Source organism: Agromyces lapidis (genome assembly GCF_009749405.1).
In the GTDB taxonomy this organism is placed as follows: Bacteria; Actinomycetota; Actinomycetes; order Actinomycetales; family Microbacteriaceae; genus Agromyces; species Agromyces lapidis.
Window position 1 is genome coordinate 1 of record NZ_WBIQ01000003.1, and the last position, 43,078, is coordinate 43,078.

The 43,078-nt window shown below is 71.2% G+C and carries 43 protein-coding genes and 2 tRNA genes; 23 read left to right on the plus strand and 22 right to left on the minus strand.

The features are described 5' to 3' along the window. Nucleotides 1-99 precede the first annotated feature (99 nt). A complete protein-coding gene (locus tag GQQ93_RS06325) occupies nucleotides 100-1,419 on the minus strand; it encodes a DUF4032 domain-containing protein (RefSeq protein ID WP_157423406.1) in 1,320 nt (439 codons plus the stop codon). 109 nt (nucleotides 1,420-1,528) lie between these two features. Then, nucleotides 1,529-2,629 carry an ABC transporter ATP-binding protein gene (locus tag GQQ93_RS06330; protein ID WP_157423407.1) on the minus strand — a complete coding sequence of 367 codons (1,101 nt, stop codon included), beginning with the start codon at nucleotides 2,627-2,629 and terminating at the stop codon, nucleotides 1,529-1,531. A gap of 283 nt (nucleotides 2,630-2,912) precedes the next feature. On the opposite strand from GQQ93_RS06330, the gene GQQ93_RS06335 reads away from it, so the two are divergent. The 3 genes from GQQ93_RS06335 (at nucleotide 2,913) to GQQ93_RS06345 (ending at nucleotide 5,082) form a co-directional block, all read left to right on the plus strand. After that, entirely contained in the window at nucleotides 2,913-3,845 is a 933-nt protein-coding gene (locus GQQ93_RS06335; protein ID WP_157423408.1) for a DsbA family protein, read from the plus strand. A gap of 95 nt (nucleotides 3,846-3,940) precedes the next feature. Continuing rightward, nucleotides 3,941-4,013: transfer RNA gene (locus GQQ93_RS06340), tRNA-Thr, on the plus strand. A gap of 1 nt (nucleotide 4,014) precedes the next feature. After that, the gene (locus GQQ93_RS06345; RefSeq protein WP_246192143.1) at nucleotides 4,015-5,082 is read left to right on the plus strand and encodes a DMT family transporter; all 1,068 of its coding nucleotides are present in this window, start codon (nucleotides 4,015-4,017) and stop codon (nucleotides 5,080-5,082) included. Here the strand turns inward: GQQ93_RS06345 and GQQ93_RS06350 are convergent. Both GQQ93_RS06350 and msrB read right to left on the minus strand, forming a co-directional pair. Further along, on the minus strand, nucleotides 5,066-5,614 hold the full coding sequence (locus GQQ93_RS06350; RefSeq protein ID WP_157423409.1) for a nitroreductase family protein: 549 nt from the start codon (nucleotides 5,612-5,614) through the stop codon (nucleotides 5,066-5,068). The genes GQQ93_RS06345 and GQQ93_RS06350 overlap by 17 nt on opposite strands. Before the next feature lies 1 nt (nucleotide 5,615). Beyond that, on the minus strand, nucleotides 5,616-6,017 hold the full coding sequence (msrB, locus tag GQQ93_RS06355) for a peptide-methionine (R)-S-oxide reductase MsrB (RefSeq protein WP_157423410.1): 402 nt from the start codon (nucleotides 6,015-6,017) through the stop codon (nucleotides 5,616-5,618). A gap of 206 nt (nucleotides 6,018-6,223) precedes the next feature. On the opposite strand from msrB, the gene GQQ93_RS06360 reads away from it, so the two are divergent. From GQQ93_RS06360 to groL, 5 genes are all read left to right on the plus strand, one after another. Further along, entirely contained in the window at nucleotides 6,224-6,520 is a 297-nt protein-coding gene (locus tag GQQ93_RS06360; RefSeq protein WP_157423411.1) for a DUF3263 domain-containing protein, read from the plus strand. 27 nt (nucleotides 6,521-6,547) lie between these two features. Continuing rightward, a complete protein-coding gene (locus GQQ93_RS06365) occupies nucleotides 6,548-7,093 on the plus strand; it encodes a LytR C-terminal domain-containing protein (protein ID WP_157423412.1) in 546 nt (181 codons plus the stop codon). Between the two features lie 206 nt (nucleotides 7,094-7,299). Further along, nucleotides 7,300-7,503: a cold-shock protein gene (locus GQQ93_RS06370; protein ID WP_022889901.1), complete on the plus strand. Its 204-nt coding sequence runs from the start codon at nucleotides 7,300-7,302 to the stop codon at nucleotides 7,501-7,503. A gap of 103 nt (nucleotides 7,504-7,606) precedes the next feature. After that, nucleotides 7,607-8,656, plus strand: a complete 1,050-nt coding sequence (locus GQQ93_RS06375; protein WP_157423413.1) for a DUF3048 domain-containing protein — start codon at nucleotides 7,607-7,609, stop codon at nucleotides 8,654-8,656. Between the two features lie 153 nt (nucleotides 8,657-8,809). Next, on the plus strand, nucleotides 8,810-10,429 hold the full coding sequence (gene groL, locus GQQ93_RS06380; RefSeq protein WP_157423414.1) for a chaperonin GroEL: 1,620 nt from the start codon (nucleotides 8,810-8,812) through the stop codon (nucleotides 10,427-10,429). Nucleotides 10,430-10,552: 123 nt separating this feature from the next. On the opposite strand, the gene GQQ93_RS06385 is transcribed toward groL, so the two are convergent. The 4 genes from GQQ93_RS06385 to GQQ93_RS06400 all read right to left on the minus strand — a co-directional run bounded on the left by GQQ93_RS06385 (nucleotide 10,553) and on the right by GQQ93_RS06400 (nucleotide 14,308). Beyond that, nucleotides 10,553-10,843 carry a WXG100 family type VII secretion target gene (locus GQQ93_RS06385; protein ID WP_157423415.1) on the minus strand — a complete coding sequence of 97 codons (291 nt, stop codon included), beginning with the start codon at nucleotides 10,841-10,843 and terminating at the stop codon, nucleotides 10,553-10,555. 129 nt (nucleotides 10,844-10,972) lie between these two features. After that, nucleotides 10,973-12,850: a sensor histidine kinase gene (locus GQQ93_RS06390; protein ID WP_157423416.1), complete on the minus strand. Its 1,878-nt coding sequence runs from the start codon at nucleotides 12,848-12,850 to the stop codon at nucleotides 10,973-10,975. A gap of 31 nt (nucleotides 12,851-12,881) precedes the next feature. Beyond that, nucleotides 12,882-13,577 carry a response regulator transcription factor gene (locus GQQ93_RS06395; RefSeq protein ID WP_022889907.1) on the minus strand — a complete coding sequence of 232 codons (696 nt, stop codon included), beginning with the start codon at nucleotides 13,575-13,577 and terminating at the stop codon, nucleotides 12,882-12,884. Between the two features lie 56 nt (nucleotides 13,578-13,633). Then, nucleotides 13,634-14,308, minus strand: coding sequence for a helix-turn-helix transcriptional regulator (locus GQQ93_RS06400; RefSeq protein ID WP_212277274.1), 675 nt, complete (start codon nucleotides 14,306-14,308; stop codon nucleotides 13,634-13,636). A gap of 87 nt (nucleotides 14,309-14,395) precedes the next feature. Between GQQ93_RS06400 and folE the strand changes: the two genes are divergently transcribed. Genes folE through GQQ93_RS06420 form a run of 4 tightly spaced genes read left to right on the plus strand, consistent with a single transcriptional unit; the run spans nucleotide 14,396 to nucleotide 17,946 of the window. Continuing rightward, complete coding sequence (gene folE / locus GQQ93_RS06405) at nucleotides 14,396-15,031, plus strand: GTP cyclohydrolase I FolE (RefSeq protein ID WP_157423417.1); 636 nt, start codon at nucleotides 14,396-14,398, stop codon at nucleotides 15,029-15,031. Nucleotide 15,032: 1 nt separating this feature from the next. Next, a complete protein-coding gene (locus GQQ93_RS06410) occupies nucleotides 15,033-16,277 on the plus strand; it encodes an NAD(P)/FAD-dependent oxidoreductase (protein ID WP_157423418.1) in 1,245 nt (414 codons plus the stop codon). Continuing rightward, a complete protein-coding gene (gene folP / locus GQQ93_RS06415; protein WP_376863119.1) occupies nucleotides 16,274-17,200 on the plus strand; it encodes a dihydropteroate synthase in 927 nt (308 codons plus the stop codon). The genes GQQ93_RS06410 and folP overlap by 4 nt, the downstream gene beginning before the upstream one ends. Further along, nucleotides 17,197-17,946, plus strand: coding sequence for a pyrimidine reductase family protein (locus tag GQQ93_RS06420; RefSeq protein ID WP_170296139.1), 750 nt, complete (start codon nucleotides 17,197-17,199; stop codon nucleotides 17,944-17,946). Before folP ends, GQQ93_RS06420 begins: the two co-directional genes overlap by 4 nt. Nucleotides 17,947-17,975: 29 nt before the next feature. Here the strand turns inward: GQQ93_RS06420 and GQQ93_RS06425 are convergent, their stop codons facing one another. The 3 genes from GQQ93_RS06425 to GQQ93_RS06435 all read right to left on the minus strand — a co-directional run bounded on the left by GQQ93_RS06425 (nucleotide 17,976) and on the right by GQQ93_RS06435 (nucleotide 21,843). Further along, nucleotides 17,976-19,622 carry a DNA repair helicase XPB gene (locus GQQ93_RS06425; protein WP_157423420.1) on the minus strand — a complete coding sequence of 549 codons (1,647 nt, stop codon included), beginning with the start codon at nucleotides 19,620-19,622 and terminating at the stop codon, nucleotides 17,976-17,978. Nucleotides 19,623-19,692: 70 nt separating this feature from the next. Then, nucleotides 19,693-21,558 (minus strand): helicase-associated domain-containing protein, encoded by a 1,866-nt coding sequence (locus GQQ93_RS06430; RefSeq protein WP_157423421.1) that lies wholly within the window; start codon nucleotides 21,556-21,558, stop codon nucleotides 19,693-19,695. 9 nt (nucleotides 21,559-21,567) lie between these two features. Next, entirely contained in the window at nucleotides 21,568-21,843 is a 276-nt protein-coding gene (locus tag GQQ93_RS06435; protein ID WP_157423422.1) for a multidrug ABC transporter ATPase, read from the minus strand. Between the two features lie 111 nt (nucleotides 21,844-21,954). Here GQQ93_RS06435 and GQQ93_RS06440 point away from each other — a divergent pair, with 111 nt between their 5' ends. Both GQQ93_RS06440 and GQQ93_RS06445 read left to right on the plus strand, forming a co-directional pair. Beyond that, entirely contained in the window at nucleotides 21,955-22,335 is a 381-nt protein-coding gene (locus tag GQQ93_RS06440) for a cold-shock protein (RefSeq protein ID WP_157423423.1), read from the plus strand. Continuing rightward, nucleotides 22,328-23,002: a DUF3027 domain-containing protein gene (locus tag GQQ93_RS06445; RefSeq protein WP_157423424.1), complete on the plus strand. Its 675-nt coding sequence runs from the start codon at nucleotides 22,328-22,330 to the stop codon at nucleotides 23,000-23,002. The genes GQQ93_RS06440 and GQQ93_RS06445 overlap by 8 nt, the downstream gene beginning before the upstream one ends. 7 nt (nucleotides 23,003-23,009) lie before the next feature. On the opposite strand, the gene GQQ93_RS06450 is transcribed toward GQQ93_RS06445, so the two are convergent. Together GQQ93_RS06450 and serC are read right to left on the minus strand one after the other, a co-directional pair. Continuing rightward, nucleotides 23,010-23,285 (minus strand): DUF2530 domain-containing protein, encoded by a 276-nt coding sequence (locus GQQ93_RS06450; RefSeq protein WP_157423425.1) that lies wholly within the window; start codon nucleotides 23,283-23,285, stop codon nucleotides 23,010-23,012. Nucleotides 23,286-23,289: 4 nt separating this feature from the next. After that, entirely contained in the window at nucleotides 23,290-24,405 is a 1,116-nt protein-coding gene (gene serC / locus GQQ93_RS06455; RefSeq protein WP_157423426.1) for a phosphoserine transaminase, read from the minus strand. Between the two features lie 72 nt (nucleotides 24,406-24,477). Here serC and GQQ93_RS06460 point away from each other — a divergent pair, with 72 nt between their 5' ends. The 4 genes from GQQ93_RS06460 (at nucleotide 24,478) to GQQ93_RS06475 (ending at nucleotide 28,054) form a co-directional block, all read left to right on the plus strand. Further along, the gene (locus GQQ93_RS06460) at nucleotides 24,478-25,170 is read left to right on the plus strand and encodes an iron-dependent transcriptional repressor DtxR (protein ID WP_157423427.1); all 693 of its coding nucleotides are present in this window, start codon (nucleotides 24,478-24,480) and stop codon (nucleotides 25,168-25,170) included. 230 nt (nucleotides 25,171-25,400) lie between these two features. Further along, entirely contained in the window at nucleotides 25,401-26,273 is an 873-nt protein-coding gene (locus GQQ93_RS06465) for a C40 family peptidase (RefSeq protein WP_157423428.1), read from the plus strand. A 364-nt stretch (nucleotides 26,274-26,637) separates the two neighbouring features. After that, nucleotides 26,638-27,135: an HNH endonuclease gene (locus GQQ93_RS06470; protein WP_157423429.1), complete on the plus strand. Its 498-nt coding sequence runs from the start codon at nucleotides 26,638-26,640 to the stop codon at nucleotides 27,133-27,135. Between the two features lie 229 nt (nucleotides 27,136-27,364). Further along, complete coding sequence (locus tag GQQ93_RS06475; RefSeq protein ID WP_170296140.1) at nucleotides 27,365-28,054, plus strand: CHAP domain-containing protein; 690 nt, start codon at nucleotides 27,365-27,367, stop codon at nucleotides 28,052-28,054. A 52-nt stretch (nucleotides 28,055-28,106) separates the two neighbouring features. Here GQQ93_RS06475 and GQQ93_RS06480 read toward each other — a convergent pair whose 3' ends face one another. Next, complete coding sequence (locus GQQ93_RS06480) at nucleotides 28,107-29,147, minus strand: lactonase family protein (RefSeq protein ID WP_157423431.1); 1,041 nt, start codon at nucleotides 29,145-29,147, stop codon at nucleotides 28,107-28,109. Between the two features lie 92 nt (nucleotides 29,148-29,239). On the opposite strand from GQQ93_RS06480, the gene GQQ93_RS06485 reads away from it, so the two are divergent. Then, a tRNA-Arg gene (locus tag GQQ93_RS06485) sits at nucleotides 29,240-29,311 on the plus strand. Nucleotides 29,312-29,672: 361 nt separating this feature from the next. Here GQQ93_RS06485 and GQQ93_RS06490 read toward each other — a convergent pair. The 3 genes from GQQ93_RS06490 to GQQ93_RS06500 form a co-directional block, all read right to left on the minus strand. Next, a complete protein-coding gene (locus GQQ93_RS06490; protein ID WP_157423432.1) occupies nucleotides 29,673-33,083 on the minus strand; it encodes a DEAD/DEAH box helicase in 3,411 nt (1,136 codons plus the stop codon). A 96-nt stretch (nucleotides 33,084-33,179) separates the two neighbouring features. Then, entirely contained in the window at nucleotides 33,180-33,443 is a 264-nt protein-coding gene (locus GQQ93_RS06495) for a hypothetical protein (protein WP_157423433.1), read from the minus strand. Continuing rightward, nucleotides 33,440-33,604: a hypothetical protein gene (locus tag GQQ93_RS06500; RefSeq protein ID WP_157423434.1), complete on the minus strand. Its 165-nt coding sequence runs from the start codon at nucleotides 33,602-33,604 to the stop codon at nucleotides 33,440-33,442. Before GQQ93_RS06500 ends, GQQ93_RS06495 begins: the two co-directional genes overlap by 4 nt. A 135-nt stretch (nucleotides 33,605-33,739) precedes the next feature. Between GQQ93_RS06500 and GQQ93_RS06505 the strand changes: the two genes are divergently transcribed. Then, nucleotides 33,740-34,807, plus strand: coding sequence for an ATP-dependent DNA ligase (locus GQQ93_RS06505; protein WP_157423435.1), 1,068 nt, complete (start codon nucleotides 33,740-33,742; stop codon nucleotides 34,805-34,807). A gap of 19 nt (nucleotides 34,808-34,826) precedes the next feature. On the opposite strand, the gene GQQ93_RS06510 is transcribed toward GQQ93_RS06505, so the two are convergent. Continuing rightward, entirely contained in the window at nucleotides 34,827-35,342 is a 516-nt protein-coding gene (locus GQQ93_RS06510; RefSeq protein ID WP_157423436.1) for an Lrp/AsnC family transcriptional regulator, read from the minus strand. Nucleotides 35,343-35,501: 159 nt separating this feature from the next. On the opposite strand from GQQ93_RS06510, the gene ald reads away from it, so the two are divergent. Next, on the plus strand, nucleotides 35,502-36,599 hold the full coding sequence (gene ald / locus GQQ93_RS06515) for an alanine dehydrogenase (protein ID WP_157423437.1): 1,098 nt from the start codon (nucleotides 35,502-35,504) through the stop codon (nucleotides 36,597-36,599). A gap of 187 nt (nucleotides 36,600-36,786) precedes the next feature. On the opposite strand, the gene GQQ93_RS06520 is transcribed toward ald, so the two are convergent. Further along, the gene (locus GQQ93_RS06520) at nucleotides 36,787-37,095 is read right to left on the minus strand and encodes a rhodanese-like domain-containing protein (protein WP_212277275.1); all 309 of its coding nucleotides are present in this window, start codon (nucleotides 37,093-37,095) and stop codon (nucleotides 36,787-36,789) included. A 116-nt stretch (nucleotides 37,096-37,211) separates the two neighbouring features. Between GQQ93_RS06520 and GQQ93_RS06525 the strand changes: the two genes are divergently transcribed. After that, nucleotides 37,212-40,985 carry an AAA family ATPase gene (locus GQQ93_RS06525; RefSeq protein ID WP_376863131.1) on the plus strand — a complete coding sequence of 1,258 codons (3,774 nt, stop codon included), beginning with the start codon at nucleotides 37,212-37,214 and terminating at the stop codon, nucleotides 40,983-40,985. A gap of 235 nt (nucleotides 40,986-41,220) precedes the next feature. Here GQQ93_RS06525 and mscL read toward each other — a convergent pair whose 3' ends face one another. Genes mscL through GQQ93_RS06540 form a run of 3 tightly spaced genes read right to left on the minus strand, consistent with a single transcriptional unit; the run spans nucleotide 41,221 to nucleotide 42,647 of the window. After that, a complete protein-coding gene (gene mscL / locus GQQ93_RS06530; RefSeq protein ID WP_157423439.1) occupies nucleotides 41,221-41,655 on the minus strand; it encodes a large conductance mechanosensitive channel protein MscL in 435 nt (144 codons plus the stop codon). Between the two features lie 49 nt (nucleotides 41,656-41,704). Continuing rightward, nucleotides 41,705-42,034 (minus strand): FmdB family zinc ribbon protein, encoded by a 330-nt coding sequence (locus GQQ93_RS06535; RefSeq protein ID WP_157423440.1) that lies wholly within the window; start codon nucleotides 42,032-42,034, stop codon nucleotides 41,705-41,707. 34 nt (nucleotides 42,035-42,068) lie between these two features. Continuing rightward, on the minus strand, nucleotides 42,069-42,647 hold the full coding sequence (locus tag GQQ93_RS06540) for a 5-formyltetrahydrofolate cyclo-ligase (protein WP_157423441.1): 579 nt from the start codon (nucleotides 42,645-42,647) through the stop codon (nucleotides 42,069-42,071). A 78-nt stretch (nucleotides 42,648-42,725) separates the two neighbouring features. Here GQQ93_RS06540 and GQQ93_RS06545 point away from each other — a divergent pair. Continuing rightward, nucleotides 42,726-43,078, plus strand: a 353-nt coding sequence (locus tag GQQ93_RS06545; protein ID WP_157423442.1) for a sugar phosphate nucleotidyltransferase, incomplete at its 3' end; no start/stop codon positions are given.

A 43,078-nucleotide genomic window follows, 5' to 3' on the forward strand; every position in this document is an offset into this window, starting at 1 on the left:
CATCTCCGAGATCGCGCAGCCCCGCGCGGGGGGGCAAGCCCCCCCCCCGGGGGGGGGGGGGGGGGGTCCCCCCCCCGCGGGCCCCCCCCGCGGCCGCGATCAGACCTTCAGGCGCCAGTCGTCGTCGTCATCGGGGTCGACCGCGCTCATCGCCGCGGTCTCGGTCGGCACGACCTCGATCACGGCGGTGACCGAGCCGGTCGGCGGGTCGATCATGGTGGCCTCGTCGCGCCGGTGGCGCAGCACGGTGTTGATGTACGAGCTCACGGCCTCGGCGAGCGGGATGTCGTGCCCGGCCTGCTGCGCCATGAACCAGCGGTGCTCGAGCAGCTGGTGGAACACCTCGGCCGGCTCGAGCTTGCCCCGCAGCTCGAGCGGGATCGCCCGCACGACGGGTTCGAACACGCGCATGAGCCACTCGTGCGCCACCATCTCCTCGTCGAGCTCGGCCTTGCCGTAGGCGGCGCGGTACGAGTCGAGGTCGTTGAGCAGTCGCCTGGCCTGGTTCTCGCCGGCGTCGATGCCGGTGAGTCGCAGGAGCCGGCGCTGGTGGTGGCCCGCGTCGACGACCTTCGGCTGGATCCGCACGGTCGTGCCCGAGGCATCCGTCTTGATCGCGAGCTCTTCGATGTCGAAGCCGAGCTCGTTCAGGCGGTTGACGCGCTCGTTGATGCGCCAGCGCTCGGCCGAGGAGAACGACTCGGAACCCGTGAGCTCGGTCCAGAGGCTGCGGTACGCCTCGACGATGCCGTTCGAGATGCGCACCGGGTCGAGCTCGTCGGCGACCTTGCCGCCGGCCTCGAGGTCGAGGAGCTCGCCGGCGATGTTCACGCGGGCGATCTCGAGGTCGTTCTCGCGCTGCCCGTTCGAGAGGCCGCCCTCGTAGAGCTTGCCCGTCTCTGCATCGACGAGGTACGCGGCGAAGGCGCCCGCGTCGCGGCGGAACAGCGTGTTCGAGAGCGACACGTCGCCCCAGAAGAATCCGACGATGTGCAGGCGCACGAGCAGCACCGCGAGCGCGTCGACGAGGCGGGTCGCGGTGTCGGGGCGCAGCGTCTGCGAGAAGAGCGCGCGGTACGGCAGCGAGAAGCGCAGGTGCCGGGTGACGAGCACGGGCTTCAACTCCTCGCCCTCGTCGTCGCTGCGGTTCGTGATGACGGCGACGGGGTCGACGCAGGGGATCTCGAGGCGCTGCAGGGTGCGCAGCATCTCGTACTCGCCCTTCGCCATCTCGGCGGTGGTCTCCTTGATGGCGACGACGTGCCCGCCGAGGTGGGCGAAGCGCACCAGGTGGCGGGAGATGCCCTTCGGGAGGGCGGCGATCGTGTCGCTCGGCCACGACTCGAGCGGAAGGTTCCACGGCAGGTCGAGGAGGGCCGGGTCGGCCATGGCCGAGGTGATCGAGAGGGAACCGCTCATGGTTCGATCCTTCCAGAAGACGGGCGGAGGCCTCGGGGACGGCCCCGGAAGACGGCGATGCCGGCCGGGCGAATCGCCCGACCGGCATCGATCGTCATGAGGCGCGAGGTCAGCTGACGACGGCCTTGTTGCCGAGGCGGTCGCCCGACTCGGCGTCGAAGAGGTGCACGTGGTTCGGCGTCGCGGTGAGGTAGACCTTCTCGCCGGCGTTCGGGTGCGCACGGCCGTCGACGCGCGCGACGATGTCGGTGCGCTTGCCCTCGACCGTCGAGTGGCCGTAGAGGTAGCCGTCTGCGCCGAGCTCCTCGACGAGGTCGACGTCGACCTCGAGGCCCTCGCCCGGGGTCGACGACACGACGATGTCTTCAGGGCGGACGCCGATGGTGGCGAGCGAGCCGGTGGCCTCGGCGAGCACGTCGCGGTCGACCGGCACGGTCGCGGTGCCGAACTTGACGCCGCCCTCGACGAGGTCGGCGTGGAACAGGTTCATGGCGGGCGAGCCGATGAAGCCGGCGACGAACACGTTCTGCGGCTTCTCGTAGAGGTCGCGCGGGGTGCCGACCTGCTGGAGCAGGCCGTCCTTCAGCACGGCGATGCGGTCGCCCATGGTGAGCGCCTCGGTCTGGTCGTGCGTGACGTAGACGGTCGTGACGCCGAGGCGGCGCTGCAGCGACGCGATCTGGGTACGGGTCTGCACGCGGAGCTTCGCGTCGAGGTTCGAGAGCGGCTCGTCCATGAGGAAGACCTGGGGCTGGCGCACGATGGCGCGGCCCATGGCGACGCGCTGACGCTGACCGCCCGAGAGCGCCTTCGGCTTGCGCGAGAGGTAGGGCTCGAGGTCGAGGAGCTTGGCCGCCTCGAGCACGCGCGCGGCGCGCTCCTCCTTGCCTACGCCGGCGATCTTGAGCGCGAAGCCCATGTTCTCGGCGACCGTCATGTGCGGGTACAGCGCGTAGTTCTGGAAGACCATCGCGATGTCGCGGTCCTTCGGGGGGACATCGGTGACATTGCGGTCGCCGATGAAGATGTTGCCGTCGTTGACCTCTTCGAGGCCCGCGAGCATGCGGAGCGACGTGGACTTGCCGCAACCCGACGGGCCGACGAGCACGAGGAACTCGCCGTCGGCGATCTCGAGGTCGAGCTGGTCGACCGCGGGGCGGGTGCCGCCCGGGTACAGGCGGGTGGCCTTGTCGAACGTGACTGACGCCATGGTGGTGACTCTCCTTCACCGGCAGGTACGTGCCGGACGATCCGTAGTGAATGGAAGCGCGTCGACATCGACGCCTCCTCAGTATCGCACGTGCGAACAGGCCCCCCCGACCACGGTGCGGATGCCCCGACGCCGGCCTCGGGGCATCCTCGCAGCCGCGACCCGGGGCGGGTGGAGGTCGCGTTCAGTGCCCGTTTGGGTGATTCCCAGCCATCGTCCCTACTATCGTCATTGCGTGCGCCTGCACTCGCGCGCGCCCACACAGCGACCGGAGTGACCATCGATGAGCAACGGCGGATCGAACCAGCCACGCCCCACCCGTAACCAGCAGCGCGAAGCCGCGCGCGAGAAGGCCAGGGAACTGCGCGAAGCGCAGAAGAAGCGGGAGCGCCGCAACAAGTTCCTCCTGGTCGGCGGCGTCACGGTCGCCGTCGTCCTCGTGATCGGCCTGGTCATCGGCGTCGTCGTGCAGAACATGAAGCCCGCCGGCCCCGGTCCCGCCAACATGGCCAGCAACGGCATCCTGCTCACCGGGGTCGACGGCGTCGCCACCCCGGTCGAGACGAAGTCGCTCCCCGCCGACGCCGACCCGATCCCGACCGAGCAGGACGACAGCGGCACGGTCGCGAACATCGTCGTCTACGTCGACTACCTGTGCCCCTTCTGCGGCCAGTTCGAGACGACGAACGGCGACACGATCCGCACGATGGTCGAGCAGGGGGCGGCCACCCTCGAGACGCACCCGCTCGCGATCCTCACCAACAAGTCGGCGGGCACCCAGTACTCGCTGCGTGCGGCGAACGCCGCCGCGTGCGTGGCCGACACCTCGCCCGAGTCGTTCTTCGACTTCAACGCACTGCTCTTCGCGAACCAGCCCGAGGAGGGCACGACCGGTCTCACGAACGACGAGATCAAGGGCTTCGTGAAGGAGGCGGGGGCCTCCTCGGTCGGCACGATCGAGAGCTGCATCGACTCGAAGGAGTTCTACGGCTGGGTGAACAACGCGACCGAGCGCGCCCTCACGCAGCCCGTGCCGAACTCCGACCTCCCGTCGATCAAGGGCACCCCGACCGTGCTCGTGAACGGCAAGCAGTACGTGGGCTCGCTCACCGACCCGGCCGAGTTCCAGTCGTTCGTGCTGCAGGCCACGGGCGAGGCGTTCTCGGAGTCGACCTCGACCCCGTCGCCGACCCCCACCCCGACGCCCGCGTCGTAGTCGCGATCCATCCCGACGAGGCCCGGCGTTCGCGCCGGGCCTTCGTCGTCGGGGAGGCCCGGGTAGGATGATCCGACGGGGCCACAGCCCTCCCCGCCGGCTTGGCGCAATTGGTAGCGCACCGCTCTTGTAAAGCGGTGGTTACGGGTTCGAGTCCCGTAGCCGGCTCTTGACCGAATTCATCTCCGGCGAACCGTCGAACGCCGAACCGCAGCACCCCGGCCATCGTCACGCGCACGTCCACCCGCATGTCGAGCGCACGCGCATGCCGCTCTGGATCGCCGTCGTGCTCGCGATCGTGTTCGGCGCGGGCACCGCGCTCCAGTCGCGCATCAACGGCCAGCTCGCCGCCGAACTCGACGACCCCTACACGGCGGCGGCGATCTCGTTCGGCACCGGCCTCGTGATCCTGACGGTCGCGCTCGCGGTCTGGCGGCCCGGCAGAGACGGGATCGCGCGGGTCCTCGCGGGCCTTCGCGCCGGGCGCCTCGCCTGGTGGATGGTGCTCGGCGGGCTCGCCGGGGCCTGGTTCGTCGTCACCCAGGGGCTCTCGGCCGGCGTGCTCGGCGTCGCCATGTTCACGGTCGCGATCGTCGCGGGCCAGACCATCGGCGGCATCGTCTTCGACCTGATCGGGCTCGGCCCGGGCGGCCGGCGCCCGCTCACGCCGATGCGCGTGCTCGGTGCGCTGCTCGCGCTCGTCGCGATCGGCTGGGCGGTGTCGGCGCAGCTCGCGCACGACGTGCCGCTGCTCGTGATGCTGTTCCCGTTCGTCGCCGGGCTCGGCGTCGGGTGGCAGCAGGCCGTCAACGGGCGGGTGAAGGCCGAGGCGGGCAGCGCGCTCACCGCGGCGTTCGGCAACTTCCTCGTCGGAACCGCGGCGCTCGTGGTGGTCATGCTCGGCCACGCCGCGATCGCGGGATGGCCCGAGCGCCTGCCGACGGAGCCGTGGCTCTATCTCGGCGGCGCGATCGGTTGCATCTTCATCGCAGGGCAGGCGCTCGTCGTCCGCGTCATCGGCGTGCTGCTGCTCGCCCTCTGCGGCGTCGCCGGCCAGCTCGCGGGGGCGCTCGCCCTCGACCTGCTGCTGCCCACCGGTCGCCCGGTCGACGGCGCCACGATCGGCGGCACCGTGCTCGCCGTCATCGCGGTCGCGGTCGCGTCGATCCGGTGGTCGCGCCACCGGCACCGTGCGCCCGAGCCGGGCGACGGCGACGCCGTCAGTCGATCGAGCTGAATCGCGGTGCCGGTCGCTCGGACGGACGCCCGGGACGCCTGCCTTCGGGCCGCCCGCCCACGTAGAGCCAGCCGAGCAGCTGCTCGCCGGGGGCGAGCCCGTGCATCTCGGCGACGAGGGGATTCCTCGTGAACGGCCCGGTGCGCCACATGACGCCCCAGCCGGCCTCGTCGAGGAGCAGGCTCAGCAGGTGCCCGACACCTGCGGCGGCGACGAGCTGCTCCCACTCGGGGGCCTTCGGGTGGAACCGCGGCGAGAGCACGAGCGCGAGCACGAGCGGTGCCCGCAGAGGCTTGGCCGCGAGCTTCACGGCGGCGTCGCCCTCGAAGCCCGACGCGGCGACGAGCGCCGCGCCGAGCCGCTCGCGGGCGGCTCCCCGCAGCGCGATCGTGCGCCACGGACGGAGGGCGGCATGGTCGGCGACCCGCTCGGCGACGCCGAGCAGCTCGAGGAGCTCGGCATCGTCGGGCGCGGCATCCGTCACCTTCGGTGCCGAACGCCGGGCGATCGCCGCATCGCGAACCGACGCCACCTCAGGACTCGGGCGTGAAGCCGAGGGCGAGCGAGTTCATGCAGTACCGGTCTCCCGTCGGGGTGCCGAAACCGTCGGGGAACACGTGCCCCAGGTGCGAGCCGCAGCTCGCGCAGCGCACCTCGGTGCGCACCATGCCGAGCGTGCGGTCCTCGATGAGCTCGACCGCCTCGGGCCGCACCGATTCGTAGAAGCTCGGCCAGCCGCAGCCCGAGTCGAACTTCGTGCCGCTCTTGAAGAGCTCGGCACCGCACGCCGCGCAGTTGTAGACGCCGGCGCGCTCCTCGTCGAGCAGCTCGCCCGTCCAGGGGCGCTCGGTCGCGGCCTCGCGGAGCACCGAGTACTGCTCGTCGCCCAGCTCGGCTCGCCACTCGGCATCGCTCTTGTTCACGGGGTAGGACATGGGGTGCTCCTCTCGGGGTCGCGGTCGACGGGTTCAATCGTCTCAGCTCGGCCGCACGATGGCTGCGGCCGCAACGGATGCAACACCGTGCGGCGGCCGTCTGTTCCGGCCGACGGCACACGCCGCGACCACTCGGCGCACTCTCGGCGGGCGTTCCCTAGTATGTGCTGCAGGTGGTGCGTCGACCGCCGTGACGGGAGGAACGCATGAGCGCAGAGCGCGTGCCGGACCGTCCCGACGTCGTCGGCCTCGATGACCGCCAGCTCCGAGTGCTCGCGTTCGAGTCGCGCACATGGCAGCAGCCCGCCCGCAAGGCCGAGGCGATCCGCGATGAGTTCGGCATCTCGGCCGCCCGCTACTATCGGATTCTCGGCGAGCTCATCGACTCGCCGGCGGCGCTCCGCCACGATCCGATGCTCGTCAAGCGACTGCAGCGGATGCGTTCGGCACGCCGGGCGGCGCGCTCCAGCCGTTCGATTCCCCTCGGCCGACCGCTCGACTGAGCCCGGCCCCGACCCGATCTGGATCACATGGCGCAGAAGTTCCCTCGCGATCGCTTCGACACGATCCCGCACGGCATCGACCGCGTCGGCGCACACCGAGCGCCCGCGCGTCGTGGGGCGCGATGGATCCGGTTCGGCTGGGCCGCGCTCGCGACCGTGGCGCTCGCCGGAGTCGGCATCGCCGGAGTCATGGTCTTCAACGACCGGCTGAACGCCGCGAGCGGTCCCGACCCGGCGTCCACGCCCGTGCCGACGGCGACCGCGGAGCCGACGATCTCGCCCGAGGTGAAGGTGACCGTGCTGAACGGCACCAGCACCGCCGGGCTCGCGGCCAAGGCCGCCGAGGCGCTCACCGCCGGCGGCGTCCCGGTCGACGCCACCGCGAACGCGAGCGCGAACGACCTCACCGACACCGTGGTCTACTACGCGACGCCCGATCTCGAGGGCGCCGCGCGCGGCGTCGCGACGCTGCTGCCCGAGGCCGACGTGCGCCTCTCCGAGACCTTCGCCGAGACGGGAACGCCGCTGGTGCTCGTGCTCGGTTCGGACTACGCGGAGGCCGCGGCCGGCTGAGCCGGGCGAAGATCGTTGCCATTCTGCGACCATTCGTGACGCGCACCCCCTTGCGTCCGGGCGGCGCGGTGTGACTATCTGGAGTTGGTCGCCCGAGCCCGTGTGCACGTCCGGCACCTCAGGTGCCTCGTTCGCCCGCGTCGAGGGCGACCCGGTACAGGCGACAGGCAGGTGCTGATCCACACACCGCAACATGGGAGCAACGAATGGCGAACGGAACCGTCAAGTGGTTCAACGCTGAAAAGGGATACGGGTTCATCACCGTCGACGGAGACGGCCAAGACGTCTTCGTCCACTACTCCGCCATCGACATGGCCGGGTACAAGGTGCTCGAAGAGGGCCAGCAGGTCGTCTTCGAGGTCGGCACTGGGTCGAAGGGGCCGCAGGCCGAAGCCGTTCGTCCCGCCTGAGCGCACGCGAATTCCGAACGCGCCGTCGCCCCTCCGACGGTGCGTTCGGCGTGTCAGGGGAGATCGCAGGACGACGCTCCCCGCGCATCGCTACCATGTGGCTATGGCCACGGGGGTCCGAGCGAACTTTCAGCGGCGAGGGTTCGCATTCGCCGCCGTCGCAGCTGCGGCGCTGCTCGTCGCGGGCTGCCAGCAGGCGCCGCCCGAGCCGACGCCCGAACCGAGCGCCGAGGCCCGACCGGTGGGCAGCTCGCAGCCGCTCGCCGTGGCGTTCTCCCCGCTCCGGGGCACGTCGACGGACCCGGCCGCGCCGGCGCATCCCTCGCTCGCCGCCAAGATCGACAACCACGAAGACGCGCGGCCCCAGATCGCGCTGAATCGCACCGATCTCGTGTTCGAGGAACTCGTGGAGGGCGGCCTCACCCGCTACCTCGCGGTCTGGCACTCCGACCTCCCCGACGACATCGGACCGGTGCGTTCCATCCGTCCGATGGACCCCGACATCGCCTCGCCGCTCGGTGGCGTGATCGCGTACTCGGGCGGGCAGGACCAGTTCGTCGCCATGATGATGGCGACCCCGCTCGTCAACGTCGTCTTCGACCTCGACGAGACCGGCCTGTTCTCGCGCGCCGACGAGCGGCCGGGCCCGCACGACGTGATCCTGGACGCCGCCGAAACGATGGCGCGCAACGCGAAGCTCGCGCCGCCGCCCGTGCTCTTCGACTACGGCACGGCTGATCCGCTCGCCGATCCGGCGCTCGCCGCCGCACCGACGTCGCGCATCGCGCTGGTGTTCTCGGAGGGGCGCTCGCCGTCGTGGGACTGGGACGCCGGCTCCTCGTCGTGGTTGCGCTCACAGGAGGGGGTCGCGGATCTCGAGGCGGGCGGCGCGCGTGTGCGCGCGACCAACGTGGTGACGCTCGAGGTCGGCATCGACTGGCGGTACGGCGAGGTGCCGAAGACGGTGCTCATCGGTTCGGGGGAGGCCTGGGTGTCGGTCGGCGGGCGCACCGCGCACGGTACGTGGGCGAAGGATGCGGCGGCCTCGCCGATCGAGCTCACAGCCGACGACGCCTCACCCCTGCGGCTCGCCCCCGGCAACACCTGGATCGAGCTCTTGCCCGAGAGAGGCAGAGCGTCGTTCACGCCCTGACGGGGCCCGCGCTGTTCGCGCTCGGCGTGCGCCGAGGGCATCGGGCTCGCTTGCACTCGTGGCAGTCGAGTGCCAGAATCGTCTTAGCACTCACGCGATTTGAGTGCTAATCACGAATCTTTGAAGACGTCCGAGAAGGGGCGAGAAACACACATGGCAAAGATCATTGCTTTCGATGAGGAGGCCCGCCGCGGCCTCGAGCGTGGCCTCAACACGCTCGCCGACGCCGTCAAGGTGACCCTCGGCCCGCGCGGTCGCAACGTCGTGCTCGAGAAGAAGTGGGGCGCCCCCACGATCACGAACGACGGCGTCTCGATCGCCAAGGAGATCGAGCTCGACGACCCGTACGAGAAGATCGGTGCCGAGCTCGTCAAGGAGGTCGCCAAGAAGACCGACGACGTCGCCGGTGACGGCACCACGACCTCGGTCGTGCTCGCCCAGGCGCTCGTCCGCGAGGGCCTCCGCAACGTCGCCGCAGGCGCCGACCCCATCTCGCTGAAGCGCGGCATCGAGAAGGCCGTCCAGGCCGTCGAGGCCGAGCTGCTCGCGAACGCGAAGGACGTCGAGACGAAGGAAGAGATCGCCGCCACGGCCTCGATCTCGGCCGCCGACGAGCAGATCGGTGCGCTCATCGCCGAGGCGATCGACAAGGTCGGCAAGGAGGGCGTCGTCACCGTCGAGGAGTCGAACACCTTCGGCACCGAGCTCGAGCTCACCGAGGGCATGCGCTTCGATAAGGGCTACCTGTCGGCCTACTTCGTGACCGACCCCGAGCGCCAGGAAGCGGTCTTCGAAGACCCCTACATCCTGATCGTCAACAGCAAGGTCTCGAACATCAAGGACCTGCTGCCCATCGTCGACAAGGTGATCCAGACCGGCAAGCAGCTGCTCATCATCGCCGAGGACGTCGACGGCGAGGCGCTCGCGACGCTGATCGTCAACAAGATCCGCGGCATCTTCAAGTCTGTCGCCGTCAAGGCCCCCGGCTTCGGCGACCGTCGCAAGGCGCAGCTCCAGGACATCGCGATCCTCACCGGCGGCCAGGTCATCTCCGAGGAGGTCGGCCTCAAGCTCGAGAACGTCACCCTCGACCTGCTCGGTCAGGCCCGCAAGGTCATCATCACCAAGGACGAGACGACCATCGTCGAGGGTGCCGGTGACGAGGAGGCCATCGCCGGCCGCGTCGCGCAGATCCGCAAGGAGATCGACAACACCGACTCCGACTACGACCGCGAGAAGCTCCAGGAGCGCCTCGCCAAGCTCGCCGGCGGCGTCGCCGTCATCAAGGCGGGTGCGGCGACCGAGGTCGAGCTCAAGGAGCGCAAGCACCGCATCGAAGACGCGGTCCGCAACGCGAAGGCCGCCGTCGAAGAGGGCATCGTCGCCGGTGGTGGCGTCGCGCTCATCCAGGCCGGCAAGACCGCGTTCGAGAAGCTCGACCTCACGGGCGACGAGGCGACCGGTGCGAACATCGTGCGCGTCGCGATCGACGCCCCGCTCAAGCAGATCGCCCTCAACGCCGGCCTCGAGCCGGGCGTCGTGGTCGACCGCGTGCGCAACCTCCCGGTCGGCCAGGGCCTCAACGCCGCGACCGGCGAGTACGTCGACATGCTCGCTGCCGGCATCAACGACCCGGTGAAGGTCACCCGCTCCGCGCTGCTCAACGCCGCGTCGATCGCCGGTCTCTTCCTCACCACCGAGGCCGTCGTCGCCGACAAGCCCGAGAAGAACCCGGTTCCGGCCGGCGACCCCACGGGTGGCATGGACTTCTAAGCAGGTCCGCGACAGACGATCGCGCGAAGGGCGTCTCCTCCGGGAGGCGCCCTTCGTCGTGTGCGGGCGTCGTCATCGCACCAGTCTTGCCGACCGGCCACCGGCAGCGGTGCCCGATGTGATTCACCGCAGGAACAGTCGCGCGTTCGCCTGCTCGGCCTCGGTGTACTGCGTCGCGGCGATGCCGAGCGCGCGGCTGAGCCCGACAAGGCTCTGCTCGACCTGCAGCTGCGTGGTCCGCCAGTCGGAGACGGCCCCCTGGAACGCGCTCGAGGCCTGGCCCGACCACGACGACTGCAGTCCGGTGAGCTGCGAGAGCAGCGCCTGCACGTCGGATTGGATGCGCCCGATCGTGCTCTGCGCGGTCTGGGTGGCGGCGGCGACCTGTTCGGCGTCGACGTGGTAGCTGGTCATGTGGGCATCCCTTCGTTCGGTGTGCCCACACGCTATTCGGCCGTCGGGGCGGGGCAGCTGGGAGGGCGGACACCCGCGGCCGGGTGAGGCCGCGACGGAAGTGGGGAGGAGTGGTCGGAACCGCTCGGCTCAGCCCTCGGTGATCGCCTGCGGCGCCGCCGACGACCCGGCGAGCGGCAGCATGACCCGGAACGTCGCCCCGCCACCCGGCGTCTCGACCACGTCGACCGTGCCGTTGTGGGCCGCGACGATCGAGGAGACGATCGCGAGCCCGAGACCGGAGCCGCCCGTCTCGCGCGTGCGCGAGGTATCGGCGCGCCAGAACCGCTGGAAGATCTTCTCGCGGATCTGCGGCGGGATGCCTTCGCCGTGATCGACGACCTCGACCACCGCGCGCTCGGCCGCGTCGTCGATCGACACGCGGATCTCGAGCGGGCTGCCGTCGTTCGTGAAGCGGATCGCGTTGCCCATCAGGTTCGTGATGACCTGGCGGATCTTGTTCTCCTCGGCGAGCACCACCGCACGGCGGACCGGCTTCGGCGTCGCGTCAGCGGGACGGTCCGACGCCGCCGCAGCGGCCTCTGCAGCGGCGGCCGCCGTGCGCTCTGCTGCCTTGGCCGCGGCCGCGGCCTCGGCTTCGGCGCGAGCGGTGTGCGCCGCGTTCTGCCGTCCGGCGCGTCGCGCGGCCTGGGCGGCGGCGGTCGCCGCACGACGGGCTGCCTGCGCCTCCTTGCGCGCCACTGCCGCGGGCGAGGGCTCGCTCCTGGGCTGCCTGCCCCGCAGGCGCGCCAGCGTGGCGCCGGCGAACGAGATGGGGCCGGTCGCCGCGGCGCGGGCGGCGGGGTCGAGTTCGACCACCAGTTCGGGTGCGTCGGCCGGGGACTCCGCCTCGCCGAGCTCTTCGGGCGCGATCACGGTGACGGTGCGACCGGGGTGCGCCGCCATCGTGTCGAGGGCCGCGTCGCGGGCGAGCGGCACGAGGTCGACCTCGGCGAGCTCGAGCGGCTTCGCCTCGTCGAGACGCGCGAGGGCGAGCAGGTCTTCGACGAGGCCGCCCATGCGGATGGCCTCCTTCTCGATGCGGTCCATCGCCTGCGCCACTTCATCGGGCGACTGCAGTGCGCCCATCCGGTAGAGCTCGGCGTAGCCGCGCACCGAGACGAGCGGGGTGCGCAGTTCGTGCGAGGCGTCGCCGACGAAACGGCGCATCTGGTCGATCGTGCGGGCACGGTCGCGGAAGGCACGGTCGATGCGGTTGAGCATCGTGTTCAGCGAACGGTTGAGGCGGCCGACCTCGGTGTTCGGCGTCGCTCCGCCGAGCCGCTGGCTGAAGTCGCCGTCGGCGATCGCGGCCGCCGTGCGCTCGACCTCACGGAGCGGGCCGAAGGTGCTCGTCACGAGCATGCGGGTGAGCAGGGCGCCCACGAGCACCACGCCGAAGCCGAAGCCGAAGAAGATCGTGAGGTAGACGGCGAGCAGGCGCTCGGTGTCCTGCGTCGAGACGGCGATCACGATCGGCACGAGCGTGCCGTGCGAGTCGGCCGTCATCAGCGCAGCGACGGCGCGGAAGGTGGGGTCGCCGTTCGCATCGTCGAGGGAGAACGTCTGGTAATGCCCGCTGTTCATGGCGGTGACCTGCGCCTGGGTCATCGTCTCAGGGAAGTCCGGCCACTGCTCCTCGGGAACGCTCTCCCAGTTGTTGCGCTTGTACTCGCCGCTCGCGGTGTAGATCGCGACGAAGACGTCGTCCTTCGAGGAGAAGTCGAGCTGGTTGAGGTTCGTCTGCACGCGAGGCTTGTCGCTGTCGATCTCGAAGTACTGCTTCATCGACCCCGACGCGATCGCCTCGAGCTTCGAACCCATCTGGTCCTCGACGTAGGAGCGCAGCATCGCGGCCGTGCCGATGCCCGAGACGAGCAGCCCGAGCGTCAGCATGAGCACCGTCACCCCGGTGATCTTGGTGCGGAGCGAGATGCGGTTCCACCGCTCGAACAACGTCTGATTCATGGCGGGCCGAGTCTAGGCGGCGGAACCTGAGTCAGGGCTTGGAGGAGGACTTGAGCATGTACCCGAACCCCCGCTTGGTCTGGATGAGCGGTTCGGCCGAGTGCTGGTCGAGCTTGCGGCGCAGGTACGAGATGTAGCTCTCGACGATGCCGGCGTCGCCGTTGAAGTCGTACTCCCACACGTGGTCAAGGATCTGCGCCTTCGACAGCACGCGGTTCGGGTTCAGCATGAGGTAGCGCAGCAGCTTGAACTCGGTGGGGGAGAGCTCGACCGGCACGTCGCCGACGAGCACCTCGTGCGTGTCCTGGTCCATCGTGAGCTCGCCGGTGCGGATCACCGCGTCCTCCTCGGCGTGCATGGTGCGGCGCAGGATCGCCTTGATGCGGGCGACGATCTCGTCGAGCGAGAAGGGCTTGGTGACGTAGTCGTCGCCGCCGACCGTGAGGCCGGTGATCTTGTCCTCCGTGTCGTCCTTCGCGGTGAGGAAGAGGATCGGGGCGGTGTAGCCTGCGGACCGCAGCCGCTTGGTGACGCCGAAGCCGTTCATGTCGGGCAGCATCACGTCGAGGATGATGAGGTCGGGCTCCTCCTCGAGCACGGCCGAGATGGTCTGCGCGCCGTTGCCGACGGCGCGCACCGCGAAGCCGGCGAAGCGCAGGCTGGTGGTGAGAAGGTCGCGGATGTTGGGCTCGTCGTCGACGATGAGAATGCGAGGTCCGTCGCTCATGTCTCGATTCTCTTGACGTTCGCTGAATCTTGGCTGTGAGTCGTGTGGATGGCGGGTCACTGCGGCGGGGCGGCGACTCGGATGCAGCAGCTGCCTGCACCCGGGTCGAGGAGCACCATGGCCGGGTCGGTGCCCGTGGAGCGGGCCATGCCGCAGACGAGCGCATGGTTCAGGTCGCAGACGACGGCCGCGTTCTCGAGGGCGAGTCGATGGAACGGGCAGGTGCCGAGCGTCACGCCCGATTCGCCGCCGTCGTGCGGCTCGAAGCCGGCTTCCGCGAGGGCGGTGCCGAGGTCGGGGGATGCCCCGGCGAGCGCCCGCCCCGCCCGTTCCGCGGCCTCGTGCAGCGCTTCGCGCACCGGGACGCCGTCGTCGACGGCCCGGCCGATCGCCTCGGCCATGACCCGTCCGCCGAGTTCGTAGAGCCGTGACGGGAGGCTGATCGCCACCTCCCCTTCGGCGCGGCGGTAGAGCTTCGCCGGGCGGCCGGCGCCAGGGCCGGTGCGTCCGGTGAGCCGGCGGGACTCGGTCGTGAGCAGCCCGGCCTCGACGAGTCGGTCGAGGTGGAAGGCGGCCGTGCTCCGAGGCAGGTCGAGGGCTTCGGCGACGTGGTCGCGCCCGACGGCGTCGGCGCTGTCAGCGACGACGCGGTAGACGCGGCGTCGCGCCGGGTCGGCGAGCGCGCCGACTGCGCGGATCGCGTCGGGGTCGCCCATCGCTGCGATGCCCATGATCGGAGTGTATCTCTAAATGCAGCAATCATTGACAAAAGAATCTCACGGGCCTAGCCTCGGCTGCAGGGAGCCCGGAGGGGGAACATGACGTCGAGCGAGTTCGCGGCCGCGGCCGAAGTACCGAGGCTCCACGCGGTCACCGCCGAGGAGGCGGAGCACGCGATCGACCGCGATGCGGCCGCCGACGCCGTGCGGGCCCTGCTCGTCGCACTCGGCCGCGATGTCGAGAGCGAGCATCTCGCCGACACGCCGAGGCGGGTCGCCGACGCCTACATCGAGATGCTGACACCCCGCCCGTTCACCCCGACGACCTTTCCGGGCGAGGGGTACGGAGAACTCGTCGTCGTCCGGGACATCCCGTTCGACTCGCTCTGCGAGCATCACCTCCTGCCCTTCCGCGGCGTCGCCCACCTCGGGTACGTCCCCGGCGACCGGATCATCGGGCTCTCGAAGCTCGCGCGGGTCGTCGAGCAGTACGCCCGCGACCTGCAGGTGCAGGAGCGGCTGACGAGACAGATCGCCGATCGGCTCGTCGAGGTGCTCCACCCCGAGGGGGTGGGCGTGGTGATCGAGGCCGAGCACCTCTGCATGTCGCTGCGCGGCGTGCAGGTGCCCGGCACGCGCACGATCACGAGCTCGCTCGCGGGCGTCGTGCGCGATGACGACCGCTTCCGCCGCGAGTTCCTCGAGCGCTGCGGCGTCGGCAGAACGGAGCACTGAGATGAAGGGCGAACGACTCGTGATCGTCGGCGGCGGCCTCGCGGGCGCACGTGCCGCGGAGGGGGCGAGGCAGGCCGGGTACACCGGCCAGATCACGATCGTCGCCGGCGAGGACGCGATGCCCTACATCCGGCCGCCGCTGTCGAAGGAGTTCCTGACCGGCGCCGCCGAGCGGGACGTCGTCGACGTGCACCCGGCGGAGTGGTACGCCGACGAGCGCGTCGAGGTGCTGCGCGGAGTGCGCGCGACCGGGCTCGATCCCGCGGCGCACCGACTCGGTCTCGCCGACGGCCGCCGGCTCGAGTACTCGCGCCTGCTCCTCGCTACGGGCGCGAGCGCGAGGCGCTGGCGGGCACCCGGGGGCGAGCTCGCCGGGGTGCACGTGCTGCGCACCTTCGCCGATTCCGTCGCGCTCCGCGACGGGCTCTCGGGCGGTGGGCGGCGCATGGTCGCGATCGGCGCCGGATGGATCGGCCTCGAGGCGACCGCCGCGGCACGCGGGTACGGCGACGAGGTCACGGTGGTCGCCCCCGAGGCGGTGCCGCTCGCCGCAGCCGTCGGCACGGCCGTCGGCGGGGTGTTCGCCGAACTGCACCGGGCGCACGGCGTCGAGCTGCGGATGTCGACCGGCGTCGTGGGCATCCGCGGCGCCGAGGGGCGTGCGACGGGCGTCGAACTCGACACCGGCGAGATCGTGCCCGCCGACCTCGTGCTCGTCGGCATCGGCGCCGCGCCCGAGACCGGGCTCGCCGAGGCCGCCGGCCTCGAGGTGCAGAACGGCATCGTCGCGGATGCCTCGTTCCGCACCAGTGCCGACGACGTCTACGCCGTCGGCGACGTCGCGAGCGTCTACCACCCCGTCCTCCAGGCGCACCTGCGCACCGAGCACTGGGCGAACGCCGAGAACGCGGGCCGGGCCGCGGGCCGCGCGCTCGCGGGCGAGTCGCTCGAGTACGCCGAGATCCCCTACTTCTACACCGACCAGTACGATCTCGGCATGGAGTACTCGGGCTACGCAACCCTCGCCGACCGCGTCGACCCGGTGTTCCGCGGCGACCGCGCAGCCCGGGAGTTCATCGCCTTCTGGCAGCGCGACGGGCGGGTGGTCGCCGGCATGAACGTCAACGTGTGGGACGTGAACGACGCGGTGCAGCGGCTGATCCGCTCGGGTGCCCGCATCGATCCGGCGCGCCTGGCCGACCCGGCGGTGCCCCTCGACGAACTCGTGGCCGAGGCATCCGCGTGACCGGAGCGCTGCCGACCGGCTGGGCCGACCCGAACCTCGCCGACCCCGTGCGCCGGATCGCCGGGCGCGAGGTCGACTTCCGACGCACCATCGCGATCATGGCGGTCGTGAACCGCACCCCCGACTCGTTCTACGACCGGGGGGCGACCTTCGGACTCGACGCGGCCGTCGCCGCCGCGCACCGCGCGATCGACGCGGGTGCCGCGTGGATCGACATCGGGGGAGCGAAGTTCGGTCCTGGACCGGCCGTTCCCGTCGCCGAGGAGATCGACCGGGTCGTGCCCGTCGTCGCCGCGCTCGCCGGGTCGGGGGCGGCGCTCTCCGTCGACACCTTCCACGCCGAGGTCGCCGCCGCGGCGATCGCGGCCGGGGCCGACGTCGTCAACGACACGACCGGGGTGCATGATCCCGCACTGGCCGAGGTGGTCGCCGACTCCGAGGCGACCCTCGTCATCACGCACAGCCGGGCGGAGCCGCGGCAATGGTTCCCGAGGCCCCAGTACGACGACGTCGTGGGCGAGATCTCGGCGTTCCTCGAGCAGCGCGTCGCACTCGCGGTCTCTCGAGGCGTGCCCGAGTCCCGCATCGTGCTCGACCCGGGCCACGACCTCAACAAGAACACCCTGCAGACGCTCGAGCTGACCCGGCGGTTCGCCGAGTTCACGCGACTCGGCTTCCCGCTCGTCGCCGCCGTCTCGAACAAGGACTTCATCGGCGAGAGCCTCGACCGTCCCCGAGGCGAGCGGCTCGCGGGCTCGATCGCGGCCGCGGTCTTCTGCGCGCTGCAGGGCGCGCGCATCCTGCGCATGCACAACATCGCCGAGTCGGTCGACGCGGCGCGCATGGTCGAGGCGATCATGGGATGGCGCGAGCCCGCGTACCTCAAGCACAACATGCTCGACGGCCCGAACGAGGAGCCGTGATCGGGGCCGAGGGCTCGGCGCCCGCCGGACCGGCCCGCCCCGTCGACCGGGCCGGACTACTCGTCGCATACGCCCTGCCCGACCGCGAGGCGCCGCGCGTCCGCATGAACTTCGTGATGAGCCTCGACGGCGCCGTCGCGCTCGACGGCCGGAGCGGCGGGCTCGGCGACGACGCCGACCGGCTCGCGATGGGGGTGCTGCGCACCCTCGCCGACGTCGTGCTCGTCGGGGCCGGGACGGTTCGTGCCGAGGGATACGGCGGCCTGCGCCTGCGCGAGGAGAACGCGGCCTGGCGTCGCGAGCACGGGCTGGCCGACCAGCCCCGCCTCGCGGTCGTCTCCTCTGCGCTCGACCTCGACCCCGGGCACCCCTTCTTCGCCGACGCGGTCACCCGTCCGATCGTCGTCACGCACGCGGCATCCGACCCGGTGCGTCGCGCCGCGCTCGCCGAGGTCGCCGAGGTGCTCGTCTGCGGCGGCACGGCCGTCGATCCGATCGCCATGCGCGAGGCCCTCGCGGCGGCGGGGCTCCCGCAGATCCTCTGCGAGGGCGGCCCCCACCTGTTCGCCTCGCTCGTCGAGGTCGACGCCGTCGACGAGCTGTGCCTCAGCCTCAGCCCGCTGCTCGTCTCCGGCGACGCCGGTCGCATCATCGCCGGCGGACACGAGCACGCGCGCCCGATGCGGCTCGTGCACGCGATCCCCGCGGGCGACCTGCTGCTCCTCCGCTACGCCCGCGCGCGCTGATCCCGTCGTGCCCGACGCGACCGCGGAGCTCAGGCGGCCGGGTCGAGGGTGTGCGCGTCGAGGATCGTGTACGAGTAGCCCTGCTCCGCGAGGAACCGCTGCCGGTTCTGCGCGAAGTCCTGGTCGACGGTGTCGCGCGCGACGAGCGTGTAGAAGTTGGCGCTGAGCCCCGACTCCTTCGGACGCAGCAGCCGGCCGAGGCGCTGCGCCTCCTCCTGTCTCGACCCGAACGAACCCGACACCTGGATGGCGACCGTCGCTTCGGGCAGGTCGACCGAGAAGTTCGCGACCTTCGACACCACCAGCACCGGTGTCGTGCCGTCGCGGAACTCCTGGAAGAGCCGTTCGCGTTCGTCGACCGGCGTCGAGCCGGTCAGCTGCGGGGCGCCCAGCGCCTCGGCGAGTTCGTCGATCTGGTCGAGGTACTGTCCGATCACGAGGATGCGCTCGCCCGCGTGCCGGGCGACGAGCTCACGCACGACGCCGAGTTTCGCCGGCGCGGTCGCGGCGAGGCGGTAGCGCTCGTCGTCGGCGGATGCCGCGTACGCGAGCCGCTCGGACTGCGGGAGGTCGATGCGCACCTCGTAGCAGGCCGCGGGGGAGATGAAGCCCTGGGCCTCGATCTCCTTCCACGGGGCGTCGAAGCGCTTGGGGCCGATGAGCGAGAACACGTCGCCCTCGCGGCCGTCCTCCCGCACCAGGGTCGCCGTGAGGCCGAGTCGCCGGCGGGCCTGCAGTTCTGCGGTCAGCTTGAACACCGGCGCGGGCAGCAGGTGCACCTCGTCGTAGACCACGAGGCCCCAGTCGAGGGCGTCGAGCAGCGCGAGATGGGCGTACTCGCCCTTCCGCTTGGCGGTGAGGATCTGGTAGGTCGCGATCGTGACCGGCTTGACCTCCTTCACCTGCCCCGAGTACTCGCCGATCTCGTCGGCGGTGAGACTCGTGCGCTTCAGCAGCTCGTCGCGCCACTGCCGGGCGCTCACGGTGTTCGTGACGAGAATGAGGGTCGTCGTCTTCGCGGTCGCCATCGCGCCCGCCCCCACGAGCGTCTTGCCCGCGCCGCAGGGCAGCACGACGACGCCCGAGCCGCCCTCGAAGAAGTTGTCGACCGCCTTCTGCTGGTAGTCGCGGAGGTGCCAGCCGTTCTCTTCGAGGTCGATCTCGTGCGGAGTTCCCGGGGTGTAGCCGGCGAGGTCCTCGGCCGGCCAGCCGAGCTTCACGAGCTCCTGCTTGAGCTGCCCGCGGGCCCACGGTTCGACGAGGAAGCCCGTGTCGCCGACGCGCTCGCCGATGAGCGGCGCGATCTTGCGGGCGCCAACGACCTCGGTGAGCACGGCGACGTCGTCGCCGTGCAGGCGCAGCTCGCCCTCGTCGGTGCGGTCGATCACGAGGCGGCCGTAGCGCCCGACGGTCTCGCGCATGTCGACGGCGACCGTCTGGGGCACCGGGAATTTCGCGTAGCGCTCGAGCGTGCCGAGCATGTCCTCGGCGTCGTGGCCCGCCGCGCGGGCGTTCCAGAGGCCGAGCCGGGTGATCCGGTAGGTGTGCACGTGTTCGGGGGCGCGCTCGAGCTCGGCGAACACCGCGAGGTCGTGCCTGGCGTCTTCGGCGAGCGGGTGCGCGACCTCGAGGAGCACGGTGCGGTCGCTCTGCACGATGAGGGGGCCGTCTGACATAACCGTCGAGTCTACGCCCGTGCGGTGGGAGGGCGGCCGGGCGGGTGCCCGGGCGCGTCGCGCGTCGGGCTCAGATCTCGGCGGGTGCGGGCGCGACGGCCGCGATCGCCGAGATCGGGAGGGTGCGCTCGATGTCGGCCTTGCGGTCGCGCGCACGGAGCCGGCCGTTCGCGACGCTCGCGGGCGCGAGGAGGTAGTCGGCGGTGTCGCCGCCCGGCATCCGCACTGTCACCGTCAGCGTCTCCTTCGAGCGGGCGGCGGCCTCGAGCTGGCGCGCGAGCCATGCCTGTTCGGCGTCGTCGCCCAGCTGCTCCTCGGCCATGCGGTCGAGCAGCGCCGCGATCGGGTCGGTCGCCGGCGCGACGACCGGGGCCGGCGCGAGCCGGTGCCGCTGGAGCCGGATGATCTCGCCCGCCGCGTTCTCGGCCGCGACCGGATACCTCGCATCGGAGAGCGCCCAGAAGACCACATCGGGTGCGAAGCGCGAGAGCAGCCGGTGCGGGCCGGTCTGGCGCAGGGCGAGCGAGGAGATCGACTGGTCGACCGCGAGGGTGCGGATGAGCTGCTCGTCATCGGAGCGGATCGAGGCCCGCGCCGGCGCATCGGAATCGGCGGCGCTCGACACGCGCACGGCTCCGAACCGCTCGGCGGCCTCGGCCACGAGATACGCGAGCGGTTGCGGGATGCCGGTGAGCGAGAGCCCGCCGAGGAACTCGAGGATGGAATCGGCGGTCTCGCCGGCGGCGAGCCCGCGGTTCACGGATGCCGCGCTCACGCGATACGTCGAGGCGAGGTCGCGCCCCTCGACGTCGGCGACGCCGCGGAGCCGACCGTCGAGCGCCGGTTCGAGCGGCCCGGGGGCGACGATCGAGAGATCGTGCTGCAGGTAGACGCGGTCGACCTGGGCGGGGAAGTGGGCGGCAACGAGATCGGCGGCCCGGTCGAGTTCGCCCCCGAGCACGAGCCGACCCGCTTCGACCGGCTCGCCCGCGACGGCGAGCCCGAGCGCCTCGGCCTCGCCGAAGAGCCGTTCGAGGCCGTCGTCGAGCCAGGGGCCGCCCGCCGGGTACAGCCACCGCACGTCGTCGCGCAGGGCGGTCGCGGTGAGCGGGTCGCTGCGACGGGCGACGAGTCGGCGCAGCGTCTCGGGGATGCGATCGCGCCAGAACTCGGCCAGCCGCAGCCACCGGCCGCGCGCGGACTCGAGCGACCAGGCCGCGCCGCGGTCGGACTCGAGCCAGAAGGCACCGTCGCGCACGACGAGACCGGCCTCTTCAGCGCGATGGAAGAGCCGGGGGAGCGCGTCGAGCTCGGTGCCGCTCGCCTCGGCGAGCCGCTTCGAGTCGGGCAGCGCGAGCCCGCCCTTCGCCAGCTCACGCGCGGGTTGGGCTCCCAGCGCGGCGAGCAGTTCGGCCGTCGCCGTCACGGTGGCGTAGGCGGCCTCGGAGGAGTGCCGCTCGAGCAGGCTCCGGTCGACCGAGTCGCTCGGCACGAGCACCGGGGGAGCCGGGGCCGCGAGGTCGCCGGCGGTCGGCAGGTCGACGCCGAGCCGCGGCGCGAGCCGCGCGGCGACGGCGGCGGGCACGTGGATCCGGTCGTCGTGCCGCACCACGAGCAGCGACTCGCACAGATCGCCGATCAGTTCGCCCGTGGCATCCACCCGCGTGTTCGTGGCGCCCAGCGCCGACAGCTCGCCCTGCACCGCCTCGACCGTGCTGCCGCCGGTGCCGTCGGCGATGGTCGCCGCGACGGCGAGCGCCGCGAGGTGGCGCCGGTCGAGGCGCCCGATGGCCTGGTCGAGCGAGTCGGGCGCGAGGAGCGCCTCGGCGAGGTCGAAGAGGTCGTGGATGCCCGTGGTCTCGAACTCGCGCGTCCGCAGTGCTGCGGCGAGGTCATCTCGCGTCAGCTCGCGGAGTCGTGCGGCGAGTTCGAGCATCGTCTCCGCTCAGCTCGATCCGGCTCGGGCTTCGCGGGAACGTCGCACGCTGTTGATGATGAGCAGCACGATCAGGAGCAGGAACGCGATCGGCAGGCCGAACCAGGGGAGCATGATGATGAACGGCCAGGCGCCCTGGCTGAAGCCGTCGTCGGCGGCGGCGCCGTTCGCGGTGCCGATCATGACGACGAAGAAGGCGACGATCGACAGGCCGACGATCGTCGCGAACATGACGGCGAGGATGCGCTCGGCGCGATGCTCGGTGATAGGGCCGGAATCGCTCACCCGTCAAGAATAGGGCAGGAGGCCGCGGTACGGGGGACGTGACTCTAGACTGGGGGGAGAACGGCGCGTTGATTTCGGCGCGCCGTGAGACGTATAAGCGAGGTTTTCACGATGCCCACCGGCAAGGTCAAGTTCTACGACGAGGACAAGGGTTTCGGCTTCATCAGCGGCGATGACGGCCAGGAGGTCTTCCTCCACGCATCCGCCCTCCCCGCCGGCGCGACCGTGCGTGCGGGCAGCAGGCTGGAGTTCGGCATCGCCGAGGGCAAGCGCGGTGCGCAGGCGCTCTCCGTGCGGGTCATCGACACGCCCGTCAGCCTCACCAAGATCCACCGCAAGCCCGCCGACGACATGGCGATCATCGTCGAGGACGTCGTGAAGGTGCTCGACGGCATCGGTGCCGACCTCCGGCGGGGGCGCTACCCCGAGAAGTCCAAGGCGCGCACCGTCGCCGCGGTGCTGCGCAAGGTGGCTGACGATCTGGATGCCTGAGACCCCCGACACCCAGCAGCCGGCCGCCGACGAGTCCGCGGCCGAGACCGGCGCCGCGCTCGAGACGGCGCCGCCCGTCGCCGACGAGGCGCTGCTCGCCTCGGTCGATCTCGCGCGGCGCGCGTTGCTCGAGGTGACCGCGCCCGAGACGGTGGGCTCCGTCATCGGACACGTGGTCGAGGGCGAGCACGTGCTGAGCCTGCTCTTCGCCTCGGACCTCGCCGGCTACCCCGGCTGGCGGTGGAGCGTGACGATCACCCGCGTCGACGATGCGGAGCCGACCGTGCTCGAGACCGAGTTGATGCCGGGCGAGCAGGCGCTGCTCGCGCCCGAATGGGTGCCGTGGTCCGAGCGTCTCGCCGAGTACCGGGCGGCCCAGCAGACCGCGGCCGAGCTCGCCGCTGCTGCCGCCGCCGCCGGCGACGACGCCGAGACCGACGAGTTCGACGACGAGACCGACGAGTTCGACGACGAGACCGACGAGTTCGACGACGAGGCCGACGACGACTCCGACGAAGACGACGCGGACGACGAAGACGATCCTGACGACGGGCTCGCGCACGACGACGCGTTCGACGGGATCGACATCGACGCGCTCGACCTCGACGCGGCCTCCGAAGACGAAGACGAAGACGAAGACGAAGACGAGGCGACGCCGACGGCGTGACCCGCGGTCAGGCGGAGACGCCCGATCCGTCGTCGCGCGACTGACGAGCGCGGCGACGGATCACCTGCACGACGACGATCCCGAGGACCCCGAGCGCGACGCCGACGATCGCGGCCGCGAGGCACCATCCGAGTCCGGCGGCATCGAGCGCGTCACGGAACACGAAGCAGCCGGCAGCCACCACGAGCCATCCGATCGTGCCGGCGACGAGCGCCTTGCGCGCGTCGGCCCGCGCGGGCGCCGGATCGGGTCGGCGCTCCTCCTCGCTGAGCCAGAGGCGCACCCGGTCAGCCGATCCGCTCGAGGACATGGTCGATCGAGGCGAGGAGCTTGCGGACGTCGTCGGGCTCGATGGCCGTGAACGTGGCGATGCGCAGCTGGTTGCGGCCGAGCTTGCGGTAGGGCTCGGTGTCGACGACGCCGTTCTCGCGCAGCACCTTCGAGATAGCCGACGCGTCGACCGACTCGTCGAAGTCGATGGTCACGACGACCTGCGAACGGTCGGCCGCGTCGGCGACGAACGGGGTCGCGACGCTCGAGGCCTCGGCCCACTCGTACAGCAGCCCGGAGGATTCGCGGGTGCGCGCGTCGGCCCAGGCGAGGCCGCCCGACGCATTGATCCAGTCGATCTGGTTCTCCATCAGGAGGAGGGTTGCGAGCGCCGGGGTGTTCAGGGTCTGGTCGAGACGCGAGTTGTCGACCGCGTTCTTCAGCGAGAGGAACTCGGGGATGTACCGGCCCGATGCGGCGACGCGCTCGACGCGTTCGATCGCGGCGGGCGACATGAGCGCGAACCACAGCCCGCCGTCGGCTGCGAAGTTCTTCTGCGGTGCGAAGTAGTAGACGTCGAATTCGCGGGCGTCGACGGCGGTGCCGCCCGCGGCGCTCGTCGCGTCGATGACGGTGAGCGCACCGGCGTCGCCCGCGACGCGCGCGACGGGGGCCTGCACGCCGGTCGACGTCTCGTTCTGCGGCCACGCGTAGACGTCGAAGCCCGCGGCGGCCTCGGCGCGAGCGCTCGTGCCGGGGGCCGCGGTGCGCACCTCGGGAGCCTCGAGCCAGGGGGCGCCCGCGGCCTTCGCGAACTTCGCGCCGAACTCGCCGAACGAGGCGAGCTGCGCGCGGCGCTCGATGAGCGAGACGGCCGCCGAGTCCCAGAACGCGGTCGAGCCGCCGTTGCCGAGCACCACTTCGTAGCCCTCGGGAAGCGAGAAGAGCTCGCCCAGCCCGCGGCGCACGCGGCCGACGAGGTTCTTCACGGGCGCCTGGCGGTGCGAGGTGCCGAGCAGCGCCGGGCCGAACTCGGCCAGATGCGCGAGCTGCTCGGGGCGGACCTTCGACGGCCCGCATCCGAAGCGTCCGTCGGCAGGCAGCAGGTCAGCGGGAATCACAAGGCTCGGCATGCGACGAGTCTAGCGAGGCAGTGGTGGCCGCTAGGCTTGATGACGGGCTGCGACGCAACGGGAGGATACCGCGTGACCGATCTGATCGATACGACCGAGATGTACCTGCGCACGATCCTCGACCTCGAAGAGGAGAACATCGTGCCGCTTCGTGCGCGCATCTCAGAGCGTCTCGGTCACTCCGGCCCGACCGTGTCGCAGACCGTCGCCCGCATGGAGCGAGACGGGCTCGTCGTCGTCTCGGGCGACCGTCACCTCGAGCTCACCCCAGAGGGCCGCAGCAAGGCCGTGCACGTCATGCGCAAGCACCGTCTCGCCGAGCGGCTGCTCGCCGATGTCATCGGGCTCGAATGGGAGTACGTGCACGACGAGGCCTGCCGCTGGGAGCACGTCATGAGCGAGCAGGTCGAGCGTCGCCTCATCGAGATCCTCGGAGGCCCGAAGGAGTCGCCGTACGGCAACCCCATCCCCGGCCTCGAAGAGCTCGGTCTGCCGCCGGCCGACGCCTTCATGACGGGTGTGGTGAACGTCGTCGACGCGGTCGCCGACCGCGACGCACCGGTGCGCGGCACCGTTCGCCGGCTCGGCGAGCCCGTGCAGTTCGACCCCGAACTCCTCGGCCAGCTCAAGCAGGCCGGCGTGATGCCGGGTGCGCTCGCGAGCTTCAGCCGCGCCGGCGGGTACGTGCTCGTCGAGGTCGACGGGGCCGACGGCGGCATCGAGCTGCCGACCGAAGTCGCTGGGCACCTCTTCATCAGCCTCTGAATCGAGCGGGATCGCCGCGCGAATCGGGCGATTCCAGCCGCGCCGTGATCGAAATGTGACAATCGGGCTCGGCTCGCGTACCCTCGTACGAGTCCACCGGCACGAAGCCAGCTGGAGGACCAGGGTCGAGACGCTCCCAGCGCTCACCGCTCGACCCGGTACCCGTGAGGCGCCCTGCGCGCATCAGGTGAGACGACATCCAGGTGGCGTGGGGCGACGGAGGTTACATCTTGGCTCGACTCTCCCGGCGCCGTCCCACCAGGACCCGCGCTCGCGGGGCCGCGACGAAGGCGATCATCGCTTCGAAGGCCCCCAGTTCCCCCACCACCCCCCAGACGCAGGATCTCGCGACGGCGGTCGCCGCGAAGGCGCTGCCGTCGACCAGGCGCCTCCGGCGCGGTGGTCTCGCGAACATCCTCGTGATGACGGCAGCGGCCGGCATCGTCGGCACGCTCGCGATCCCGGCCTACGCCATCGCCCCGGGCAGTGTCGGCCCGCAGTTCGGCGAGACCGACGCGACCCGCCTGTCGAAGGCGCAGGCCCAGACGGTCGAGGTCACCGACGACGTGATCGCGGCGCCCGTCACCGCCGACGGCTACGCGACGGTCTCCGGCGAGGAGATCCGCGCGGCGGCTGCGGCGGCCGAGGCCGCTGAAGCGGCCGAAGCGGCCCGCATCGCCGCGGAGAACGCGATGACCTCGTACGCGGCGTCGTACGACGGCCCCTCGGTCGGCGACTTCCTCGCGAACCCGCCGTACCCGAGCTTCGACCTCGCGAGCGTGTACAGCGTCGCGACGCAGTACATCGGCACCCCGTACGTCTACGGCGGCGCGACGCCCGCGGGCTTCGACTGCTCCGGTTTCGTGATGTACGTCTACGCGCAGTTCGGCGTCAGCATGCCCCACTCGTCCGCCGGGCAGGGTGCGATGGGAACGGTCATCTCCGAGGCCGACGCGCAGCCGGGCGACCTCGTGATCATGGACGGCCACGACGGCTTCTACGCCGGCGACGGGATGATCCTGCACGCGCCCTACGAGGGCGCCTCGGTCCGCGTCCAGCCCATCTGGACGAGCGACTACTCGATCGTGCGCATCGGCATCTGAACGTGAACACCGCGTGTCCGCCACGCGACGAACGGCGCGCCGGGAGTTCCCGGGGCGCCGTTCGTGCTCTAGCCTGAAACCCTGACGATCCGAGATACCGGGCAGGTGAAGCCGATGGTGAAGGCGCACAGCATCCATTCCACGGGTGCGCGCGCGCAATTCCACCAACGGCGCAGCAGTCAGCCGAGTACCATCCGCGCGAACGCGCCGACGGGCACTGTCTTCATGACGGTGCCCGTTTTGCGTTCTCGGGGTCGGTGCGGCGACGCCTCCACCCGCAGATCCTCGCCCATCGGGCGTGCCCTCGGGTCGTCAAGTCCTGCACGCGGCTGGAAGCCATCCAGCCCCGATCGGAAGGCCCCCCATGCGCACTCTCGTGCTCAACGCCGGATATGAACCGCTCGCCGTCGTCTCCTTCAAACGGGCGCTCCTGCTCGTCATGAATCAGAAGGCGACCGTCATCCTCCGCGAGGAGGGCAATCCGGTGTGCGCGGCGAGCGGCAGCTGGGACAGGCCGAGTGTCATCCTGCTGACGCGCTACGTCCGCACTCCCCGGTCGCACCAGGTGCCGGTGAGCCGCCGCGGGGTGCTGCGGCGCGACGACCACCGCTGCGCGTACTGCGGCCGCTCCGCCGCCACCATCGATCACGTGCTGCCGCGCTCGCGAGGCGGTCGCGACACCTGGGAGAACCTCGTCGCGTGCTGCCTGCGGTGCAACAACACGAAGAGCGACCGCACGCCGGCCGAGATGGGCTGGGAGCTGCGCTTCGCACCGAAGATGCCGAACGGGCGCAGCTGGGCGGTCCGCGGCGTCGAGCGACCGCTTCCGCAGTGGAGCGAGTACCTCGCCACCGCAGCCTGAGCACCGAGCGACCGGCGATCCTCGCCTGGGCCGCGGCGCTCGACGCGGCGCGCGCAGGGCTCGTGCGTCGTCGTGACAAACGGCGCCGCAGTGCCCTATGGTAGGTCGGGTGCGGACCGCCCCCCGAGATCCTGAGCATGGTCGTCGACGACGCCCTGAGCCGGTCGTTCCGACCCCTCGGGCACCGCGACGCAACGGCCCGACGCGGGTCCTCGCCACGGTGCTCGTCGTGCCGGCGATCGTCGGCACCGTCGCGCTTCCGGCCTACGCCATCATTCCGGGCGGCGACGAGTTCGGGGCATCCGGCGCGTTCAGCCTGAGCGTCGCCGAGGCGCAGGACGTCACGGTCGGCGCCCTCGCGAGCGGCGCGCCGATCGTCTCCGACGGCTACGCGGTCACCACGAAGGCCTCCATCGAAGAGGCGCGCCTGGCGGCCGAAGAGGCCGAGCGGGCGCAGTGGGCCTCCGAGCTCGCCTCGCGCGGCGGCGGCAGCTACGCCCTCTACACCGTGCGCGCCGAGGGCGACGACTACCCCTGGTGGGACCAACTGCCCGACGACTACGGCGGCGGCCTCTCGCCGCTGCGCTACTACTACCGCGAGTGCGTCGACTTCGTCGCCTGGCGTCTCAACCGCGATGCCGGGGTGACCAGCGCGCCGTGGAAGTGGGACTGGTCGAACCTCGCCTCGGGCAGCGCCTACGCCTGGGCCGACGAATGGGTGAGCCACGGCTGGCCCACGTCGAGCACCCCCGTCGTCGGCGCGGTGGCCTGGTTCCCGTACAACCACGTCGCCTACGTGCAGTCGATCAACGCCGACGGCTCCGTGAACATCGAAGAGTACAACCAGAACTCCGACCACTCGTACCACCAGCGCACGATCCCCGCAGGCGACGCGCTGTACCTGTACCCGCCGGCCTGAACCCGGCCGGGCCGGTGCGCCCGCGACGCCTCGCGGGCTCCGGCGTCGGCGCCTAGGGCATCCGGGCGAGGCACGCCGGCGCGGGCGTCGCGACCGTGTCGACGACCCCGAGCGGCACGCCCTCCTCATCGAGCGCGACGATCGCGATCGAGTCGGAGCCCTGGTCGGCGACGAGGGCGAAGCGCTCGTCGCGACTGAGCTCGAGGTCTCGCGGATGCCGTCCGCCCGTCGCGACGGTGGCGACGAGCTCGAGGGTGCGCGCCCGGGCGTCGAGCCGGAGGCCGCGCAGCGCGTCGGCGTCGCGGTCGCCGATGAGCACGATGCCGCCGCGGGTGAGCCTGATCGCCGAGCATCCGAGGCCCCGCGGCTCGGTGTCGGGCCCGATCGGGAACCAGGCGAGCTCGCGCCCCTCGACGAGGTCGATGAGGCTCGCCGTGCGATCGAGTTCGTTCGCCGTGACGGCGAGGTCGCCCGAGATCACGAGATGGCGCGGGCCGGCGCCCGGGTGCATCACGATGTCGGCGTGCTCGTCGTGATCGAGCGTCGCGGGCAGACGGTCGAGGCCGATGACGCGGATGCGGTCGGCACCGAGATCGGGGACGAGCAGCCGATCGCGGTCGTGGTCGAGCACCGCCTGGTGCGGGTGCGATCCGGTCTGGCGATCGGGGTTCGGCCCTGCGCCCGAGAACTCGGCCTCGAGCACGGCGTCGGCCGAGGCGTCGGGTGCGAGCGGGTGCACGGTCACACGGTGCCCCGAGTAGTTGGCGGCGAAGGCGAGTTCGCCCGATTCGGTGAACGCGAGGTGGCACGGGTCGCCGCTCGTGGCGCCGATGCGGCTGAACGGGGAGAGGCCGTCGCCCTCGAAGGTCCAGCTCGAGATGCGGCCGTCGGCGAGTTCGTGCACGATGCCGAGCACGCCCGATGCCCCTGAGATCGCGAGGAACATGGGATTCGGTCCCACATCGATCGGTTCGCCGAGGGTCGCGCGCCCGTCGGCATCGAGGTCGAGCGAGCGGATGCCGCGCGCCGGAGATCCCAGCGCGCCGAGCGTCGATGCGCCGACCCAGAACCTCGTCGTGCCCGCCTCGACCATGCCGCCTCCGTTCTCGCGGCAGGGCCGCACGTCCACGCGCACGCCGTGCGCCGCCGATCACGCTACCGGAGTGCCATAGAATCGAACGACCGGCCTCTGTAGCTCAATGGAAGAGCAACTCCGTCCTAAGGAGCAGGTTGGGGGTTCGAGTCCCTCCAGGGGCACCGACTGGTGCGCACCGGCGCCGACCACGACGCGAACCGATTCGGGACGTTCGGCGCGTGTCCACCCCCGAACGGGGGGAGTTCCGGTGCTACGCTCGAGGTACTTCGCAGCGACGGCGGCGACGATGTTTCGGGTACATCGCCTCCTCATTACTGTCACCGCGGAGAGCGACGGGGAAGGATCCGGGGGGCAATGATCTCTTCCTCGCCTAGCGACGCGTGTGCCATCGGGCGTACGCCATCGCCGGGTTCGCGACCTACCCGCGTGGTCCGGTGATGGCCGGGCCGGCGATTCCCCCTCGCCGGCCCGGCGGTCCTCTCCGTTCGGCATCGTCGCGCCGGTCCGCCCGGCGGAGCCGGCTCATCCGCCGATGAGCCCGCGCAGGTCGTCGGCGGTGAGCGACTCGCTGAACAGCTCGTCGTCGTCCATGAGCGACGACACCAGCGCGGCCTTCTTCGCCTTGAGCGCCATCACCTTCTCCTCGATCGTGCCCTCGGCGACCATGCGGTAGACCATCACGGTCTTCGACTGGCCGATGCGGTGCGCGCGGTCGACCGCCTGCGCTTCGCTCGCGGGGTTCCACCAGGGGTCGAGCAGGAACACGTAGTCGGCTTCGGTGAGGTTGAGCCCGAATCCGCCCGCCTTGAGGCTGATGAGGAACACGGGCGCGTCGCCGGTGCGGAAGCGGTCGATGACCTCGCTCCGGCGCCGGGTCGAGCCGTCCAGGTAGGCGTACGGCACGCCGGCCGCCTCGAGCCGCGCGGCGGCGAGCTCGAGGAACGAGGTGAACTGGCTGAACACGAGCGCCCGGTGCCCCTCGGCGATGACCTCGTCGAGCTGGTCGAACAGGGCGTCGAGCTTCGCCGAAGGCACGTCGCCGTACTGCTCGGAGTCGATGAGGGCCGCGTGCAGGCTCAGCATGCGGAGGAGCGTGAGCGAACGGAACACCGTGAAGCGGTTGCGGTCGAGGTCGTCGATGAGGCCGAGCAGCTTCTGGCGTTCGCGTTGCAGGAAGGTGTCGTAGATGCGGCGGTGCGTCGGATCGAGCGCGACCTGGAGCACCTGCTCCTGCTTCTCGGGCAGTTCGGGGGCGACGAGCTCCTTCGTACGACGAAGCACGAGCGGGCGGATGCGACGGCGGAGCGTCGCCAGCCGTTCGCCGTTGCGGTCGATCTCGATGGGCCGGCGGTAGCGTTCGGCGAAGGCCCTGGCCGAGGGGAACAGGCCGGGCGCGACGATGCGCAGCAGCGCCCACAGCTCCATGAGGTTGTTCTCGACCGGGGTGCCGGTCACGGCGAGCCTGAACGGCGCGCGGATGTCGCGGGCGGCCTGATTCGCCTTCGAGTTGCCGTTCTTCACGAACTGCGCCTCGTCGAGCACGAGGCCCGACCAGTCGAGTTCGGCGAAGGCCCCGGCGTCGAGGCGGAGGATCGCGTAACTCGTGACGACGAGGTCGGCCCCGGCGATCACGTCCTCGAGCCGTCGACGGCTCGCCGACTGCGTCGCCGTCACCGTCACGACGCGGAGTCCCGGCGCGAATCGCGCCGACTCCCGCTCCCAGTTCGACACCACCGAGGTCGGCGCCACGACGAGGAACGGGGATGCCGAGGCATCCGATCGCCCCTTCGCATGCGCGACGAGCGCGAGCGTCTGGGCCGTCTTGCCGAGCCCCATGTCGTCGGCGAGGATGCCGCCGAGGCCGTGCCGGTGGAGGAACGCGAGCCAGCGGAAGCCCTCGAGCTGGTAGGGGCGCAGTTCGATCGCGAAGCCCTCGGGCTGGGGGATCGGCTCGATACCGTCGGGGGCGTTGAGGCCGGCGACCGTCTCCCGCCACGAGACGGCGGCGGCCGACTCGTCGGCGAGATCCTCGAACTCGGCCCAGAGGCTCGTCTGCGTGCGGTGGATCGGCAGTTCTCCGCCCTCCCACTCGTCGAGGGTGCCGGCTTCCTCGAGGAGTTCGCGGAGCGGCGCGAACACCGGCTGATCGAGCGAGAGGTAGCTGCCGTCGACGAGGAGGAGCTTCTTGCGCCCGTGCGAGAGTGCGCTGAACAGCGGGCCGAACGGCACCTTCTTGCCCTCGACCGTGACCACCACCCCGAGGTCGAACCAGTCGGTGCGCTCGCTCTCGACGGTCGTCACGGTGAGCTTCGGCGCCTCGGTGAGCTCGCGGTACTCGGGCGCCTCGCCGACGACGTCGACGCGCAGGTGCTCGAGCGCCTCCAGTCGCGGCAGGACGCGGGTCGAGAACTCGGCGGCCTCGACGCCGCGCACCACGACGACGGGTCTGAGGCCCGCGGATGCCTCGGCCCCGCTCCGGCGCCGGTCGCGGGCGCCGGGAGCACGGGAGGTTCGCAGCAGCGCCGCGCCCGTCGGCTCGCCGGCTGCGAGCTCGGCCGCGAGCTCGGCGGGCCGCCGCTCGTGCGCGGGGTCGTGGAACTCGGGGTCGGGGGCGTCGAACGCGAGGCGCCGACCGCCGTCGGTCTCCCACTCCCAGACCAGGCGCACCAGATGGCCCGGCTCGTGGGTCACGGTCGCGACGAGCGTCGCCGGCGGAAGCGCTGGCAGCTCGACCGCGGGGTCGTCGCTCGCGATGCGCACCGCGCGCGCGAGCCGCGGGTACTCCTCGCGGGCGAAGTCGTCGAACTCGGCGGCGGGCACCACGATGGGGTCGGTGCGACGCACGACGGCCCGGGCGGCCGGGGTCAACGAGGTCGAGAGCGGCGCGAGGGTGATGCGGCCCCGGGCGAAGTCGAAGGTGTAGACCCCGTGGTCGCCGATGAGGCGCGCCCGACGGCTCGGATGGCGCTCCCCGTCGACCGCGACGGTGGGTGCGAGCTCGAGGCCCGCGGGCCTCGCGGCATCGGACTCGGCATCGGCCGTTGCATCGGCATCGACTTCTGCATCGGCCGCGCGTGCGTCCAGACTGATGTCCGCGGCCTCGCCGACCACCACCTCGGTCTGGGCGGTCGATCCGACGAGGGCGATGCCGAGCGCGGAGGCCTGCTCGAAGAGCGCCCAGAGCGTCGCGCTCTCGTACTCGTCGAGCGAGATCCACGCCGAGCCGTACTCGGCGAAGGCCGAATGGCGAGCGCCCTTCAGCACCGAGAACTCCCCGAACCAGCGCGCCTGTCGCGGATCGAAGCCGCCGGCGCTCCCCTGGAATCCGACGTTCTGCCAGGTCAGGTTCGACTTGATCCAGCCACCGCGCGCACCGCGGGTCACCGGGCGCACGGCGAGCCGGTCGACCGAGGCCTCGGTCGACGCCGGTTCGTCGCGCGCTGCCTGACGGGGGCCGCCGCGTCGCGCGACGCGCTCGCGCAGCTCGAACTGCAGGGCGAGCGGCTGGCGCGGCACCGACTCCCCGGCGTCGCGCCCGGCCGCCGTCGTCAGCGCCTCGAGCTCCGCACGCCAGCCGCGGCCGGCGGCATCCTCGATCTCGGGCGCCGGGGCGGCGGCCTCCTGCCTGTGGCGCTCAGCCGAGGCGAGGAGCGCGGCCGCGACGTGCTTGCAGTTGCGTCCGACCGGGCAGCTGCAGGTGCCCGACAGGATCGTCGTGCGTCCCGGGATGCCGAGGTCGAGTCGGACGTTCACCCGGTACGATTCCGCCGAGCTGCCCCGCACGACAGCGCCGAGCCGGAACCCGGCGGCCTCCCAGACGAGCTCCTCGACGGCACCCGAGCGCTCGACGGTGCGCCCGCGACTGAGGCTCAGCGGGCCGACGAGACGGGCGATGGCGAGTTCCTCGACGGGCGGGAACGAGTCGGAGGGCATCCCTCTATCGTCGCATCCGCGGACGCCCTCGCGCGCATCGAGCGCCGCCGAGACGGCTCAGTCGCACGGTGCCCGTGCGCCCATCCGTTCGGACGCTCAGTTCCAGTCGACGGCGTGCACCCAGCCGGCGATGTACGCGCGCTCGTTCTCGTCGAGGCGCACGGGCGCCCGCGGTCCCTGTGCGTCGGCCTCGCAGAGTTCGAGGATGCGTCGCACCACGACCATGCGGAGCGGCGCATCGAGGTTCTCGAGGATCTCCTGGCGCAGCGGACCCTCGAGCATGGGCCACCAGAGGCCGATCGGTGGGAGTGTCGTCCCGCTGCGGCGCGCGGATGGGGGACGATCGATGGTCGAACTCATTGGGCCTGCTCCTCGAAGGTCCTGCCGGTCTCGGGGTCGCGGACGACGACGCGTTCGTCGGCGTCGGAGTCCTCCTCGGCCAGCTGATGCTGCTCGGAGGCGCGGAGCGCCTCGTCCTGCTCGTCGTGCGCGCCGGGTTCGTCGGATCGTGCGTCGCCCATGTGATGCTCCTCGCGCCGCCGGCCGGTCGGCCCCGGCGGAGACGAGGTTACGCCGGTCGCAGGGCCGGCACGAGGGATTGACGCACTTTCCCGTCGGTGCTACCGCCGCGCGGCGAGGAGGTGCAGGATGGTCGGATGGACCTCCCGGTGATGCCGCCAGTGCCGCCCATGCTCGCCAAGTCGGTGAAGGAGATCCCCGACACCGGTCACGTCGAACCCAAATGGGACGGGTTCCGCACCATCGTCTTCAAGGACGGCGACGAGATCGAGCTCGGCAGCCGCAACGAGCGGCCGATGACCCGTTACTTCCCCGAGCTCGTCGCCTCGCTCCGGGAGAACCTGCCGACGCGGTGCGTGGTCGACGGCGAGATCATCATCGCGACCGACGGGCGGCTCGACTTCGAAGCCCTGCAGCAGCGGATCCACCCCGCCGAGAGCCGCGTCCGGATGCTCGCGGAACGCACTCCGGCGGCATTCGTCGGCTTCGACCTGCTGGCCTCCGGGGACGACGACCTCATGTCGCGACCGTTCTCCGAGCGGCGAGCGCGTCTCGTCGACGCGCTCGCCGAGGCATCCGACCCGATCTTCACGACCCCCGCGACGAGCGACCCCGACGTCGCGCGCGACTGGTTCAACCGATTCGAGGGCGCGGGGCTCGACGGCGTCGTCGCGAAGCCGCTCGACGGCACGTACCTTCCCGACAAGCGCGCGATGTTCAAGATCAAGCACGAGCGCACGGCCGACTGCGTCGTCGCCGGGTACCGGTGGCACAAGTCGGGCGACATCGTCGGCTCCCTGCTGCTCGGCCTCTACGGCGAGGGCGGCCGGCTGCAGCATGTGGGCGTCGTCGCCGCGTTCCCGATGGCACGGCGGGCGAGCCTCGTCTCTGAACTCGAGCCGCTCGTCGCCACCGATCCGGCCGAGCACCCATGGAGCGGGTGGGCCGAGGAATCGGCGCAGCAGGGCAATCGGATGCCGGGGGCGGTGAGCCGGTGGAACGCGGGCAAGAACCTCTCGTTCGTGCCGCTCCGGCCCGAGCTCGTCGTCGAGGTCGCGTACGACCACATGGAGGGCGACCGCTTCCGCCACACGGCGCAGTTCCGCAGGTTCCGGCCCGACCGGACTCCCGAGAGCTGCACCTACGCGCAGCTCGAGGCGCCCGACGGCCTCGATCTCGGTGAGATCCTGCCGCTGCGGGGGTGAGCCGGGCGCGGTGCCCGACTCAGAGCACGGCGCGGAGGCCCGCCGGCATCGCCGTGTGGTGCTCGAACACCAGGTTCGTCTCGGTGAGGGCGACCGCGGGGTTCGCCGACAGGTTCTTCAGCACGAACTGGCGCACGTGGTCGCTGTCGCGCACGCGCACGTGGATGAGGAAGTCCTCGGAGCCGCCGAGGAAGAAGAGCTGCGCGACCTCGGGCTGGGTGCGGAGCTCGTCGGAGATCTGCTCCATCAGGTGACGGGCGCCGGGGCGGATGCGCACGCTCACGAGCGCCTGCAGGTGGTAGCCGAGCGCGGCGGGGGAGATCTCGGCGGTGTAGCGCACGATGACGCCGCGCTCGCGGAGGGAGCGCACCCGGGCGAGGCAGGTCGAGGGCGAGACGCCGACGGCCCGGGCGAGATCGACGTTGGGGATGCGCGCGTTCTCGTGCAGGAGCGCGATGATCTGGCGGTCGACGGCGTCGAGCACCACGGGCGCGGGCTCGACGCCCGGGGCGCTGATCTGCGGTGCATCCGTCATCGGCACCCTCGCTTTCGCATGAATGAATCGGGAGTCTCCATTCTACCGAATTATCCACGGTTGATCTTTCCGAATGACGAACAAGCGGCGATGATGTTCGAATCCATCCACATTCCATTCGGTCGATCCTGCGTCGGCCGAGAGCTATTCGGAGCAATCATGCGTATCGGCGTGCCCGCTGAGATCAAGAACAACGAATTCCGCGTCGCGATGAACCCGGCCGGCGTGCACGCGCTCACGCAGCGCGGCCACTCGGTCGTCATCGAGTCGGGCGCCGGCACCGGGGCCGGCTACACCGACGCCGAGTACATCGACGCGGGCGCGGGCATCGTCGCCACCGCCGCCGAGGCGTGGTCGGCCGAGCTCGTGCTGAAGGTCAAGGAGCCCGTCGCGAGCGAGTACGGCTACCTCCGCAGCGACCTCACTCTCTTCACCTACCTCCACCTCGCGGCCGACCTGCCGCTGACGAAGGCCATCCTCGACTCGGGCGTCACGGCGATCGCCTACGAGACCGTGCAGCTGGCCGACCGCTCGCTGCCGCTGCTCACCCCCATGAGCGAGGTCGCAGGTCGCCTCGCCCCGCAGGTCGGCGCCGCCGAGCTGCACGCCTCCAAGGGCGGTCGCGGCGTGCTCCTCGCGGGCGTGCCCGGCACCGCTCCCGCCAACGTCGTCGTGATCGGCGGCGGCGTCGCCGGCGAGCAGGCCGCGGCGACCGCGCTCGGCCTCGGCGCCGACGTCACCGTCTTCGACATCTCGCTGCCGAAGCTGCGCGAGATCGACGGACGCTACCACGGCCGCATCAAGACGATGTCCTCCTCCTCGTACGAGATCGCCCGTGCCCTGAAGACCGCCGACCTCGTCGTCGGCGCCGTGCTCATCCCGGGTGCTGCCGCGCCGAAGGTCGTCACCGACGAGATGGTCGCCTCGATGAAGCCGGGCGCCGTGCTCGTCGACATCGCGATCGACCAGGGCGGCTGCTTCGAGGGCTCGCGCCCGACGACGCACGCCGAGCCGACCTTCACGGTGCACGACGCGATCTACTACTGCGTCGCGAACATGCCCGGCGCGGTGCCGGCGACTTCGGCGCCCGCGCTCATCAACGCGACCCTGCCGTACGCCCTGAAGATCGCCGACCTCGGCTGGGAGGCGGCGCTCGAGGGCGACGCCGCGCTCGCCAAGGGCCTCAACGCGACGGGCGGCAAGCTCACCTACGAGCCCGTCGCCGCGGCTCACGGCTTGGAGTACTCGGCTCGCTGAGCCGCTGCGGGGTTCGCTCGTCGGACCCCGCCGGACTTCACCCCTCGCAGCCGATCGGCCGCCACTGCACAGGCGGTCGCGAGGGGTGCGGAAACGTCGCGCGGGGCGTGCTCCCGCTGCCCCGCGCGACCGGATGCCCCGCCCACGACTCGTGGGCGGGGCATCCGTCATTCTGCGTCGCGACCGCTCATTCCGCCCCGCCCGTCTCGACCGGAAGCCCCGAGCGGTACCACTGCAGGATGCCTCCGTCGATGTTCACCGCGTCGACGCCCTGCTGCTCCAGATAGACCACGGCCTGGGCGCTGCGTCCGCCGACGTGGCACATGACGTATACCGTGCGGTCGCGCGGAACCTCGTCGAGCCGGGCGACGAGTTCGCCGAGGGGGATGTGGTGCGCGCCGTCGACGCGCGCCTGTGCCAGCTCCTCGGGCTCGCGGACGTCGATGATGTACGCGTCGTCGGTGGCATGCACCTCAGTGGGGGAGAGGGACTGCACAGTGGGACCTCGTTCTTTCCTCGCGGTGGAGACCATAATACCCTCCGGGGTATCGAATGAGCGTCCGATGCGGCGATGCTCCGAGGAATTCGCGTGTTTCGTCTTAGTGTGTCGGTGTGCAGCGGCTCGATCGGAACGACGACGCCGAGGACGAGATCCTCGGCGAGGAGACCGATGCCGCAGCCGACGACCTCACCCCGGACCCCATGCAACAGGACATCACGAGCCCCAACGGCGTCAGCCTCGGCGACCCCGAACTCATCGCAGGCAACGTCGCCGAGCCCAGCTGGCGTCGCTGGAACGCCGAACTCGCGTCGGTCGGCGGCCGCTCGCCCCTCGTGCGCTTCGTCGACACGCCGCGAACGCGCATCGAGCTCTCGACCACCCATCCTGGCGGGCTGCCCCAGTTCATCACCGGCAAGTCGACGCTGCTCTCGAGCCTCATCCGCGACGAGCTCGCGCTCCGCAACGCGCGGCTCGCCGCTGCCGAGATCACCCAGAAGGGCATCGAGCTCCGGAGCGTCCGCGGCATCGAGTCGGTCCATCTCGCGATCGGCCTGGCCTCGTGGCGCAACGGCGGAGAGGAGTACCTGGCACCGGTGCTCCTGCGTCCGCTCGCCATCCGGCGCTACGGCCGCGACTTCGAGCTCAAGCTCAAGGGCCAGCCCTACCTGAACCCCGCGCTCGCGCGTGAACTCCGCGAGCAGTTCCAGATCACCCTCGACGCCGAGGCGTTCGTCGCGCTCGCGATCACCAACGGCGCGTTCAAGCCGCAGCCCGTCATCGACCGGCTGCGCGGCCTCACCAGCCACCTCCCGTGGTTCCAGGTGGCGCCGCGACTCGTCGTCTCCTCCTTCGCCGAGGTGGGTCCCGAGATGGCGGCGGATGCCTCGCGGCTCGAGCACCCCGTCATCGACGCCCTCGCAGGCAACCCGGCGGCCCGCGCCTCGGTCACCGCCTCCCGCGAGGAGCCCGCGCGCCCCGTCTCGCAGGACGAGCGGCCGCCGTCGACCGACACGCTGCTCCTCGACGCCGATCCCGAGCAGGAGCAGGTCATCGCCGAGATCGAGGCCGGCGCCTCCGTCGTGGTGAAGACCCTGCCGGGCACCGGTGGGACGCAGACGGTCGTCAACGCCATCGGCGCCCTCGTCGCGAAGGACCGGCGGGTGCTCGTGGTCGGTTCGCGCCGGGCGAGCCTCGACGGCATCGCCCACCGGCTCGGCCAGATCGGACTCGGCGGCGCCGCCGTCACGACCGCGGGCCTCCGGCGCGAACTCATCCAGTCGATCTCGCGCAACGAGAAGGCCGAGCGCCCGCGCGTGGCCGACGTCGACGACGCGCTCGTGCGGCTGCGCAAGGTGCTGCTCGACTACCGCACGGCGCTCACTCGGCGCGACCCCGAGCTCAAGGTGTCGGTGCTCGACGCGCTCGGAGAACTCGCCCGCCTTGCCCTCGTGCCCACGCCGCCGTCGACGACGGCGCGGCTCGACCACGCCGCGCTCGTCGCGCTCTCGAGCGGACGCGGCGAGGTCGCACGCGAACTGGCCCGCGCCGCCGAGCTCGGCGAGTTCCGCTACGGCCCAGGCGACTCGCCCTGGTACGGCGCCTCATTCGCGACCTCGGCCGAGGCGACGAACGCCCACGAGCTCGCGAAGCGCCTGAGCAGCGTCGAGGTTCCCCGCCTGCTCGAGCGCGGCCGCGCCCTGATCGCGCAGACCCGACTCCGCGACTTCGAGTCGATCGCCGAGCTCGGCGTCTTCCTCCGGCTCCTCCTCGACGTGCGCGAGACGCTCGACCGATTCCAGCCCTCGGTCTACGATCGCCCCCTCGGCGAGCTGATCACCGCTACGGCGCCGCGGCGCGAGTCGCCCGGCATGTCGGGCGCCAACCGCCGCAGGCTCCGCAGGCACGCCCTCGAGTACGTGCGCCCCGGGGTGCACATCACCGACCTCAATGCGGCGCTCCGCGGCATCCAGCAGCAGCGCACCCTGTGGCAGCGCTACTCGGACGCCGGTGCGATCCCCGGCGTCCCCGTCGGACTCGACGACGTGCACGTCGCGTTCCAGCACGTCGCGACCGATCTCGCCACCCTCGACGCGCCGCTCGACATCGTCGGCACGCCTCGCCAGCTCGCGGCGCGTCCGATCCGCGAGCTCGTCGCCACGCTCGCCGGGCTCGCCGCCGACTCCGAGGTGCTCGCGAACCTGCAGGAGCGCACGGCGATCCTCGGGCGCCTGCGCGACCTCGGCCTCGACCCGCTGCTGCTCGACCTCGCGCGGCGCCATGTGCCCGAGCCGGCGGTCGCCGGCGAGCTCGAACTCGCCTGGTGGCAGTCGGTGCTCGAGCAGGTGCTCGCGAGCGAGAAGGCGCTGCTCGGCGCGAACACGACCGTGCTCGACCGGCTCGAGGGCGACTTCCGGCTCGTCGACGAGGCGCACGCCTCGGCCGCCGGACCGCTGCTCGCCTGGCGGCTCGCCGAGAACTGGAAGGTCGCGCTCGTCGACCACCCCGACGAGGCCGGGCGGCTGAAGCGGATGCTCCGCAGCGACAGGGTCCGTGTGAGCGCCCTGCAGTCGGAGGTCCCGAACCTCTTCCGCGTGCTCGCCCCCGTGTGGCTCGCTTCGCCCTACGAGGTCGCCGCGATCGACGAGCGGATCCAGTTCGACACGGTGCTTCTCGTCGATGCGGGTGCGACGACGATCGCCGAGAACCTCGGCGCGATCCGGCGAGCCAAGCAGGTGGTCGCCTTCGGCGACCCGGTCACCCAGACGCCGACCCTCTTCGAGACGGGCATCGACGACGGCGACCAGCCGGTCGAGGCCGATCACGGCGTCGACGCGCTGCACGCCGACTCGGCGCTCGCGCGCCTCGGCGAGCTGCTGCCGACGCTCACCCTCACCCGCAGCTATCGTGCGGGCGGCGAGGACCTCGCCGAGCTCGTCAACCGCCGCTTCTACGCGGGGCGCATCGTGTCGATGCCGTGGGCCGGCAGCTTCCTCGGGCACGGCAGCCTCGGCCTGCACTACGTGGCGGGCAACGGGCTCCCCGATGCCGTGACCGGGACCGTCGAATCGATCGACTCCGAGGTAGCGAAGGTCGTCGAGCTCGTCATGGAGCACGCCGTCAAGCGCCCGCGCGAGTCGCTCATGGTCATCACAGCGAGCACCCGCCACGCGGCGCGCGTGCACCAGGCCGTGCTCGCGGCGTTCGCGAAGCGCACCGATCTCTCCGCCTTCATCCTGAAGGACCGCGCCGAGCCCTTCACGGTGCTCACGCTCGAGCAGGCCGTCGCGCAGAGTCGCGATCGCGTCATCTTCTCCATCGGCTACGGCCGCACTCCGCACGGGCGCCTGCTCTCGAACTTCGGATCGCTCGGCGAGCCGGGCGGCGACCGGCTGCTCGCGGTCGGCATGACGCGCGCCCGGCGTTCGATGGACCTGGTCTCGGCGTTCCGGCCCGAGGACATCGACGAGTCGCGCCAGAGCCACGGCGTGCTCGCCCTGGCGAACGTGCTCACGCAGACCGAGGAGCGTGCGGCCGACCAGGGCGAGACGAATCCACCCGGGCCGATGCTCCGCGACCTCGGCGCCCGGCTCGAGCGCCGTGGCATCCGCGTGAGCGTGGGTCACCGCGGGCGGCTCGCCCTCGCCGCGGCGCACGCAGGCAAGGCCGTGGTCGTCGAGACCGACGACGCCTTCGCCGGGCAGAGCCTGCGCGAGTCGCTGCGGCTGCGCCCCGACGTGCTGCGCCGGCTCGGCTGGCACTACCTGCGGGTGCACAGCTTCGAACTGTTCGGCAATCCCGATGCGGTGGCGGCGCGGGTCGCGGCGCTGCTCGGCAAGCCCGACCCGGCAGCGGTCGAGGGCGACGAACCGCTGCGCGCGCCGTGAGCGACGAGCACGAGCCGCCGCCCCGTCAGCGCGTCGAGCGCGCACCCGGCCGCGCACGGCGGGCGCGTCTCACTCCAGCGCCGGGATCGGATCCGTCGCCCGAGGCGCCCGTCGAGCGCGAGGCTCCGCGCGCGGAGCTCGATGCCGTGTCGTCATCCGGCCGGAAGCCCTCGCCCGACGAGGAACGACTCACCCGCGACCGTCCGCCGCACTGGCATCGCGACTGAGTCGTCGCCTATTCGCCGGTGTGGCGTCCGGTGGGGGCGCCGGACGCAGGCCCCTGCTCGGCGAGCAGGTCGCGGATCTGCGCCAGCACGGTGAGCTCGGTCTCGGGCTGCTCGGGGTCGGGCTGCCCGGCCTTGCGCTTCTGCTCGGCCCGCTCCTTGAAGTGGTTCATCGGCATGACGAACACGAAGTAGACGACGGCGGCGACGGCGAGGAACGAGATCACGGCGCCGATGATCGCACCGAACTTGAAGTCCGCGCCGCCGATGGTCAGGACGAGCGCGCTGTCGAGGCTGTCGGCCTTGAAGAGGAGCCCGATCAGCGGGTTGATGAGGTTCGCGACGATCGCGTTCACCACCGAGGTGAACGCCGCGCCGATGACGACCGCGACGGCGAGGTCGATGACGTTGCCCCGCATGATGAATTCCTTGAAGCCCTTGATCACGGCTTCCCCCTCCCGGTCTCGATACGGACGCGCACCACGCTAGCCGAGGTCAGGAGGTTGCCCCGGAACCGCTCCCGGCACTTCCTCCGCCCGCGGAGGAGGCGGGCTTGGAGGACCCCGACGACGAGGAGCCCGACGACGACGATGACGACGAGCTCGACGAGCTCGACGAGCTCGACGAGCTCGACGACGAGCCGCCGCCTGCGCGCGAATCGGTGCGGTAGAAGCCCGAGCCGTTGAAGGTGACGCCGATCGTGTTGAAGAGCTTGCGCAGCTTGCCGCCGCAGACCTCGCACACCGTCAGGGTGTCGTCGGTGAACGCCTGGTGGATGTCGAAGGCGTTGTCGCACTCGGTGCAGCGGTAGGAATAGGTGGGCATGGAACTCTCCGGTCGTGGAGACCGGCGGATCCGGTCAGAAGGCGATGATGCGGGTGGGGGTCACGATGCCGTTCACCGGCTGATCGTGCACCTCGCGCGGCACGTGCTCGACGAACTCGCTGTCGAAGACCACGGCGTACACCGGTGGACATTTTCCCATCGATCCGAGGGTCTTGTCGAAATAGCCCCGGCCCCAGCCGAGACGCATGCCGCTCGTGTCGATCGCGGCGGCGGGAATGAGGATGAGGTCGACGTCGTTGATCGCCATCGGACCGAGCAGCTCGCCGACCGCCTCGGGCGTCCCGTGCAGGCCGACGGTCTCGCTCGCCGCCTCGCCGACGGTCCAGTCGAGCAGCCCGTCTTCGCGGGTGATCGGGAAGAGCACACGGATGCCCCGGGCTTCGGCCCAGTTCACGAACGGCCTCGTGTCGGGCTCGGACGGCATCGAGAGGTAGCAGGAGATGGTCTCGGCCTCGGTCGAGCCGATGAGCTCTTCGAGCCTGGCCGTGAAGCCCTCGGTCGCGAGTTCGCGCTCGTGCGCCGTCATGTTCCTGCGGCGTTCGCGGAGCTCTGCGCGCAGGATGCGCTTCTGGACGTCCGGATCCTCGGGCATGGCACACATCTTAGGCGCCGCTCCGCCGAGGGGCCGCCCGGGGCGGCCGACGAGGGGCGAACGGCTACGCTTGAACGCATGACTCAACGGATCACGAAGGCGGTCATTCCTGCGGCGGGGTTGGGGACTCGGTTCCTGCCGGCGACGAAGGCGATGCCGAAGGAGATGCTGCCGGTGGTGGACAAGCCGGCGATCCAGTATGTGGTCGAGGAGGCGGTTGCGGCTGGTCTGACTGATGTGTTGATGATCACGGGTCGGAACAAGAACGCGTTGGAGAATCACTTCGATCGGGTCGCGGAGTTGGAGGCGACCCTGGAGCGGAAGGGTGATACCGCGAAGCTGCAGAAGGTGAACGAGTCGACTGATCTGGCGGACATGCATTATGTGCGGCAGGGTGACCCGTTGGGGCTCGGGCATGCGGTGCATCGGGC

Bases quoted from the DNA above. Each gene is read 5' to 3' on its own strand.
- GQQ93_RS06440 (WP_157423423.1), top strand. From the start codon at position 21,955: ATGCCCACCGGCAAGGTCAAGTTCTACGACGAGGACAAGGGTTTCGGC.
- GQQ93_RS06470 (WP_157423429.1), top strand. From the start codon at position 26,638: ATGCGCACTCTCGTGCTCAACGCCGGATATGAACCGCTCGCCGTCGTC.
- GQQ93_RS06445 (WP_157423424.1), top strand. From the start codon at position 22,328: ATGCCTGAGACCCCCGACACCCAGCAGCCGGCCGCCGACGAGTCCGCG.
- GQQ93_RS06505 (WP_157423435.1), top strand. From the start codon at position 33,740: ATGGACCTCCCGGTGATGCCGCCAGTGCCGCCCATGCTCGCCAAGTCG.
- GQQ93_RS06535 (WP_157423440.1), bottom strand. From the start codon at position 42,034: ATGCCCACCTATTCCTACCGCTGCACCGAGTGCGACAACGCCTTCGAC.
- GQQ93_RS06495 (WP_157423433.1), bottom strand. From the start codon at position 33,443: ATGAGTTCGACCATCGATCGTCCCCCATCCGCGCGCCGCAGCGGGACG.
- GQQ93_RS06410 (WP_157423418.1), top strand. From the start codon at position 15,033: ATGAAGGGCGAACGACTCGTGATCGTCGGCGGCGGCCTCGCGGGCGCA.
- serC (WP_157423426.1), bottom strand. From the start codon at position 24,405: ATGCCGAGCCTTGTGATTCCCGCTGACCTGCTGCCTGCCGACGGACGC.
- GQQ93_RS06510 (WP_157423436.1), bottom strand. From the start codon at position 35,342: ATGACGGATGCACCGCAGATCAGCGCCCCGGGCGTCGAGCCCGCGCCC.
- GQQ93_RS06500 (WP_157423434.1), bottom strand. From the start codon at position 33,604: ATGGGCGACGCACGATCCGACGAACCCGGCGCGCACGACGAGCAGGAC.
- GQQ93_RS06540 (WP_157423441.1), bottom strand. From the start codon at position 42,647: ATGCCCGAGGATCCGGACGTCCAGAAGCGCATCCTGCGCGCAGAGCTC.
- msrB (WP_157423410.1), bottom strand. From the start codon at position 6,017: ATGTCCTACCCCGTGAACAAGAGCGATGCCGAGTGGCGAGCCGAGCTG.
- groL (WP_157423414.1), top strand. From the start codon at position 8,810: ATGGCAAAGATCATTGCTTTCGATGAGGAGGCCCGCCGCGGCCTCGAG.
- GQQ93_RS06430 (WP_157423421.1), bottom strand. From the start codon at position 21,558: ATGCTCGAACTCGCCGCACGACTCCGCGAGCTGACGCGAGATGACCTC.
- GQQ93_RS06385 (WP_157423415.1), bottom strand. From the start codon at position 10,843: ATGACCAGCTACCACGTCGACGCCGAACAGGTCGCCGCCGCCACCCAG.
- GQQ93_RS06395 (WP_022889907.1), bottom strand. From the start codon at position 13,577: ATGAGCGACGGACCTCGCATTCTCATCGTCGACGACGAGCCCAACATC.
- GQQ93_RS06490 (WP_157423432.1), bottom strand. From the start codon at position 33,083: ATGCCCTCCGACTCGTTCCCGCCCGTCGAGGAACTCGCCATCGCCCGT.
- GQQ93_RS06330 (WP_157423407.1), bottom strand. From the start codon at position 2,629: ATGGCGTCAGTCACGTTCGACAAGGCCACCCGCCTGTACCCGGGCGGC.
- GQQ93_RS06425 (WP_157423420.1), bottom strand. From the start codon at position 19,622: ATGTCAGACGGCCCCCTCATCGTGCAGAGCGACCGCACCGTGCTCCTC.
- GQQ93_RS06375 (WP_157423413.1), top strand. From the start codon at position 7,607: ATGGCCACGGGGGTCCGAGCGAACTTTCAGCGGCGAGGGTTCGCATTC.
- ald (WP_157423437.1), top strand. From the start codon at position 35,502: ATGCGTATCGGCGTGCCCGCTGAGATCAAGAACAACGAATTCCGCGTC.
- GQQ93_RS06480 (WP_157423431.1), bottom strand. From the start codon at position 29,147: ATGGTCGAGGCGGGCACGACGAGGTTCTGGGTCGGCGCATCGACGCTC.
- GQQ93_RS06325 (WP_157423406.1), bottom strand. From the start codon at position 1,419: ATGAGCGGTTCCCTCTCGATCACCTCGGCCATGGCCGACCCGGCCCTC.
- GQQ93_RS06335 (WP_157423408.1), top strand. From the start codon at position 2,913: ATGAGCAACGGCGGATCGAACCAGCCACGCCCCACCCGTAACCAGCAG.
- GQQ93_RS06370 (WP_022889901.1), top strand. From the start codon at position 7,300: ATGGCGAACGGAACCGTCAAGTGGTTCAACGCTGAAAAGGGATACGGG.
- GQQ93_RS06365 (WP_157423412.1), top strand. From the start codon at position 6,548: ATGGCGCAGAAGTTCCCTCGCGATCGCTTCGACACGATCCCGCACGGC.
- GQQ93_RS06390 (WP_157423416.1), bottom strand. From the start codon at position 12,850: ATGAATCAGACGTTGTTCGAGCGGTGGAACCGCATCTCGCTCCGCACC.
- GQQ93_RS06360 (WP_157423411.1), top strand. From the start codon at position 6,224: ATGAGCGCAGAGCGCGTGCCGGACCGTCCCGACGTCGTCGGCCTCGAT.
- folE (WP_157423417.1), top strand. From the start codon at position 14,396: ATGACGTCGAGCGAGTTCGCGGCCGCGGCCGAAGTACCGAGGCTCCAC.
- GQQ93_RS06400 (WP_212277274.1), bottom strand. From the start codon at position 14,308: ATGGGCATCGCAGCGATGGGCGACCCCGACGCGATCCGCGCAGTCGGC.